Annotated in this window: 52 protein-coding genes and 1 tRNA gene (1 of these 53 only partly in view); 35 read left to right on the forward strand and 18 right to left on the reverse strand. The window is 66.3% G+C overall.

The features are described 5' to 3' along the window. Positions 1 to 176 precede the first annotated feature (176 nt). From LWW89_RS15280 to LWW89_RS15310, 7 genes are all read right to left on the reverse strand, one after another. Positions 177 to 1148: a TerC family protein gene (locus LWW89_RS15280; RefSeq protein WP_293265686.1), complete on the reverse strand. Its 972-nt coding sequence runs from the start codon at positions 1146 to 1148 to the stop codon at positions 177 to 179. Positions 1149 to 1178: 30 nt separating this feature from the next. After that, complete coding sequence (locus tag LWW89_RS15285; RefSeq protein WP_293265688.1) at positions 1179 to 1439, reverse strand: hypothetical protein; 261 nt, start codon at positions 1437 to 1439, stop codon at positions 1179 to 1181. 322 nt (positions 1440 to 1761) lie between these two features. Continuing rightward, complete coding sequence (locus tag LWW89_RS15290; RefSeq protein WP_293265690.1) at positions 1762 to 2517, reverse strand: UDP-2,3-diacylglucosamine diphosphatase; 756 nt, start codon at positions 2515 to 2517, stop codon at positions 1762 to 1764. Positions 2518 to 2619: 102 nt separating this feature from the next. Beyond that, positions 2620 to 3111, reverse strand: coding sequence for a peptidylprolyl isomerase (locus LWW89_RS15295; protein ID WP_293265691.1), 492 nt, complete (start codon positions 3109 to 3111; stop codon positions 2620 to 2622). Between the two features lie 103 nt (positions 3112 to 3214). Then, positions 3215 to 3799 carry a peptidylprolyl isomerase gene (locus LWW89_RS15300; RefSeq protein WP_293265693.1) on the reverse strand — a complete coding sequence of 195 codons (585 nt, stop codon included), beginning with the start codon at positions 3797 to 3799 and terminating at the stop codon, positions 3215 to 3217. Between the two features lie 101 nt (positions 3800 to 3900). Next, positions 3901 to 5232, reverse strand: coding sequence for a L,D-transpeptidase family protein (locus LWW89_RS15305; RefSeq protein ID WP_293265694.1), 1332 nt, complete (start codon positions 5230 to 5232; stop codon positions 3901 to 3903). Continuing rightward, positions 5232 to 6449 carry a tetratricopeptide repeat protein gene (locus LWW89_RS15310; protein WP_293265695.1) on the reverse strand — a complete coding sequence of 406 codons (1218 nt, stop codon included), beginning with the start codon at positions 6447 to 6449 and terminating at the stop codon, positions 5232 to 5234. The genes LWW89_RS15305 and LWW89_RS15310 overlap by 1 nt, the downstream gene beginning before the upstream one ends. 314 nt (positions 6450 to 6763) lie before the next feature. On the opposite strand from LWW89_RS15310, the gene cysS reads away from it, so the two are divergent. Then, a complete protein-coding gene (gene cysS, locus LWW89_RS15315) occupies positions 6764 to 8152 on the forward strand; it encodes a cysteine--tRNA ligase (protein WP_293265696.1) in 1389 nt (462 codons plus the stop codon). 91 nt (positions 8153 to 8243) lie between these two features. Here cysS and LWW89_RS15320 read toward each other — a convergent pair whose 3' ends face one another. Together LWW89_RS15320 and LWW89_RS15325 are read right to left on the reverse strand one after the other, a co-directional pair. Further along, complete coding sequence (locus LWW89_RS15320) at positions 8244 to 9401, reverse strand: ABC transporter substrate-binding protein (protein ID WP_293265698.1); 1158 nt, start codon at positions 9399 to 9401, stop codon at positions 8244 to 8246. A 303-nt stretch (positions 9402 to 9704) separates the two neighbouring features. Then, entirely contained in the window at positions 9705 to 10844 is a 1140-nt protein-coding gene (locus tag LWW89_RS15325) for an ABC transporter substrate-binding protein (protein ID WP_293265700.1), read from the reverse strand. Positions 10845 to 11080: 236 nt separating this feature from the next. Between LWW89_RS15325 and LWW89_RS15330 the strand changes: the two genes are divergently transcribed. Beyond that, entirely contained in the window at positions 11081 to 12427 is a 1347-nt protein-coding gene (locus LWW89_RS15330; protein ID WP_293265702.1) for an MgtC/SapB family protein, read from the forward strand. Positions 12428 to 12487: 60 nt separating this feature from the next. Here the strand turns inward: LWW89_RS15330 and dnaJ are convergent, their stop codons facing one another. The 3 genes from dnaJ to grpE form a co-directional block, all read right to left on the reverse strand. Then, positions 12488 to 13621, reverse strand: coding sequence for a molecular chaperone DnaJ (gene dnaJ, locus LWW89_RS15335; protein WP_293265704.1), 1134 nt, complete (start codon positions 13619 to 13621; stop codon positions 12488 to 12490). 124 nt (positions 13622 to 13745) lie between these two features. Next, positions 13746 to 15686 (reverse strand): molecular chaperone DnaK, encoded by a 1941-nt coding sequence (gene dnaK, locus LWW89_RS15340; protein WP_293265706.1) that lies wholly within the window; start codon positions 15684 to 15686, stop codon positions 13746 to 13748. A gap of 132 nt (positions 15687 to 15818) precedes the next feature. Beyond that, positions 15819 to 16388, reverse strand: coding sequence for a nucleotide exchange factor GrpE (grpE, locus tag LWW89_RS15345; RefSeq protein ID WP_293265708.1), 570 nt, complete (start codon positions 16386 to 16388; stop codon positions 15819 to 15821). Between the two features lie 226 nt (positions 16389 to 16614). Here grpE and LWW89_RS15350 point away from each other — a divergent pair, with 226 nt between their 5' ends. Both LWW89_RS15350 and LWW89_RS15355 read left to right on the forward strand, forming a co-directional pair. After that, complete coding sequence (locus tag LWW89_RS15350) at positions 16615 to 17958, forward strand: serine/threonine-protein kinase (protein ID WP_293265710.1); 1344 nt, start codon at positions 16615 to 16617, stop codon at positions 17956 to 17958. A gap of 251 nt (positions 17959 to 18209) precedes the next feature. Continuing rightward, positions 18210 to 18431 carry a hypothetical protein gene (locus LWW89_RS15355; protein ID WP_293265712.1) on the forward strand — a complete coding sequence of 74 codons (222 nt, stop codon included), beginning with the start codon at positions 18210 to 18212 and terminating at the stop codon, positions 18429 to 18431. Positions 18432 to 18496: 65 nt separating this feature from the next. On the opposite strand, the gene LWW89_RS15360 is transcribed toward LWW89_RS15355, so the two are convergent. The 4 genes from LWW89_RS15360 to hrcA form a co-directional block, all read right to left on the reverse strand. Then, positions 18497 to 20116, reverse strand: a complete 1620-nt coding sequence (locus LWW89_RS15360) for a methyl-accepting chemotaxis protein (RefSeq protein WP_293265714.1) — start codon at positions 20114 to 20116, stop codon at positions 18497 to 18499. A 111-nt stretch (positions 20117 to 20227) separates the two neighbouring features. Continuing rightward, positions 20228 to 21343, reverse strand: a complete 1116-nt coding sequence (locus LWW89_RS15365; protein WP_293265716.1) for a VCBS repeat-containing protein — start codon at positions 21341 to 21343, stop codon at positions 20228 to 20230. Between the two features lie 175 nt (positions 21344 to 21518). Next, a complete protein-coding gene (hemH, locus tag LWW89_RS15370) occupies positions 21519 to 22631 on the reverse strand; it encodes a ferrochelatase (RefSeq protein ID WP_293265718.1) in 1113 nt (370 codons plus the stop codon). A gap of 82 nt (positions 22632 to 22713) precedes the next feature. Next, positions 22714 to 23742 carry a heat-inducible transcriptional repressor HrcA gene (hrcA, locus tag LWW89_RS15375; RefSeq protein WP_293265720.1) on the reverse strand — a complete coding sequence of 343 codons (1029 nt, stop codon included), beginning with the start codon at positions 23740 to 23742 and terminating at the stop codon, positions 22714 to 22716. A gap of 156 nt (positions 23743 to 23898) precedes the next feature. On the opposite strand from hrcA, the gene LWW89_RS15380 reads away from it, so the two are divergent. Continuing rightward, positions 23899 to 24843, forward strand: coding sequence for an NAD(+)/NADH kinase (locus tag LWW89_RS15380; RefSeq protein ID WP_293265722.1), 945 nt, complete (start codon positions 23899 to 23901; stop codon positions 24841 to 24843). A gap of 52 nt (positions 24844 to 24895) precedes the next feature. Beyond that, the gene (recN, locus tag LWW89_RS15385; RefSeq protein WP_293265724.1) at positions 24896 to 26557 is read left to right on the forward strand and encodes a DNA repair protein RecN; all 1662 of its coding nucleotides are present in this window, start codon (positions 24896 to 24898) and stop codon (positions 26555 to 26557) included. Between the two features lie 105 nt (positions 26558 to 26662). On the opposite strand, the gene fur is transcribed toward recN, so the two are convergent. After that, on the reverse strand, positions 26663 to 27124 hold the full coding sequence (gene fur / locus LWW89_RS15390; RefSeq protein WP_293265726.1) for a ferric iron uptake transcriptional regulator: 462 nt from the start codon (positions 27122 to 27124) through the stop codon (positions 26663 to 26665). 242 nt (positions 27125 to 27366) lie between these two features. Here fur and LWW89_RS15395 point away from each other — a divergent pair, with 242 nt between their 5' ends. The 6 genes from LWW89_RS15395 to LWW89_RS15420 all read left to right on the forward strand — a co-directional run bounded on the left by LWW89_RS15395 (position 27367) and on the right by LWW89_RS15420 (position 34589). Then, positions 27367 to 27852, forward strand: coding sequence for an outer membrane protein assembly factor BamE (locus LWW89_RS15395; protein WP_293265728.1), 486 nt, complete (start codon positions 27367 to 27369; stop codon positions 27850 to 27852). 122 nt (positions 27853 to 27974) lie between these two features. Then, the gene (dapB, locus tag LWW89_RS15400) at positions 27975 to 28784 is read left to right on the forward strand and encodes a 4-hydroxy-tetrahydrodipicolinate reductase (protein ID WP_293265730.1); all 810 of its coding nucleotides are present in this window, start codon (positions 27975 to 27977) and stop codon (positions 28782 to 28784) included. A 254-nt stretch (positions 28785 to 29038) separates the two neighbouring features. Then, positions 29039 to 30178 (forward strand): glutamine-hydrolyzing carbamoyl-phosphate synthase small subunit, encoded by a 1140-nt coding sequence (carA, locus tag LWW89_RS15405; RefSeq protein ID WP_365782047.1) that lies wholly within the window; start codon positions 29039 to 29041, stop codon positions 30176 to 30178. A 27-nt stretch (positions 30179 to 30205) separates the two neighbouring features. Next, positions 30206 to 33412 (forward strand): carbamoyl-phosphate synthase large subunit, encoded by a 3207-nt coding sequence (gene carB / locus LWW89_RS15410; RefSeq protein WP_293265734.1) that lies wholly within the window; start codon positions 30206 to 30208, stop codon positions 33410 to 33412. Between the two features lie 100 nt (positions 33413 to 33512). Then, positions 33513 to 33989 carry a transcription elongation factor GreA gene (gene greA / locus LWW89_RS15415; RefSeq protein WP_293265736.1) on the forward strand — a complete coding sequence of 159 codons (477 nt, stop codon included), beginning with the start codon at positions 33513 to 33515 and terminating at the stop codon, positions 33987 to 33989. 123 nt (positions 33990 to 34112) lie between these two features. Continuing rightward, positions 34113 to 34589, forward strand: a complete 477-nt coding sequence (locus LWW89_RS15420) for a DUF4149 domain-containing protein (RefSeq protein ID WP_293265738.1) — start codon at positions 34113 to 34115, stop codon at positions 34587 to 34589. A gap of 79 nt (positions 34590 to 34668) precedes the next feature. On the opposite strand, the gene LWW89_RS15425 is transcribed toward LWW89_RS15420, so the two are convergent. After that, positions 34669 to 35037, reverse strand: coding sequence for a YhbY family RNA-binding protein (locus LWW89_RS15425; protein ID WP_293265740.1), 369 nt, complete (start codon positions 35035 to 35037; stop codon positions 34669 to 34671). Positions 35038 to 35075: 38 nt separating this feature from the next. Between LWW89_RS15425 and rlmE the strand changes: the two genes are divergently transcribed. From rlmE to nuoL, 23 genes are all read left to right on the forward strand, one after another. Beyond that, positions 35076 to 35696: a 23S rRNA (uridine(2552)-2'-O)-methyltransferase RlmE gene (gene rlmE, locus LWW89_RS15430; protein WP_293265742.1), complete on the forward strand. Its 621-nt coding sequence runs from the start codon at positions 35076 to 35078 to the stop codon at positions 35694 to 35696. A gap of 152 nt (positions 35697 to 35848) precedes the next feature. Further along, complete coding sequence (ftsH, locus tag LWW89_RS15435; RefSeq protein ID WP_293265744.1) at positions 35849 to 37729, forward strand: ATP-dependent zinc metalloprotease FtsH; 1881 nt, start codon at positions 35849 to 35851, stop codon at positions 37727 to 37729. A gap of 79 nt (positions 37730 to 37808) precedes the next feature. Next, positions 37809 to 38645, forward strand: coding sequence for a dihydropteroate synthase (gene folP / locus LWW89_RS15440; RefSeq protein WP_293265746.1), 837 nt, complete (start codon positions 37809 to 37811; stop codon positions 38643 to 38645). Between the two features lie 40 nt (positions 38646 to 38685). Beyond that, positions 38686 to 40074: a phosphoglucosamine mutase gene (glmM, locus tag LWW89_RS15445; protein ID WP_293265748.1), complete on the forward strand. Its 1389-nt coding sequence runs from the start codon at positions 38686 to 38688 to the stop codon at positions 40072 to 40074. Between the two features lie 168 nt (positions 40075 to 40242). After that, complete coding sequence (locus tag LWW89_RS15450) at positions 40243 to 41241, forward strand: PstS family phosphate ABC transporter substrate-binding protein (protein WP_293265750.1); 999 nt, start codon at positions 40243 to 40245, stop codon at positions 41239 to 41241. 235 nt (positions 41242 to 41476) lie between these two features. Then, positions 41477 to 42394: a phosphate ABC transporter permease subunit PstC gene (gene pstC / locus LWW89_RS15455; protein ID WP_293265752.1), complete on the forward strand. Its 918-nt coding sequence runs from the start codon at positions 41477 to 41479 to the stop codon at positions 42392 to 42394. A 1-nt stretch (position 42395) separates the two neighbouring features. Further along, positions 42396 to 43325 (forward strand): phosphate ABC transporter permease PstA, encoded by a 930-nt coding sequence (gene pstA, locus LWW89_RS15460; RefSeq protein WP_293265754.1) that lies wholly within the window; start codon positions 42396 to 42398, stop codon positions 43323 to 43325. Positions 43326 to 43377: 52 nt separating this feature from the next. Further along, a complete protein-coding gene (gene pstB, locus LWW89_RS15465) occupies positions 43378 to 44148 on the forward strand; it encodes a phosphate ABC transporter ATP-binding protein PstB (protein ID WP_293265756.1) in 771 nt (256 codons plus the stop codon). 185 nt (positions 44149 to 44333) lie between these two features. Beyond that, the gene (tpiA, locus tag LWW89_RS15470) at positions 44334 to 45083 is read left to right on the forward strand and encodes a triose-phosphate isomerase (protein ID WP_293265758.1); all 750 of its coding nucleotides are present in this window, start codon (positions 44334 to 44336) and stop codon (positions 45081 to 45083) included. Between the two features lie 18 nt (positions 45084 to 45101). After that, the gene (secG, locus tag LWW89_RS15475) at positions 45102 to 45473 is read left to right on the forward strand and encodes a preprotein translocase subunit SecG (protein ID WP_293265760.1); all 372 of its coding nucleotides are present in this window, start codon (positions 45102 to 45104) and stop codon (positions 45471 to 45473) included. 66 nt (positions 45474 to 45539) lie between these two features. After that, a tRNA-Leu gene (locus tag LWW89_RS15480) sits at positions 45540 to 45624 on the forward strand. 89 nt (positions 45625 to 45713) lie between these two features. Continuing rightward, on the forward strand, positions 45714 to 46070 hold the full coding sequence (locus LWW89_RS15485) for an NADH-quinone oxidoreductase subunit A (protein ID WP_293265762.1): 357 nt from the start codon (positions 45714 to 45716) through the stop codon (positions 46068 to 46070). Positions 46071 to 46074: 4 nt separating this feature from the next. Further along, positions 46075 to 46551, forward strand: coding sequence for an NADH-quinone oxidoreductase subunit B (locus tag LWW89_RS15490; RefSeq protein ID WP_054622413.1), 477 nt, complete (start codon positions 46075 to 46077; stop codon positions 46549 to 46551). Between the two features lie 14 nt (positions 46552 to 46565). Beyond that, positions 46566 to 47177: an NADH-quinone oxidoreductase subunit C gene (locus LWW89_RS15495; protein WP_293265764.1), complete on the forward strand. Its 612-nt coding sequence runs from the start codon at positions 46566 to 46568 to the stop codon at positions 47175 to 47177. Positions 47178 to 47229: 52 nt separating this feature from the next. After that, the gene (locus tag LWW89_RS15500; protein WP_293265766.1) at positions 47230 to 48483 is read left to right on the forward strand and encodes an NADH-quinone oxidoreductase subunit D; all 1254 of its coding nucleotides are present in this window, start codon (positions 47230 to 47232) and stop codon (positions 48481 to 48483) included. Then, positions 48483 to 48956 (forward strand): NADH-quinone oxidoreductase subunit NuoE, encoded by a 474-nt coding sequence (gene nuoE / locus LWW89_RS15505; RefSeq protein ID WP_293265768.1) that lies wholly within the window; start codon positions 48483 to 48485, stop codon positions 48954 to 48956. Before LWW89_RS15500 ends, nuoE begins: the two co-directional genes overlap by 1 nt. Positions 48957 to 48985: 29 nt before the next feature. Further along, positions 48986 to 50305 (forward strand): NADH-quinone oxidoreductase subunit NuoF, encoded by a 1320-nt coding sequence (gene nuoF / locus LWW89_RS15510; protein WP_293265825.1) that lies wholly within the window; start codon positions 48986 to 48988, stop codon positions 50303 to 50305. Positions 50306 to 50370: 65 nt separating this feature from the next. Then, positions 50371 to 52710, forward strand: a complete 2340-nt coding sequence (nuoG, locus tag LWW89_RS15515) for an NADH-quinone oxidoreductase subunit NuoG (RefSeq protein WP_293265770.1) — start codon at positions 50371 to 50373, stop codon at positions 52708 to 52710. Continuing rightward, a complete protein-coding gene (nuoH, locus tag LWW89_RS15520) occupies positions 52710 to 53759 on the forward strand; it encodes an NADH-quinone oxidoreductase subunit NuoH (protein WP_293265772.1) in 1050 nt (349 codons plus the stop codon). Before nuoG ends, nuoH begins: the two co-directional genes overlap by 1 nt. 10 nt (positions 53760 to 53769) lie before the next feature. Beyond that, positions 53770 to 54258 carry an NADH-quinone oxidoreductase subunit NuoI gene (nuoI, locus tag LWW89_RS15525; RefSeq protein ID WP_293265774.1) on the forward strand — a complete coding sequence of 163 codons (489 nt, stop codon included), beginning with the start codon at positions 53770 to 53772 and terminating at the stop codon, positions 54256 to 54258. Between the two features lie 15 nt (positions 54259 to 54273). Next, the gene (locus LWW89_RS15530) at positions 54274 to 54876 is read left to right on the forward strand and encodes an NADH-quinone oxidoreductase subunit J (RefSeq protein ID WP_293265776.1); all 603 of its coding nucleotides are present in this window, start codon (positions 54274 to 54276) and stop codon (positions 54874 to 54876) included. 109 nt (positions 54877 to 54985) lie between these two features. Continuing rightward, on the forward strand, positions 54986 to 55291 hold the full coding sequence (gene nuoK / locus LWW89_RS15535) for an NADH-quinone oxidoreductase subunit NuoK (protein ID WP_293265778.1): 306 nt from the start codon (positions 54986 to 54988) through the stop codon (positions 55289 to 55291). Positions 55292 to 55297: 6 nt separating this feature from the next. Next, positions 55298 to 56079 carry the beginning of an NADH-quinone oxidoreductase subunit L gene (gene nuoL / locus LWW89_RS15540; protein WP_293265780.1) on the forward strand. 1252 nt of this gene lie beyond the right edge of the window, so 782 of the gene's 2034 nt are visible here — the first part of the coding sequence; it begins with the start codon at positions 55298 to 55300; its stop codon lies off the right edge, out of view.

Here is a 56079-nt window from a genome sequence, read left to right on the forward strand (position 1 = left end):
CGCCGACACCTCCCCGGGCCGGCTGCGCTGCTCGGCGGGGGTGAAGGGGGGAGGGGGCCGTGCCGACGTTGAGGTGGTGGTGCTTAGTGGCTCACCGTCAGGCGAAGCACGGCGGTGCCAGTCGCCACGGCGTGGGGGGAAGGGGCGCTCAACAAGAGGCCCCCAATCCACGCGGCTCAGTCCCGGTGACCGGAACCGTGTGCCTTGGCTGGAAAGAGCAGGCTGGCGACGATGGACAGTACCAGCAGCAGGCCTACTGCCCCCAGGGAGAGGGCCACCGGCATGTGGAAGAAATCCACGATCAGCATCTTCACGCCGATGAAGGCGAGCACCGCGGCCAGGCCGTACTTGAGCAGGTGGAAGCGGGCGGCCATGTCGGCGAGCAGGAAGTACAGCGCCCGCAGGCCGAGGATGGCGAAGATGTTGGAGGTCATGACGATGAACGGGTCGGTGGTGATGGCGAAGATGGCCGGGATCGAATCCACGGCGAAGATCACGTCGGTGATGCCGATCAGCACCACCACCACGAACAGGGGCGTGAACCAGCGCTCGCCGTTCTTGGTCACCGCCAGCTTGGCGCCGTCGTACTGGGGCAGCAGCTTGAGGTGGCCGCGCATCCAGCGCAGCACCGGGTTTTTCTCCAGGTCCGGCTCGTGCTCGCCGCCGAAGGCCATCTTGGCGCCGGTGAACAGCAGGAAGGCGCCGAACACGTAGAGAATCCAGCTGAACCGGGCGATCAGCCAGGCGCCCACCAGGATCATGATGGCGCGCAGCACCACCGCGCCGATGACGCCCAGGATGAGGGCCTTCTTCTGCTGCTCCGCCGGAACGGCGAAGGCGGTGAACAGCATGAGGAAGACGAAAATGTTGTCCACCGACAGGGATTTTTCGATCAGGTAGCCGGTGAGGAATTCGCCGGCCTTCTGGTTGGCCAGCTCCCGCCCGCCGTGGGTGTCCAGCCAGAACCAGAGGAAGGCGCAGAAGGCCAGGGCCAGGCCCACCCATAGGGCCGACCAGGCCAGGGCCTGCTTGACCGTGACCGCCCGGGCGCCCTTGCGCTCCACGGCCAGCAGGTCCACCAGGATGGCGACAATGACGAAGACGATGAAGCCGCTCCACCACCAGATATTGCCGATGCTTGTTTCCATGATCGGGTTCTCGTGTTTTTGTTGAAAGGGTTACCAGAAGGCGCGGGGATCGTCCACGCGGCGGGCGTCGCCGTCGATGGTGCGGCCCCTAGGGGCGGCGCCGCTGCGGTTGCCGGCCCGGGCGCGGGCCATGGCGGGTTCGAAGGGCGAGGTGGGAGCGCCGTGCGGAGCGGCGGCCGGGGCAAGCCGGCGCAGCAGGGCGGCGATCAGCGTGGAGGCGAGTTTGCCGGCCAGGCGCAGGGAGGCGCGGGCGAGGGAGGTGCGCAGGCGGCGCAGGAGGGGGGATAGCATGGAGCGTCCTTTCGCAAGTGAGTCGGTGCGACCCCCGCCGGCCTGGGATCGGGTGATCCGTGTGGTCAACGAAAAAGACCTTTGCCGGGCGGCAAAGGTCTCGCTTGCGAAAGGCTGGTGGCGGGGCGCTCGGTGCGCCGCGGTCAAGAGCCGGGATTCGCCCGCCGGGCCGGGCGCCTGCGGGACAGGCGCCGTATTGACGACATCGGCGGTACAGCTACTCCCCTTTGTGGGTTGCGGGGCTTACTGTACGGGCCAGCGGCGCGGCGGTCAAGTCCGGGTCAGTTTGCGCGGCGGTGGGGCGGGATTGGCGGGATTGGCCTCAGGCGCCCAGTTGCAGTGGGTGGCGGGCCAGGGCTTCGCCGTCCCAGGTCAGGTACTCGCCCCGGGCCACGCCATCGGCCTCGTGCCAGTCGGCCAGCACCCAGCGTTGGGTGTGGATGCCGTCCACGATGTGGTCGTGGGTGGCGGGGCGGTGGGTGTGGCCGTGGATCACCGTGGCATAGCCGTGGCTGCGGATGAAGTCGTCGGTGGCGCCCGGGTTCACGTCCATCAGGTACTCGGCGCTGGTGCCGGCTTTTTCCGCCTTGCCGGCTTCGCTCTGGGCGCGCAGCCCCATGGCGATGGCAATGCGCTCCTGCAACGGCTTGGCCAGGAAGGCGGCCTGCCATTGCGGGTTGCGTACCTGGGCGCGGAAGGCCTGGTAGGGCAGGTCGTCGGTGCACAGGGCGTCGCCGTGGGTGAGGACGAACTGCCATTCCGGGGTGGACAGCACGTAGGGATCGGGCAGCAGGGTCACGCCGGTTTCCGCGGCGAAGGCTTCGCCCACCAGAAAGTCCCGGTTGCCGTGGAGGAAGGAAATAGCTAGGCCGGCATCACTGGCCTCGCGCAGCCAGGTTTTAACTTGACGGCTGACCGGGTCCACGCCGCCATCGTCGCCGACCCAGGCTTCGAAGAAGTCGCCCAGGATGAACAGGCGCTCGGCCTGCCGCGCCGGGCCGTTCAGGTAGTCGCCGAAGAGGCGGACCAGGCCGGGGGTGGCGGGGGAGAGGTGCAGGTCGGAGATGAAGTGGAGCATGGCGGCGGATGCGGGGTCGGGTAGTTGGGGGTTCGGATGGAAAAACGCTCCCGGCCGAGTGCCTCGGGGCGGGAGCGTCGCGCCTTGCGGGAAAGCCGGGGCTTAGACCACTTCGGCCTTGGTGATCACCACGTCTTCCACCGGCACGTCCTGGTGGAAGCCGGAGCGGCCGGTCTTGACGGCCTTGATCTTGTCCACCACGTCGGTGCCTTCGACCACCTTGCCGAACACGGCGTAGCCCCAGCCGTTGGCGTTGGGAGCGGTGTGGTTGAGGAAGTCGTTGTCGGCGACGTTGATGAAGAACTGGGCGGTGGCGGAATGGGGATCGCTGGTGCGAGCCATGGCCAGGGTGTACTTATCGTTCTTCAGGCCGTTCTGGGCTTCGTTCTGGATCGGGGCCTGGGTGGGCTTTTGCTTCATGCCGGGCTCGAAGCCGCCGCCCTGGATCATGAAGCCGTTGATGACGCGGTGGAAGACGGTGTTGTCGTAGTGGCCGGATTCCACGTAGGCGATGAAGTTCTTGGCGGATTCGGGGGCCTTCTCGGCGTCGAGTTCGATGCCGATGACGCCGAAGTTGGTGTGCAGCTTGATCATGGTGGTCCTTTCGGGGTGGGGCGAGCCCGGACCGCTTACGGCCGAGGAGGCATCGCCCCGAGTGGGGTTGGAATTGGTTGGAGCCGGGGGAATCGTGCCGGCGTTATTTCTTGGCCGGCGGGGCGTCTGCGACGGCCGGCAGCACCTTGACCGACTGGATCACCACCGGTTGCAGGGGCACGTCCTGGAAGTAGCCCTTGTTGCCGGTCTGCACCTTGGCGATCTTCTGCACCACGTCCAGGCCCTGGGTCACCTTGCCGAACACGGCGTAGCCCCAGCCGTCGCGGCTCGGGTAGTTGAGGGGAGCGTTGTCCACCAGGTTGATGAAGAACTGGGCGGTGGCGGAGTGGGGGTCGTTGGTGCGGGCCATGGCCAGGGTGCCGACGGTGTTTTTCAGGCCGTTTTTGGCCTCGTTCTCGATCGGCGCCCGGGTCGGTTTCTGGTTCATTTCCGGGGTGAAGCCGCCGCCCTGGATCATGAAACCGTCGATGACGCGGTGGAAGATGGTGCCGTTGTAGAAGCCGTCGTTGGCGTACTGGACGAAGTTGGCCGTCGATTTGGGTGCCTTGTCGGCGTACAGCTCGGCGACGATCTTGCCCTGGTTGGTCTGGATTTCCACCAGGGGGTTGGCGGCCAGGGCGGCCACGGAAACCAGGGTGGCCGCGAGGCCAAGCAGGATGCGCTTCATCGAGGGGGTTCTCCGGAAAGTGAGAAGGGATGCGGTATCTGGCGCGCCCTGCCGGGAGAGCGAGGCGGGGCGCGGGGTTTGGGACAGGGAGCGGGCGGCGGTCAGGCCGCGCCTTCGTAGATGATCTTCCAGGCCCCGTCCTCGCGAATCCAGTACTGGCGCTTGCGCGAGGCTTGGTTCACGTTGTTGCTGCGGTAGTCCTGGGCGAAGGTCACCACCACCATCTCGTCCTTGCCCGGGTTGCGGAACATGGAGACGTTGGAAATGCCGACCTTGATCCATTCCTTGGCGCCGTTGACCTGGCGCTTTTGCTGGGCGAAGGCGGCGTAGTTCTGCCCGTCGCCCTGGAAGCGGCGCGAATAGTGGCGCAGGAAGCGGTCGGTGTCGCGGCTTTCCCAGTCGTTGCGCCAGGATTCGATGGTGCGGTTGAGTTCGGCCCGTTCCTTGGCCCAGTCGTCGATGGAGGTCCATTCGATGGAGGGGCTGATGATCACCGGGGTCAGGCCGATCTGGAGATTCTTGGCCAACTGGTTGAGGTCGGTGTTGGCCAGCACCACGCAACCGTCGGACGCCTTGGGCGGACGGGAGAAGGTGTCGGACGGCGTGCCGTGCAGCCAGATGCCGTGACCGCTCTTGCCGTTGCGCTTGTCCCACTCGTTCGGGTAGTTGATCGGGAAGGCGCCGCTGCCGTAGAAGTCGCCGATCTTGCGTGGCTCCAGGGACGAGGTGACGTGGTACACGCCGATCGGGGTCTTCTTGTCCCCTTCCTTGCTCTTTTCGGCCCCCAGCTTGCCCTGGGTGATGTAGTAGTCGGCGACGAAGTGGGGGCGGCCGGTCTTGGCGTCGTTCTCGTACAGGTAGAGGCGCGACTTCTGGGTGTCCACCACGATGGCGTAGCGCTGGTCCGACTGCAACTGCAGCAGGTAGCGCGGCACCACGTCGGCATTGGGCTTCTGCCGGTAGGCCTTGAGGCGGGCGATGGCCTCCTCGCGCAGGTCGGCCACCTTTTCCGCCGGGGCGTTGTTCAGGGCACCGAAGGCGTTGATCGGCCGGCTGCGGGCCAGCAGCAGGTCGCCCTTGATCAGGTTGGCGAGGCGGAAGTTGGGATACTGCTTGAGCAGCACCTCGGTCTGTTCCAGGGCCGTGTCCAGCTTGCGCTGCTCGATGGCGGCGAAGATGCGGTCGAGCATGGGCTCGGGGCCGGAATCGGAATAACTGGGTACCAGCTGGGTCGCCGCGTCCGCCGGCAGGGCCTTGGCCTTGGCGGCGGGCTTGGTCGCGGCCTTCTCGGCACGGGCCGGAGTGGCGTTGGCGACGTGGAACAGGGCGGGGAGGGCCAGCAGGGCGGCACCCAGGAGGGGCGCAGCCAGGGCGCCTGGGGAGGCCGGGCGCCGGGGGCGAGACATGTTGCGGACTACCGGGGGGGAAAACATCAGCTACCTACGCGCTCCTGCTGGATCAGCCAGCGACTGCCGGATTTGCTCAGGACCAGCACCTTGCTGGCCGACGACTTGAGGTTGGCCGACTTGTAGTTCTGGCGGAAGCGGACCGTGGCCTTGTCGCCCTGGAAGGATACCTTCAGGTCCTCCACGCCGACCTGGATGGTGCCGGGCTTGGTGATGCGGCTGGACCGTTCGGCTTCCCAGTCCTTGCGCTTCTGCCCGCCGGGCACCTGGAAGTCGGGGGCGTAGGCGGCCAGGTAAGCCTTCACGTCCTTGCGGCTCCAGGCGTTGGCCCAGGCCTGGACGGCCTTGTGCACCCCGGCTTCGTCGCCACTGGCCTTGGCCTCGTCGGCCTTCTTCTCTTCGGCCTTGGGCGCGGGCTTGGCTTCGGCGGCCTTTTCAACCTTCTCTGCCTTCTCCGGCTTTTCCGCCGGCGCGGGCTTTTCCACGACCTTGGGCGGCGGCGCCACCGGGGCCGGCGCGGCGGCGGGCTTGGCCGGTTCGGCGCGGGCCACCACGGTGGGGGCTGCGCCGGTGGTGGCGGAAACGGCGGGGGCCGGCGCAGGCGTGGGCGCGGCGGCCGCGGCCGCGGGGCGGCTGCCCGGGCGGCCGGAGACGCTGATCAGTTCCCGGATCAGGGACAGCTTGCTCTGGGCGCCGGTGTTGGACGAATCGATCTGCAGGGCCTTGTCGTAGGCCTGGCTGGCCAGCTTGGCGTAGACGTCGCCCAGGTTCTCGTGGGCGGTGGCGTAGGCCGGATGGGTGCGGATGGCCATTTCCAGGGCGGTGCGGGCCTTGTCGTACTGCTTCTGCTGGGCGTACAGCACCGCCAGGTTGTTGTAGGGCTCGGGCAGTTCCGGGTAATCCTCGGTGAGGCGCTGGAAGACGACGATGGCGTCCGCCGGGCGGTTCAGCTCGGTGAGGATCAGGCCCTTGGTGAAGCGGCCCTGGGCGTCCTTGGGACGGGTGGCGATGTAGGCATCGACGCGCTCCAGGGCCTGGGGGTACTGGCCTTGCTTGATGAGGCGCTGGATCTCCGGCAGCGAATCGGCATTCGCCGGGCCGTTGGCCCATGCCTGCGGCATCGCGACCAGGGAAACGGCCAGGGCGATGGAGGTCAGGAGGGGGCGCAGGGCGGCGGCGGGGCGAAGCTGGGAAAAGCGCTGAAGGCCAGTAGTGGCACGGGTTTGCGAGGAGTGGAGGCGCATCGTTGTGCTATACTCGGCGGGTTTCTCGTTGAATGGCTGCCGCAATCGGCAAACGCCCGGGCGCGACGGTCCGGACGCTCGGAAAATCCGGCTGATTTTACCAAGAAAACGTCCGCCCAGGGCGCCCCGGATTGCTGCGGCACGGCGCCGGCGGCCCCAGTTTTTCCGGCGCTCCGGCAGACCCCGGCGCGCCTGCATGCCGGGCAGGCCCAGGTCGCGTCCATTGTTTCGGCCGCCGTTCCCGGGAAACCTCCCCGACGTGCCCCTCCGTGCTCTCCGTTTTTTGCCATGCCTGGCTTTGTTAAGGTCCCTCCATGCTGAAAATCTACAACTCCCTCGCCCGTGAAAAGCAGAACTTTCACCCCATCGAACCTGGCAAGGTGAGGATGTACGTGTGCGGCATGACCGTCTATGACTACTGCCACCTGGGCCACGCCAGGGTGCTGGTGGTGTTCGACATGGTGCGGCGCTGGCTGCGCGCGTCGGGCTACGACGTGACCTACGTGCGCAACATCACCGACATCGACGACAAGATCATCAAGCGGGCGGTGGAGAACGGCGAGACCATCCGCCAGCTCACCGACCGCTTCATCGCCTACATGCACGAGGACGCCGACGCCCTGGGGGTTGAACGTCCCGACCACGAGCCCCGCGCCACCCAGTTCGTGCCCCAGATGCTGTCGATGATCGGCACCCTGGAAGAAAAGGGCCTGGCCTACCAGGCCAGCGGCGGCGACGTGAACTACGCGGTACGCAAGTTTCCCGGCTACGGCAAGCTGTCCGGCAAGTCCCTGGACGATCTGCGCGCCGGCGAACGGGTCGAGGTCCAGGCCGACAGCGGCAAGCACGATCCCCTCGACTTCGTGCTGTGGAAGCACGCCAAGGCCGAGGAACCGGCCGAGGTGAAGTGGGCCTCCCCCTGGGGCGAGGGCCGGCCCGGCTGGCACATCGAGTGCTCGGCGATGAGCTCGTCCCTGCTCGGCAATCACATCGACATCCACGGCGGCGGCCAGGACCTCCAGTTCCCCCACCACGAGAACGAGATCGCCCAGAGCGAGGGGGCCCACGGCCACGGCTTCGTCAATTACTGGATTCACAACGGCTTCGTGCGGGTGGACGACGAGAAGATGTCCAAGTCCCTGGGCAACTTCTTCACCATCCGCCAGGTGCTGGAGCAGTACGACCCGGAAGTGGTGCGCTTCTTCATCCTGCGTGCCCACTACCGTAGCCCGCTGAACTATTCCGACGCCCACCTGGACGATGCCCGGGGCGCCCTGACCCGGCTGTACACCGCCCTGCGCGGCGTCGAGGCAGCCGCCGGCGGGGTGGACTGGAACGAGGCCCACGCCCTGCGCTTCAAGGCCGCCCTGGACGACGACTTCGGCACCGCCGAGGCCATGGCCGTCCTGTTCGATCTGGCCAACGAGCTGAACAAGAGCCGGGACCCGGCCACGGCCCGCCAGTTGAAGGGCCTGGGCGCCGTGCTCGGCCTGTTGCAGCGCGATCCGCTGGAATTCCTGCAAGGCGGCCCGGTGGCCGAGGAAGGCTACGCCGCCGAGCGCATCGAGGCCCTCATCCAGGCCCGTGCCGAGGCCAAGAAGGCGAAGAACTTCGCCGAATCCGACCGTATCCGCGACGAGTTGAAGGTGGCCGGCGTGCTGCTCGAGGACGGCCCCGGCGGCACCACCTGGCGCCGCGCCTGAGGCTGGGCCGCCCGCAACCGGTGGCCGATCCGCAATGAAAAAGGCCCTGCACATGCGGGGCCTTTTTCGTTTGTGCGCCGGGCGGCGGCCGTCACTGGATGAACTGGCCGTCGCCGCGCAGGATCGACAGGTCCACGAAGGCCGAGCCGTTGTGCTGGCCGGGGCGGAAGTCCACGGTGAAATCCCCCAGGTCGAACTGGCGCAGGCTTTCCAGCCCGGCGACGAAGCGGGCGCGGGTGAGGTCCTTGCCGGCGCGGCGCAGCCCTTCCACCAGTACCCGGGCGGCGATGTAGCCTTCGAGGGCGGCGTGGTGGGGCTCGGCGTTGCCTAGGGCATCCCGGTACTGGCGCACCACGCCGCTGCTGCGGCTCCAGGGCGAGGGCACCACCTGGGCGATGACGATGCCAGCAGCACCGCTGCCCAGGTCGCGCCGCAGCAGGGCGGCGCTGGCCACTGACAGGCCGAAGAACTGGGGCGGAGTGCCGGCCTTGCGGTATTCCTTGATCACCGCCGCCGTGCCCTGGCCGGCGGTGGCCAGCACCACCGCCAGCGGATCGGCGGCACGCAGGGCCGTCACCGTGGGGCGGGCGTCCAGGTTGGTGGGGTCGATGGCGGCGATGGCCACGGGCTTGAGCTTGAAGCGGGCCATGGCCTCGTCGAAGCTCTTCTGCCCGGCCCGGCCGAAGTTGTCGTCTTGGTAGGCCAGGGCGATGCGGGTGATGCCCAGGGTGACCAGGTGCTCGACGATCTTGTGCATTTCCCGCCCGTAGCCGGGGCGCAGGTGGAAGAGCAGGGGATTGGGCCGGGCGCGCAGGGCCTCGGCCCCGCTGTAGGGGGCGATGAAGGGGGCCCCGGCCTTTTCCGCCAGGGGCAGGGCGGCCAGGGTCGAGCCGGTGCCGGCGTAGCCGAACAGGGCGAAGGCCTGGCGCTCCTGGAGCAGCTTGCGGGTGTTGTCCTCGGCCCGCTTCGGGTCGTAGCCGTCGTCCAGGGTCGCCAGCGCGATGCGGCGGCCGAACAGCCCGCCCTGGGCATTGACTTGGTCCAGATAGAGGCGGATGCCCCGGGTGTATTGCTCGCCGTTTTCCGCCATGGGCCCGGACAGGACCACCGATTGGCCGATGACGATGGCCTCGGGGCTCACCCCGGGTTCGGCGTGGAGCGGGCCGTGCGCGGCGGCCAGCAGCAGAAGCGAGGCCGCCGTCAGGCGGCGCAGCGCGCGGGATATTCCCGGGGAACGACCATGGACCATGAATGCCTCCTCTGATTCGGATTTGCCAGCACTCGTTCCGGGCAGTTGGCTTGCTGCCGGCCTAATCGTCCAAGTGCGGATCCGTATGACTTTGTAGTTGCCGCCGGGTCGGGGCGGGCTGGAATGTATGGGAGACCATAGTTTGCCAAATTCTTAAATGCAGAACAAATTTTGAAATGAGGAATTTTTTTTGGTGGCTGTTTGGTGGCGTCAGGGCATGAAAAAACCGCCGGGCGGACGTCCGGCGGTTTCGTGGGGGCGAAGGGGGGGCGAAGGGGGGCGAAGGGGGGCGAAGGGGGGCGGTCAGCGCAATACCCGGCCGCCGCTGCCGATCACGGTCAGGTCCACGTAGCGGGAACCGCCGTGGTCCGCGGGGGAGTAGCTGATCCGGTAGCCGCCCAGGTCGTGGTTGCCCAGACTTTCCAGGGTGCTCACCAGCTTTTCCCGGGTCAGGTCCTTGCCCTGCTTGCGCAGGGCTTCCACCATCAGCTTGGCGGTGATGTAGGCCTCGATGCCGTAGTAGGAATACTTGGCCTGCTGCTTGCCCACCAGGCGCTGGTATTCGCGTACCACCGGAGTGGCCTCGTTCCACGGGTAGGGCATCACCTGGGAGATGCCGATGCCTCGGGCGTCGTTGCCCAGCTCGTGCACCAGCATGTCGGCGCCCACCGGCGAGAGGGTCATGAACTGGGGATTCTGGTCGATCTTGCGCATCTGGCGCACGAACTCGGCGGTGGGCTTGTACAGGGTCACCATCACCACCGCCTGGGGGGCTGCCTTGGAAATGGTCTGCACGGCCTTGCTCACGTCCACCGAGTTGCGTTCCACGGTGCCCACGGCGGAGGGGGTCAGCTTGTGTTTCTTGAGGGCGGCCACCACGCCGTCCAGGCCGGATTTGCCGAAGCCGTCGTTCTGGTAGAAGACGGCGATGTTGGTCAGCCCCAGGGACACCAGCTGGGTGACGATGGCCTCGGTTTCCTGGGCGTAGCTGGCGCGCACGTTGAACATGTAGCGGTTCACCGGGGTGCGCAGGGAGTCGGCGCCGGAGATGGTGCCGATCAGGGGCACCTTGGCGGCGGAGAACACCTCCATGGCGGCGGTGGTCGGCGACGAGCCGTAGAAGCCGATCAGGGCGAAGACCTTCTTGTCGTCGATCAGGCTGCGGGTGTTGGCCACGGCCCGGTCGGTCTCGTAGCCATCGTCCAGGGCCACCAGTTCGAGCTTGCGCCCGCTCACCCCGCCGGCCTTGTTCACCTGGTCGAAGTAGGCCGAGATGGTTTCGCGCATTTCCTGGCCGTAGGCGCCGTTGGGGCCGCTGAAGGGAGACGACATGCCGAGCAGGATGGTGTTGTCGGTGACGCCGGTTTCCGCCACCGCGGCCGGTGCGGCCAGGGTGGCGAGCAGACAGCCGGCGAGGGCCGCCACAGTACGCAGCAGATTCATGATCTTGTCTCCCGAGTGTAATGGACCGCTAATGAATCCCGGGAGGATGGGCGCGGCAGCTGACGCGAAACTTACAGCTATGGCCGCTTCGCCCGGCGTCGGACGAATGGTGGAAAAACCGATCCGGCATGAGCGGGCCAAAAGTGGAACGCGTGCTGAAACATGGTTGTAATATTTTTCGATAGCACGGGAATCGTTTTCGGGAGCAAGCAAAACCACAACAAGGAGGAGCGGAGATGCTCGAACAATCCCTGGCGCTGCCCAACGCGGAATGGCCGTACTTCCAGATACTCATCCGCCTGGTGCTCAGCCTGGCCCTGGGGCTGCTGATCGGATTGGAGCGGGAGCGGCGCAAGAAGGAGGCGGGGCTGCGCACCTTCGGCTTCATCTGCCTGCTCGGCGCCCTGGGCGGTTCCCTGGGGCCGGCCTTCGCCCTGGTGATCCTGCTGCTCACCGGCATGTTGGCCGTGTTCCTCAACGTACAGACCCTGCGCGCCGGCCAGGGTACCGAGCTGACCACCTCGGCGGCGATGCTGGTGACGGCGGTGGCCGGCATCCTGTGCGGCCAGGGGCACACCATCTCGCCGGCGGCGGTGATGGTCATCGCCACCGCCCTTCTGGCCTGGAAGGAACGGCTGGCGGGCTTTTCCATGGGGCTCACCGAGAGCGAGCTGCGCTCCGCCCTGTTGCTGGCCATCCTGGCCATCGTCATCTATCCGGCCCTGCCGGTCGGTGCGGTGGGGCCTTGGCACCTGGTGGAGCCCCGGGCGGCCTGGGTGACGGTGATTCTGATCGCCGGCATCGGCTTCGTGAACTACGTGCTGTGGAAGGTCTACGGCACCCGGGGCACCGAGCTCTCGGGTTTTCTCGGTGGGCTGGTGAACAGCAATTTCACGGTGATCGAGCTGTCCTCCCGCATCGGCCAGGGGGCCGAGGCCCTGGTGCCGCCCACCTATCGCAGCATCCTGCTGGCCACCACGGCCATGATTGCGCGCAACGCCAGCCTGCTGCTGATCCTGGCACCCATCACCCTGCTCGGTTCTTTCGCTCCCTTCGCCCTGATGATGGCCACCAGCCTGTTGCTGGTGGTGTGGAGCTACTACCGGCGGGCCCCGGCGGAAGCGGCGGCGGTGGCCGAGATCAACCTGGACCTGCCGTTCTCCCTGCCCCAGGCCCTCAAGTACGGCGCAGTGTTCCTGCTGCTGCACATCGTCGGCGGGGTCACCCAGCGCCAGTTCGGCGACGTGGGCTTCTATTTCGTCAGCGTGGTCGGCGGGCTGATGTCCAGCGCCAGTGCCGTGGCCGCTGCCGCCGCCCTGGCCGCCCAAGGGAGCCTGTCGCCCACGGTGGCGGGGACCGGGGCCGTGCTGGCCTCGTTCACCAGCATTGTCTTCAGCCTTTCCTTTGTGCTGCGCACCCGCAGCCGGGGGCTGATCGGCCGGCTGGCCGGAGCCATGGCCTGCATCGCCCTGGCGGGATTGGCCGGGGTGGCCGCGAGCCAGGCCGTTCAGCCCTGGGTGGCCCAGTGGCTGCCCGACCTGGCCGAACTCCAGGCCCACGGGGCGGCGTTGCCCGAACGGTGACGAAAAAAAACCGGCCTCGAAAGGCCGGTTTTTCGGATGGGCGCGGGACGCCAAAGCGGGTCACTCGCTGAAGAACGCCTTGACCTTGTCCATCCACGACTTGGTGCGCGGATTGTGCTTGTCGCCGCCTTCGCCCATGGTCCCTTCGAACTCCTTGAGCAGTTCCTTCTGCTTGTCGGTCAGGTTCACCGGGGTTTCCACCACCACATGGCACATCAGGTCGCCGTGGGCGTGGCTGCGCACCCCCTTGATGCCCTTGCCGCGCAGGCGGAACACCTTGCCGGTCTGGGTCTCGGCGGGAATCTTGATCTTGGCCGCCCCGTCCAGGGTGGGGATCTCGATTTCGCCGCCCAAGGCCGCGGTGGTGAACGAGATCGGCATTTCGCAATGCAGGTCGTCGTGGTCGCGCTGGAACACCGGGTGGGCCTTGAGGTGGATCTGCACGTACAGATCCCCGGGGGGGCCGCCGTTCACGCCGTGCTCGCCCTCGCCGGAGAGGCGGATGCGGTCGCCCTCGTCCACGCCGGCGGGGATTTTCACCGCCAGGGTCTTGTGCTTCTTCACCCGGCCGGCGCCGTGGCAGTCGTTGCACGGATCGGCGATGTAGCGGCCGGTGCCGTGGCACTTCGGGCAGGTCTGCTGGATGGAGAAGAAGCCCTGCTGCAGGCGGACCTGGCCGCTGCCCTGGCAGGTGGGGCAGGTCTGGGGCTGGGTGCCCTTCTTGGCGCCGGAGCCGTGGCAGGTGTCGCATTCCTCCATGGTGGGAATGCGGATCTTGGTCTCGGTGCCGTGGGCGGCCTGCTCCAGGGATATTTCCAGGTTGTAGCGCAGGTCGGCGCCGCGGTAGATGTTGGAACGGCCACCGCCGCCGCCCCGGCCGCCGCCGAAGATTTCGTCGAAGATGCCGCCGAAGGCATCGCCAAACCCGCCGCCGAAGCCGGCTCCGCCGCCGCCCATGCCGGCCTGGGGATCGACCCCGGCGTGGCCATACTGGTCGTAGGCGGCGCGCTTTTGCGCGTCGGAGAGGATTTCGTAGGCCTCCTTGGCCTCCTTGAATTTTTCTTCCGCCGATTTATCGTCCGGGTTGCGGTCCGGATGGTGCTTCATGGCCAGCTTGCGGTAGGCCTTCTTGATCTCGTCGTCGGACGCATCGCGGTTGACGCCGAGGATCTCGTAAAAATCGCGTTTGGACATGGCTTGTCTGGGCGGTCGTTCCGGGCGGCCTGGGCCGGCCGGCAAGGGTGGGGGAGGAACGGCGAAGGGTGAGGGGGAGGGGAAACCCCTCGCGCCTCACCCTCCTTGCCGCTGCGGATCAGGCTTACTTCTTGTCCTTCACCTCGGTGTATTCGGCGTCCACCACGTCGCCTTCCACCGTCTTTTCCTGCTGGGCGCCGGGCTGGGCACCGGCAGCACCTGCGGCACCCGCTTCACTCTGCTGCTGGGCGTACATCTTTTCGCCCAGTTTCTGGGAGGCGGCTGCCAGGGCCTGGGTCTTGGCTTCGATTTCGGCCTGGTCGCCACCCTTGATCGCGCCTTCGACTTCGCCGATGGCCTTCTCGATGGCTTCCTTCTCGCCGGCATCGAGCTTGTCGCCGTACTCGGTGAGGGACTTCTTCACCATGTGCACCATGGAGTCGGCCTGGTTGCGGGCATCCGCCAGCTCGTGGGCCTTCTTGTCTTCCTCGGCGTGGGCCTCGGCGTCCTTCACCATGCGCTGGATTTCCTCCTCGGACAGACCCGAGTTGGCCTTGATGGTGATCTTGTTCTCCTTGCCGGTGGCCTTGTCCTTGGCGGACACGTGCAGGATACCGTTGGCGTCGATGTCGAAGGTCACCTCGATCTGCGGCGTGCCGCGGGGAGCCGGGGGGATGCCTTCCAGGTTGAACTGGCCCAGGCTCTTGTTGCCGGCGGCCATTTCGCGCTCGCCCTGCAGCACGTGGATGGTCACGGCGCCCTGGTTGTCGTCGGCGGTGGAGAACACCTGGCTGGCCTTGGTCGGGATGGTGGTGTTCTTCTGGATCAGCTTGGTCATGACGCTGCCCAGGGTTTCGATACCCAGGGACAGGGGGGTCACGTCGAGCAGCAGCACGTCCTTGACGTCGCCTTTCAGCACACCGCCCTGGATGGCGGCGCCCACGGCCACGGCCTCGTCCGGGTTCACGTCACGGCGCGGTTCCTGGCCGAAGAACTCCTTCACCTTGTCTTGGACCTTGGGCATGCGGGTCATGCCGCCCACCAGGATCACGTCGTGGATGTCGCTGACCTTGAGGCCCGCATCCTTGAGCGCGGTGGCGCAGGGGGCGATGGTGCGTTCGATCAGGTCGTCCACCAGGGATTCGAGCTTGGCCCGGGTGAGCTTCATGGTCAGGTGCTTCGGGCCGGTGGCCGGGTCGAAGGCGATGAACGGCTCGTTGATCTCGGTCTGCTGGGAGGAGGACAGTTCCTTCTTGGCCTTTTCCGCGGCGGACTTGAGGCGCTGCAGGGCGAGCACGTCCTTGGACAGGTCCACGCCCTGTTCCTTCTTGAACTCGCCGACGATGTAGTCGATCAGGCGCTGGTCGAAGTCTTCGCCGCCCAGGAAGGTGTCGCCATTGGTGGCCAGCACTTCGAACTGCATTTCGCCGTCGATGTCGGCGATTTCGATGATGGAGATGTCGAAGGTGCCGCCGCCCAGGTCATACACGGCGATCTTGGAATCCTTGCCGCCGGCCTTGTCCATGCCGTAGGCCAGGGCGGCCGCGGTGGGCTCGTTGATGATGCGCTTGACTTCCAGGCCGGCGATGCGGCCGGCGTCCTTGGTGGCCTGGCGCTGGCTGTCGTTGAAGTAGGCGGGCACGGTGATGACGGCCTCGGTCACTTCTTCGCCCAGGTAGTCCTCGGCGGTCTTCTTCATCTTGCGCAGCACTTCGGCGGAAATCTGCGGCGGGGCCAGCTTCTGGTCGCGCACTTCGACCCAGGCGTCGCCGTTGTCGGCCTTCATGATCTTGTAGGGCATCAGGTTGATGTCCTTCTGCACTTCCTTCTCTTCGAAGCGGCGGCCGATCAGGCGCTTGACGGCGTACAGGGTGTTCTTGGGGTTGGTGACGGCCTGGCGCTTGGCCGGGTCGCCGCACAGAATCTCGCCTTCCTCGGTGTAGGCGACGATGGAGGGGGTGGTGCGCGCGCCCTCGGAGTTTTCGATGACCTTGGGGGTGCCGCCTTCCATGATGGCGACGCAGGAGTTGGTGGTACCCAGGTCGATACCGATGATCTTGCCCATGTTGCTTCCTTTCAGTGTGGGGCGCGGGCCTGGCGGCAGCGCGCGTTCAATACGAGTCCTTGAACCCTAGATAGGGGCCGGCGGCGGGATTTCAAGCCCGGGCCGGCGAAATTCCGGTGCCGTGCGGCCGGCTCAACCCTGGGCCACGGTCACCATGGCCGGGCGCAGCACCCGGTCGTTGAGCACGTAGCCCTTTTGCAGCACGGTGACCACGGTGTTCGGCTCCTGGTCGGCGGGCACCATGCCCACGGCCTGGTGGCGGTGCGGGTCGAATTTTTCGCCCACCGGGTTCACCTCGGTCACGCCGGCCTTGTCGAAGGCGCTGACCAGCTGCTTGAGGGTCAGCTCCACGCCGGACGCCAGGTTTTCCAGGCTGGCGTTGGCGCCGTTGGCGGCGATGGCCGCTTCCAGGCTGTCCTTCACCGCCACCAGGTCGAGGGAGAACTTCTCCACGGCGAACTTGCCGGCCTTGAGCACTTCCTCGGCGGAGCGGCGGCGGATGTTGTCGGCTTCGGCCACGGCGCGCAGCCAGGCGTCCTGCTTGGCGGCCAGTTCGGTTTCGAGCTCGGCCACCCGGGCGACCAGGGCGGCCGGGTCCAGGGGCTGGGCGGCAGCCTCGGGGGCGGCGCCGGCGGCGTCCACGGCGGAGGAGGAGGTGTCGGCCGCCTGTTGCGGGTCCTGGGGCAGGGGAGTCTCGGACATGGTGCGGTTTCTCCAGACGTCTGAAATGAACAATTGCACTTAGATGGGGCGTCGGCGCTGCCTTTCAAGCCCCGGGCCGGAAAAAAACGGTGGGGCTTCTGCTAGCATGGCCCCTTCGCCCATTTCCCCCATCCACCCATCGCCGCCGGGCCGTCCCGGCGCGTTACGAGGCGCAATCACCGTGGCAGGCGCAGCCAGACAGCCAAAGAATATCGGTCGCTACGAAGTGCTCCGCGAACTGGGCAAGGGGGCCACCGCCACCGTCTACCTGGCCCGGGACCCGCAGGACGGCCGGGAGGTGGCGATCAAGTACGTGCGCTTCGGCGCCAGCGGCGGCGCGGCCCTATCCCGCCGGCTGCTCAAGCTGTTCAAGACCGAGCACGGGGTCGGCCAGCGCCTCGACCATCCCAACATCGTCAAGATCTATGAGGCTGTGGTGGACACCGACGGCCCCACGCCCCTGGCCTACCTGGTGATGGAGTTCGTGGACGGCGCGGCCCTGGACCAGCACATCCACATCGACCGGCTGCTGCCCTTCCACAAGGTGGTGGGGCTGATCTTCAAGTGCTGCCTGGCCCTGGACCACGCTGCCCGGCACGGGGTGGTGCATCGGGACATCAAGCCGGCCAACATCCTGATCGACAAGGAGGGCAACCCGAAGATCACCGACTTCGGCCTGGCCCTCAACCTGCAAAAGAACAAAGACCGGGATTCCACCTTCGTCATGGGGGTGGGCTCTCCCGCCTACATGTCGCCGGAGCAGGTCAAGGGCTACCCGCTCAACCACAAGACCGACCTGTATTCCCTGGGCGTGCTGCTCTTCCAGTTGCTCACCGGGCGCCTGCCCTTCCGCGCCGACAACCCGGCCTCCCTGGTCTACAAGATCGTGAACATGGAGCCGCCCTCGGTGTGCGCCCTCAATCCGGCGATTCCCGCCGGCATGGACCCGATCCTCAAGAAGGCTCTGGAAAAAGACCTCTACAACCGCTACCGCAGCGGCGCCGATTTCGCCAAGGACCTGTCCACGGTGCGCTACCAGATCGTGGACGACGAGGACGACGTGGCCGAGCGCGACCGGCGGCGTTTCGCCGCCTTGCGCGGCCTGTCCTTCTTCCGCCGCTTCGAGGACGTGGAGCTGTGGGAAATCCTGCGCATCTCGACCTGGCAGGAGGTGCCGGCCAAGATCGCCCTGATCCGGGAGCTGACCCTGGACAAGACCTTCGGCGTGGTCGTCTCCGGCCAGGTGGAAGTGTCGTACCAAGGGCGCAGCCTGGCCCGCCTGGGCAGCGGCGAGGTGGTGGGCGAAATGGCCTACCTGGACCCGGAGCAGGGCCCCCGCAGCGCCACGGTGGTGACCCTGGAGCCGACGGTCTTCCTCGAAATCAGCCCGGCGGCCATGGCGCTTTCCTCCGACGAATTGCAGGAGCGCTTCCAGCGCACCATCACCGGCATCCTGATCGGCCGGCTGCGCCAGGCCAACAAGTCCCTGGCCAAGCTCGGCGCGGCGGCGGTGCCCGGCAGCGCTCCCGTTCCCAAGGCTCCGCCGGGGGGATTGGCCCTGCTCGACTGATCGACCGAGGTGTGCGGCGGCGCACCGGAAGTGCCCCGCTGCCTTCCGCCGTCGAGCCCAATCGCCGTTGCGCCGTCACGCCGCCATAAGGCTGTAACACCGGAGCAAAACAATGCCGCTAGAGTTTTCCGGCGGCATTTCCGTTGCCGAGGCACCGCGCCGCGGCCCTCCGGATTGCCACACTGGGTCGACCCGGGCGGGCCGGCCATTTTCACGTCGTTCCCACGTCGCCGAGGTCGCCTGTTCCTCCCATGCAAACGCCGATCCGCCGCAACGGCAAGCTGGCCTTTCTCGCCATCCTCTGGCTGGCGGTGTTTCTGCTCGCCCTGGTCCTGAGCCTGGCCCTCGACCTGGCGGAGCAGGCCCTGCCTCTGAACCCGGTGGTCCGCACCGGGGTGTCCACGGGGATCATCGTGCTGACCTTGAACCTGTTCCTGGTGCCCCGGCTGCGTGCCCTGTTCGGCGAGAGGTAACGGCGAGGGAGGAAAAGCGAAGGGCGCCCGCGGGCGCCCTTCGTCGTTTTGGCCGACGGTCCGGATCAGGTGCGGAAGCGGCCCACCGCGCCTTGCAGCGAATCGGCCAGCCCTTCCAGGGCCTGGGCGGCCTGGGCGGTTTCTTCCACGGCGCCGTTGTTCTCCTCGGCCATGGCGGCGATGGCGGCGATGTTCTCCGCCACTTCACCGCTGACCCGGCGCTGCTGCTCGGTGGCGGCGGCAATGGCATCCAGGCCGTGGCCCACTTCGGTGACCGAGCCGTTGGTGGCCTGGAGGATGCCGGCGACACCTTCCACCGAGTTCTGGCTGGCCGCCAGGTTGGTCAGGCCGGATTCGATGGCGGTGCGCACCTGGACCGACTGGGCCGACAGGCTGTCGGTGATGGCGTCGATCTCACTGGCCGAACGGGACGACTTCTCGGCCAGCTTGCGCACCTCGTCGGCCACCACGGCGAAGCCGCGGCCGGCCTCGCCGGCCCGGGCGGCCTCGATGGCGGCGTTGAGGGCCAGCAGGTTGGTCTGCTCGGCAATGTCCTTCACCTCCTGGGTCATGCGGGTGATGGCCTCGGTGCTGCGCACGAACTCGGTGACGGTGTCGGCCATGGTGCGCACGTTGTGCTCCACGCCTTTCATTTCGCCGAGCAACTGGTTCAGGCTGCGGTTGCCTTCCTCGGCCCGGGCCAGGCTCTCCTGGGATTGCTGCTGGACGTGGCCGGCGCTCTGGGAAATGGACGAGATGCTTTCCACCAGTTGGTCCACCGCGCTGGCGGCATGGACCGACTGCTCGTTCTGGCGGTGGGAGCTGGCCGCCACCCGGCCGGCCGAGTTGGAGAGATCGTGGGCCTTGGCGGACACCTGGGCGGCGGAGGTGCTGACCTGGCGCACCAGCCCGGCGAAGTTTTCCATGAGCTGGTTGAAGACCCCGGCGGCCTCGCCGATCTCGTCCTTGCCCTTGACCCGCAGACGGCGGGTCAGGTCGCCGTCGCCCTCGGCGATGTCGCGCAGGCCCCGGGTGAGCTGGCCGATCGGCTCGGTGACGAAGTGGCGGGTGAACAGGTAGATCACCACCAGCAGGCCGAGCACCACGGCCACGGCGGTGGCGGCGATCTTGACGCCGAAGGTGTTGACCGCCGCATCCACGTCGGAAAGAGAGACCTTCATGCTGACCACGCCGAGCACGGTGCCCTCGGGCACCTGGTGGCACATGATGCAGTTCTTGCCCAGGTAGTTGGTGGAGGCCAGGGTCGGGTTCACCACCCGCAGGTAGCGGCCGTCGCCGTCGTCGCCCACGGCGACGAAGGGCTTGCCGCTGCCCATCACCTGCTTTTCGACCTCATCGAGGGGGCGGGTGGACTTTGTGTCGGGGCCGAACACCTTGGAGACGGCGTCGCCGCGGATCACGTGCAGGTCCTTGATCACCGAGAGCTGCTTGATCTGGTCGAGAAAGACCTCGCGCTGGGCCACGGTGCCGGTGATCATCATGCCGGTCAGGCCGGCCATGGTCATTTCGTGAATGCTCTTGGCGAAGCCTTCCGCCTGGTTGACTGCGGTTTCGCGGGTGACGGCGGTTTCCCACACGATCATTCCGCTCCAGGCGGCCACCAGCACTAGCCAGATGGCCGCGGTGAGACGGACCCAGATGCTCCAATCGGCAATACGCTTCATGACACCCGTTACCTCCCTTGGGCTCGCCCTTGTCGGGGCGGCCTTGTTTTAGTAGGCCGGTGGGACGGATCGGGCCTTGTCCCCCGGCATGGGCGCGCTGCCCGTTTTGGCTCAGGCGGCGACGTCAACCTGTTGAATTGTGCCAGCCGCTCCCGACTCGTGCAAAAACACGCCGGTGGCCCGGATCTGGGCCTGGAGCTGATTGTTCTTGTCCTTGAGGGAAAACGGGGTGGCCTGGCCGGTCACCGACAGGGCGCCGATCCCTTGCTCGGCCAGGGTTTTGAACACCGGGCCGTCGGGCCCCAGGGTCCAGGTGCCGAGGTGCGCGAAGGCCGGGTCGGCCTCGTCGATCCAGCCGTTGCCGTCGGTATCCAAGGCCGCCAGTTCGGTGAAGCCGTCGCCGGTGGTGGGGCCGAAAAGCTCCCGGCCGTCGTTCACCTTGCCGTCGCCGTTGCGGTCGAACACGAGGAAGCCGCTGCCGCTGGAGACGAACGGCAGGCTTCCTTTCTGTCCGTCGCCGTACAGGTCGAAATCGATGCGCAGATCGGAGAGCTGGGCGGCCTGCCCGTTGAAGTTGAGCACCAGCGGGTCCCGCAGCTTGGCATCCCCCAGGCGTAGCCGGGCGTTGTAGGTGGCCTGGAACTCCCGGCTCATGGTCAGGTTGGCGCTGAAGTTGATTTCCTGGCCGTCGGCGGTGCGCACCGTGCCTTGGGCGGAGAACGAGGTGGTCTCGCTTTCGTAGACGCTTTCCGAGTAGTCGTACTCCACGCCGTAGCCCTGTTTCGGCGCGGCTTGCTCCGGCGGCGGCGCCTGGGAGGCGGCGGCCTGGGCGCTGGGGGGCACGGCGGCGGCCTTGAGGTCGCCCAGTTCCCGGGTGCCGACCAGGTGGATCGTCTCGCCGGTGAGCATTTCCACCACGGCCTTGAGGATGCGCAGGCGCGGGTCCAGGTTCTCGTCGTCGGAAAGGTCGATGCCGGATGAGACGGACGAGGCGCTTTGCCCGGAGGCCTCCTTGGCGGACTTGGCCGCGTTGTCCTTTGCCTGGTCCTGCTTCAGGGCGTCCAGCGCCGCGCTGGAAATATTCACCCGCGGCTGGGCGCCCTGGCTGCCGTCGGAAAAGTCGGGGCGCTGGTCGCCGATCCAGGCGCGCAGGTTCTCGCTGACATTGTGGCGGCTTTGGGAGGCATGGCTGGAGCGTTGCTCCAGCTGGGTCTGGGTAATGTGCATGGGGAGCTCCGCGAAGGCTACCCCTGTATTAACGGCACCAGCGGCCAAGGCTGAACCGTGCCGCAAACCCTTTATTGGCACGGGTTTCCAGATGGCATGCCTGGAAACCCGCGCCAGTGCTTGTTCTTCGCGGATGATATTTGGAACGCCGCGCCCCTGGCGGTGTTCCGGCCGGTCAGGCCTTGGCGCCGAGGAGGCGCGCCCGTGCCACCGATTCGGCCAGACCCTGATCGTCCCGGGGCGCCCGGGTAGGCCAGCCTGCCAGTTGGGCCTCGGCCAGGTCGGCCAGGACGGCGATCCAATCGGGTCGCTCGTTGAGGCAGGGCAGGTAGTGGAAAACCTGGCCGCCGGCATTGAGGAAGTCGGCCTTCACCTCCTGGGCGATCTCCTCCAGGGTCTCCAGGCAGTCGGCGACGAAGCCCGGGCACAGCACGTCCACCCGGGCGACCCCTTCCTTGGGCAGGGCGGCCAGGGTCGGGGCAGTGTAGGGCTGGAGCCATTCGGCCTTGCCGAAGCGGGACTGAAAGGTGGTCAGCGCCTGGTGCTCGGGCAGCTCCAGGGCCCGGGCCAGCAGCCGGGCGGTCTTGTGGCACTCGCAGTGGTAGGGGTCGCCCAGGTCCAGGGAGCGCCGCGGCACGCCGTGAAAGCTCATCACCAACCGGTAGGTCTTGTCATTGGCGGCGGGCTTGCCGTGGGCCTGCCAGTGCTCGCGCACGCTGGCGGCCAGGGCGGCGATATAGCCCGGGTCGTCGGCAAAGCTGCGCTGGCTGCGGACCTCGGGCTGGTTGCGCAGGCCGGCGAGCCACTGGCCGGCCTGGTCGAGCACGGTGGCGGTGGTGCTGGCCGAATACTGGGGGTAGGCGGGCAGCAGCAGGATGCGGGTGTGGTTGTCAGCTTTGAGCCGGTCAAGCACCTCGGGCAGGGCCGGGCTACCGTAGCGCATCGCCCAGGTGACGGTGACCCGGTGGCCCCGTTCGCCGAGCAGGCCCTGGAGCAGTTTGGCCTGGCGCTCGGTGTGCACCTTGAGGGGCGAGCCTTCCGGGGTCCAGATGGTGGCGTACTTGGCGGCGGAGTGCTTGGGCCGGGTGTTGAGGATGATGCCGTTGAGGATCGGCCACCACACCGCCGTGGGGATTTCCACCACCCGGGGGTCGGAGAGGAATTCCTTGAGATAGCGGCGCACCGCTTCGGGAGTGGGGGAGTCGGGGGAGCCGAGGTTGACCAGCACCACGGCGGTCTGAGGCGGGGTGCCGTGCTGGAACGGCGGTTCGGGCTGGAAGCGGGGCATGGGTCCTGAGACGGTGTGTCGCTGTCGCGTTGTTCTTGTGGAGCGCCGGGGGGAGGTTTGGACCCATCGCCCCGGCGCGGGATCAGGCCGTGGCCTGGTAGGTGAGGGCGGAGGAGAGCAGTCGGGCGGTGATGTCCACGATCGGGATGACCCGCTCGTAGGCCATGCGGGTCGGGCCGATCACCCCCACCGAGCCGATCACCTGGCCGTTGGCCTCGTAGGGGGCGGTGACCACGCTGCATTCGTCCAGGGGGGCGATGCCCGATTCGTTGCCGATGTAGATCTGCACCCCGTCGGCCTTGTTCGACAGGTCGAGCAGGCGCACCAGGCCGGTCTTGTGCTCGAACAGGTCGAACAGTTCGCGCAGGCGGCGCACGTTGGACGACAGGTCGTCCACGTCGAGCAGGTTGCGCTTGCCTGAGATCACGTAGCGATCGCCGCTCTCGTGCATGGCCTGGTCGCCCACCGCCAGCACCGCGCTCATCAGCGCCTGGAGATCGCTCTTCAGCTCGCGCAGTTCGGCGTCGAGGCGGTTGCGCACCTGGTCGAAATCCAGGCCGGCGCAGTGCTGGTTGAAGTAGTTGGCGGCGGTGACCAGTTCCGCCGGGGTGTAGGCGGCCTCGGTGAACAGGATGCGGTTCTGCACCTCGCCGTCGGCGGTAACCAGGATCAGCAGGATGCGTTTTTCCGACAGGGCGAGGAATTCGATCTGCTTGATGCGCGGCGCCTGGCGGCGCGGCGCCACCACCACCCCGGCGAAGTGGGACAGGTCGGAGAGGATGCGCGAGGCCGAGGCCAGTAGCTGCTGGGGTTGGCTCGGGTCTAGCTGGTGCTCCAGGACGGCGATCTGCCCTTTTTCCAGGGGGCGCACGGTGAGCAGGGAATCGACGAACAGCCGGTAGCCCCGGGGCGTCGGTATCCGGCCGGCGGAGGTGTGGGGGCTGGCGACGAAGCCGGCCTCCTCCAGGTCGGCCATCACGTTGCGGACCGTGGCGGGGGACAGGTCGAGGCCGGAATACCGGGACAGGGCGCGGGAGCCGATGGGCTCGCCTTCGGCGATGTACCGTTCGACCAGGGTCTTGAGTAGGATGCGGGCGCGTTCGTCGAGCATGGCCTGCTATGTTACCGAAAAGGATCAAAACGAAAATGCCGGCGCCACGGAGCGCGATGCCCCCGGCGGCGACCGGAATGGCACCCGGGCCGGGCGCGGACAGCGCCGGCACGGGGGAAGCCCGGCGCCGGCATGGTTTTGTGGTTTAATTTTGCCATGCCACAGTCGTTCAGTACTCCCCGCACCATCGCCCTCATCGGCCGGTACCACAGCCCCGAGGTGGCCGACACCCTGCTGGCCCTCGCCCAGGCGCTGTCCGACCGGGGCGTCAAGGTTCTGGTGGAAGCCGATACCGCCGACAACATCGCCGGCTTCGGCGCCGCCAGCGGCCACGGCTTGGCCAACCACCACACCCTGGGCGGCCTGGCGGCCTTCGACGCAGTGGATTTCACGGTGATCGGCTACCGGGCCGACGTGGCCATCGTCGTCGGCGGCGACGGCACCATGCTCAACGCCGCCCGCCAGCTGGCCCGCTACCGGGTGCCCCTGGTGGGGGTGAACCAGGGCCGGCTCGGCTTCATGACCGACATCGCCCGTTCCGACATGCTTTCGTGCCTGGACGACCTGCTCGAAGGGCGCTTCATCCCGGAAAGCCGGCTGCTGCTCGGCGGCGAGGTGGTGCGCGGCGGCGAGGTGGTGGCCGCCAACGTGGCGCTCAACGACGTGGTGGTGGACAAGGGGGCCATCTCCCGGCTCATCGAATTCGAGTTGTTCATCGACGGCGAGTTCATTTACAGCCTGCGCGCCGACGGCCTGATCGTCTCCACCCCCACCGGCTCCACCGCCTACTCCCTGTCGGCCAACGGGCCGATCCTGCACCCCACCCTGGGCGGCATCGCCCTGGTGCCCTTGTGCCCCCACGCCCTGACCAACCGGCCGATCACCATCCCGGAAACCAAGGCCATCGAAATCCGCATCCTCTCGGCCGACGACTCCCGGGTGCACTTCGACGGCCAGGTCACCCAGACCCTGTGCCGCTACGACAGCGTGCGCCTGTTCCGCTCCGAGCACAGCGTCTGCTTCCTGCACCCGCCGGGCTACAGCTACTTCGCCATGCTGCGCCAGAAGCTGCAGTGGAGCGAAAAGCCCAAGGGCACCTGACCCCGGCTGCTTCTCCGACCACTCCTCACTTTACTGCGCCTCCTCGCCCCTTATGCTGCAGCGCCTGACCATCCGCGATTTCGTCATCGTCGACCGCCTCGAACTGGAGTTCGCCCAGGGGTTCGGCGCTTTCACCGGGGAAACCGGGGCCGGCAAGTCGATCCTGGTGGATGCCCTCGCCTTCGTCCTTGGCGAGCGGGCCGACAGCGGCCTGGTGCGCGCCGGCGCCGCCCGGGCCGAGGTGACGGCTGCTTTCGACGTCGCCGCCCTGCCCGGCGTGGGCGAGTGGTTGGCGGAGCAGGACCTGGCTGCCCCCGAGGACGGCGAGCTGCTGCTGCGCCGGGTGCTCGAAGCCGGCGGCCGTTCCCGGGCCTACATCAACGGCAGTCCGGCCACCTTGCAGCAACTGAAGGCGGTGGCCGAGGACCTGGTGGACATCCACGGCCAGCACGCCCATCAATCCCTGCTGCGCGGTGACGCCCAGCGCGCCCTGCTCGACGGCCAGGCCGGCCTGCGCGACGACGTGCGCGCCGTGGGCGAGGCCTGGCGCGCCTGGCAGGACGCCCGAACGCTGTTCGACGAGGCCGAGCGCAACGGCGCCCAACTGGCCGAAGAGCGGGAGCGCCTGGCCTGGGAGGTGCAGGAACTGGAATCCCTGGGACTGGCCGGCGACGAATGGGAAAGCCTCAACCTGGAGCACAAGCGCTTGGCCCACGCCGCCAGCCTGATCGACGGGGCGCGCTACTCCCTGAACGTGCTGAGCGACGCCGAGGGCGCCTGCGAGGGACAGCTGGACGGGGCCCTCACCCGGCTGGACGACCTGAGCAGCTTCGACCCGGGCCTTGCCGCGGTGGCCGAACTGCTGCGCTCGGCCCAAACCGAACTGGTGGAGGCGGTTTCGGAACTACGCCGCTACGCCGACCGGGTCGAGCTCGATCCGGACCGGCTGGCGGAAGCCGAGCGGCGCATCGACGCCGTGCTGTCCTGCGCCCGCAAGTACCGGGAAACCCCGGAAACCCTGCCGGCTCGCCTGGAATCGGCCCGCCAGCGCCTCGCCCAGCTGGGGGAGGCTTCGGACCTGGAGGCCCTGGTGGCCCGGGTGGCGGCGGCCGAATCCCGCTACCGCGGCCTGGCCCAGGCGTTGTCCAAGAAGCGCGCCAAGGCGGCGGAAGCCCTGGGTAAGGAGGTCTCGGCGGTGATGCAGGAACTGGCCCTGTCCGGCGGCAAGTTCCAGATCGGGCTGGTGCCTTTCGAAGACGGCAGCGCCCACGGCCTGGAGCAGGTGGAATTCCGCATCGCCGGCCTGTCCGGCAGTGCCGCCAAGCCCCTGGCCAAGGTGGCCTCCGGCGGCGAACTGTCGCGCATCAGCCTGGCCATCCAAGTGGTCACCACCCGCCAGGCCAAGGTGCCCACCCTGGTCTTCGACGAGGTGGACGTGGGCATCGGCGGCGGCGTGGCCGAGGTGGTGGGGCGCCTGCTGCACCGCCTGGGCCAGGACCGGCAGGTGCTGTGCGTCACCCACCTGCCCCAGGTAGCGGCCCGGGCCGATCACCAGTGGCAGGTGGCCAAATCCCAGAAGGGCGGCGAGGTGCTCAGCCGGGTGCTGTCCCTGGACGCTCCGGGCCGGGTCGAGGAAATCGCCCGAATGCTGGGCGGGGTGGAGATCACCGCCACCACCCGGCGCCACGCCGAGGAGATGCTGGCGGCGGGGTGAGGGCGGTCCGGCCGTTCGGGTTGGGCCGGGCGCTCCGGCCGAGACAAAAGAAAAACGCCGCGGCAATGCGGCGTTTTTTCATGGGGAGGCGCGGTGGGCGGCAGGCTATTCGGTGCCGCGCTGGAACTTCTCGTCCTCGGCTTGCTTGCCCGGACAGTCGGGCTTGGTGCATTCCACGTACAGATACAGGGCGTGGTCCTGGAGCGCGTAGCCGCGTTCCGCGGCGATCTTCTGCTGGCGGCGCTCGATTTCCTCGTCGAAGAATTCCTCGACCTTGCCGCAGTTCACGCACACCAGGTGGTCGTGGTGGCGCCCGGCGTTCAGCTCGAACACCGCCTTGCCGGATTCGAAATGGTGGCGCTCCAGAATGCCGGCCTGCTCGAACTGGGTCAGCACCCGGTAGACCGTGGCCAGGCCGATATCCATGTCCTCGGCGATGAGCAGGCGGTATACGTCCTCGGCGGTCAGGTGGCGCACGCTGCTCTTCTCGAACAGTTCGAGAATCTTCATGCGCGGGAAGGTTGCCTTGAGGCCGATGCTCTTGAGGCTCTGGGACGAGGAATTCATGGGCAATCTCGGGGGGAGTGATTTCAGAGTGGGGGAGCAGGGACGGCCGGTTTGCCGGCGGGCGGACCGTCAGGGGGCGGACGCGGACGTGGCGCGTTCTCCTTTTGGGCTATGATATACCGTTTCGGTGCCCCGGGAAAAAGCCGGGTGCCAGTGTTTTCGGGTGATTCCGGGCGATTCGGGCGAAAAACGCCAGTTCCTTCCGGAGTGCCGCCACCTTTTTTCGCCATATCAGGTCTTTCATGTCCCGACTCGTGCTTTGCGGTCTGTGCGCCGTTTCCGTCGCTCTGGCAGCCTGCTCTCCGCCCAAGCTGATCAACGAATACAAGATCGACGTGCAGCAGGGCAATGCCCTGACCCAGGACCAGGTCGCCCAATTGCGCCCCGGGCTGACCAAGGATCAGGTGCGCTATGTGCTGGGCACGCCCCTGCTTTCCGATGCCTTCCACGCCGACCGCTGGGACTACGTGTACCGCATGCAGAAAGGCGGCGCCAAGGAAGTGGATGCCCGCCGCCTGACCGTCTATTTCCAGGACGGCAAGCTGGCCCGGGTGGCTGGCGACGTGGTGGCCAAGAACGCCCAGGGCGAGGCTGCCGGACTGGACACGCCTGAGGAGAAGACCCGGGTGATCGATCTCGGTTCCCTGCCCGCCGACGGTAAACCCCTGCCGCCGGCCGAGGGTGAGCGCGGCTTCTTCGGCCGCATGCTGGAAAAGATCGGCCTGTAAGGCCCCGGGCCGGAGGCGCGCCTGAGCCGTCGGGCGCAGCCCCCCTTATCCCCCATTTCATCCCCCATTACCGGGCCGGAGCCGCTGCTGGAACTCCGGCCTTTCGTTTCAAAGGATCAGCCATGACCAACCGTCTCAACATCGCCGTGGCCGGCGCTTCCGGCCGCATGGGCAAGATGCTCATCGAAGCCACCCTCAACGACGGCGAGGCCGTCCTCACCGCCGCCCTGGACCGGGCCGGCAGCTCGGGCGTCGGCAAGAATGCCGGCGAGCTGGTGGGTCTGACCTCCGACGTGGTGGTGACCTCCGACCTGCGCGCGGGCCTGGCCCGCTCCGGCTGCCTGATCGACTTCACCCGCCCCGAGGGCACCCTGGAGCACCTGGCCCTGTGCCGCGAACTGGGCGTGGCCATGGTGATCGGCACCACCGGCTTCGACGAGGCGGGCAAGGCTGCCATCGCCGAGGCGGCCAAGGACATCCCCATCGTCTTCGCGCCGAACATGGCCGTGGGCGTGAACGTGGTCTTCAAGCTGCTCGAAACCGCCGCCCGCATTCTCAACCAGGGCTACGACATCGAGATCGTCGAGGCCCACCACCGCCACAAGGTGGACGCCCCGTCCGGCACCGCCCTGCGCATGGGCGAGGTGGTGGCCGCCGGCGTCGGCCGCGATCTCAAGGAGTGCGCCATCTACGGCCGCGAGGGCGTCACCGGCGAGCGCGACCCGTCCACCATCGGCTTTGCCACGGTGCGCGGCGGCGATATCGTTGGCGACCACGTGGTGATGTTCTGCGGCACCGGCGAGCGCGTCGAGATTGCCCACAAAGCCGGCAGCCGCATGCCCTATGCCCTGGGCTCGCTGCGCGCCGCCCGCTTCCTGGCGTCGCGCCAAAACGGCCTGTACGACATGCAGGACGTGCTCGGCCTGCGCTGAGCGGGCCCGCCCGTCGAGGGCGCCCACCGACGCACGGAAATGGTGCGCTGGCCCGGTCCGGAAATGCCCGGGGAAGGATGGGGTAAAGGGCTCGTGGCGCCTGCGGATTTGCCCGGGGAGGGGGTGATCCGCTATAATAGAAGGGTTTAGCAAATTCAATCGCCGAGGCGGGAGGGACCACCAGTCCGTCCCGCTTCGCGTATCTAGTTCTGGAGTTTTTCGTGTCGCCCTCCACGACCCAAGCTGCCTCCCCCCTGCTTCCCCCCTATCCGCCCGCCGTCCTGGTGCTGGCCGACGGCACCGTGTTCCGCGGCTACTCCATCGGCGCCGAAGGTTCCACCTCCGGCGAGGTGGTCTTCAACACTGCACTCACCGGCTATCAGGAAATCCTCACCGATCCGTCCTATTGCCGTCAGATCGTCACCCTGACCTATCCGCACATCGGCAACGTCGGCTGTAACGCCGGGGATTTCGAGTCCCGCGCCAACTTCGCTGCCGGCCTGGTGATCCGCGATCTGCCGGTGCGTGCCGAGAACTGGCGCCTCGAAGAGACCCTGCCCGACTACCTGAAGAAGCATGGCATCGTCGCCATCGCCGGCATCGACACCCGCAAGCTGACCCGCATCCTGCGCGAGAAGGGTGCCCAGGCCGGCGCCGTCGTCGCCGGGGTGGCCGACGAGGCCCGCGCCCTGGCGGAGGCCAAGGCCTTCCCGGGTCTGGCCGGCATGGACCTGGCCAAGGTGGTGTCGGTGGAGTCGTCCTACGAGTGGAACGAGGGCGAATGGACCCTCAAGGGCTTCAGCGCTCCCGCCGCGCCGCGCTTCAACGTGGTGGCCTACGACTTCGGCATCAAGCGCAACATCCTGCGCATGCTGGCGTCCCGGGGCTGCAAGGTCACCGTTGTGCCGGCCCAGACTCCGGCTTCCGAGGTGTTCAAGCTCAACCCGGACGGCGTGTTCCTGTCCAACGGCCCCGGCGATCCGGAGCCCTGCGACTACGCCATTGCCGCTATCCAGGAAATCCTGGCCAAGCGCATCCCCACCTACGGCATTTGCCTGGGCCACCAGCTGCTCGGACTGGCCTCCGGCGCCAAGACCATGAAGATGAAGTTCGGCCACCACGGCGCGAACCATCCGGTCAAGGACGTGGAGACCGGCCAGGTGCTGATCACCAGCCAAAACCACGGTTTCGCCGTGGATGGCGATACCCTGCCGGCCAACGTCAAGGTGACCCACGTCTCCCTGTTCGACGGCTCCCTGCAAGGCATCGCCCGCACCGACGTGCCGGCCTTCTCGTTCCAGGGACACCCTGAGGCGAGCCCGGGCCCCCACGACGTGGCCTACCTTTTCGACCGCTTCGTGCGGATGATGGAAGAACACCAAGCGGCCCGCTAAGGCGCCGCGAGCAGACAAGGCGTACCCATGCCGAAGCGTACAGACATCAAGAGCATCCTCATCATCGGCGCCGGCCCGATCGTCATCGGCCAGGCGTGCGAATTCGACTACTCCGGCGCCCAGGCCTGCAAGGCCCTGCGGCAGGAGGGCTACAAGGTCATCCTGGTGAACTCCAACCCGGCCACCATCATGACCGACCCGGAGATGGCCGACGTCACCTACATCGAGCCGATCACCTGGCAGGTGGTGGCCAAAATCATCGAGAAAGAGCGTCCCGACGCCCTGCTGCCCACCATGGGCGGCCAGACTGCGCTCAACTGCGCCCTCGACCTGGCCAAGCATGGCGTGCTGGACAAGTTCGGCGTGGAAATGATCGGCGCCTCCAAGGAAGCCATCGACAAGGCCGAGGACCGGGAGAAGTTCAAGGCCGCCATGACTAAGATCGGTCTCGGCTCCGCCCGTTCCGCCGTGGCCCACTCCATGGAAGAGGCCTACCAGGTCCAGGCGATGATCGGCTTCCCGGCCATCATCCGCCCGTCCTTCACCCTGGGCGGCACCGGCGGCGGCATCGCCTACAACATGGAAGAATTCGAGACCATCTGCAAGCGCGGCCTCGAAGCTTCCCCCACCAGCGAACTGCTGATCGAGGAATCCCTGATCGGCTGGAAAGAGTTCGAGATGGAGGTGGTGCGCGACCGCAAGGACAACTGCATCATCGTCTGCGCCATCGAAAACCTGGACCCGATGGGGGTGCACACCGGCGACTCGATCACCGTCGCCCCGGCCCAGACCCTGACGGACAAGGAATACCAGATCATGCGCAACGCCTCGATCGCGGTGCTGCGCGAGATCGGGGTGGATACGGGCGGTTCCAACGTCCAGTTCTCGATCAGCCCGTTCGACGGCCGCATGATCGTCATCGAGATGAACCCCCGGGTGTCCCGTTCCTCGGCCCTGGCGTCCAAGGCCACCGGCTTCCCCATCGCCAAGGTGGCGGCCAAGCTGGCCGTCGGCTACACCCTGGACGAGCTGGCTAACGAGATCACCGGCGGCAAGACCCCGGCCTCGTTCGAGCCCTCGATCGACTACGTGGTCACCAAGGTGCCCCGTTTCGCCTTCGAGAAGTTCCCCACCGCCGATTCCCGCCTGACCACCCAGATGAAGTCGGTGGGCGAGGTGATGGCCATCGGTCGCACCTTCCAGGAATCCCTGCAAAAGGCCCTGCGCGGCCTGGAAGTGGGCGTGGACGGCTTCGACGAGAAGACCTCCGACCGGGAAGAAATCGAAAAGCAGCTGGCCGAGGCCGGTCCGGACCGCCTGTGGTACGTGGCCGATGCCTTCCGCGCCGGCCTGTCCCTGGAGGACATCCAGCGCCTGACCCACATCGACCCCTGGTTCCTGGCCCAGATCGAAGATCTGTACCTGAAAGCCAAGTCCCTGGAAGGCCGTACCCTGGAATCCCTGTCCAAGGACGAACTGCTGGCCCTCAAGCGCGCCGGCTTCGCCGACAAGCGTCTGGCCAAGCTGCTCGGCACCACCCAGACCGCCGTGCGCGAATACCGCCACGCCCAGTCGGTGCGTCCGGTGTTCAAGCGCGTCGATACCTGCGCCGCCGAGTTCGCCACCAACACCGCCTACATGTACTCGACCTACGAGGAAGAGTGCGAGGCGGCGCCCACCGACAAGAAGAAGATCATGGTCCTGGGCGGCGGTCCGAACCGCATCGGCCAGGGCATCGAGTTCGACTACTGCTGCGTGCACGCCGCCATGGCCATGCGCGAAGATGGGTACGAGACCATCATGGTCAACTGCAACCCGGAAACCGTGTCCACCGACTACGACACCTCCGACCGCCTGTACTTCGAGCCGCTGACGCTCGAAGACGTGCTGGAGATCGTCAATGTCGAGAAGCCGGTGGGCGTGATCGTCCAGTATGGCGGCCAGACCCCGCTGAAGCTGGCCCGGGACCTGGAAGCCAACGGCGTGCCCATCATCGGCACCAGCCCGGACATGATCGACGCCGCCGAGGACCGGGAGCGCTTCCAGAAACTGCTCAACGACCTGGGCCTGCGCCAGCCGCCGAACCGCACCGCCCGCAACGAGACCGACGCCCTGCGCCTGGCCGCCGAGATCGGCTATCCGCTGGTGGTCCGCCCCTCCTACGTGCTGGGCGGCCGGGCCATGGAGATCGTGCACCAGCAAGCCGACCTGGAGCGCTACATGCGCGAGGCGGTCAAGGTGTCCAACGATTCGCCGGTGCTGCTCGATCGCTTCCTCAACGACGCCATCGAAGTGGACGTGGATGCCCTGTCCGACGGTAAGGAAGTGATCATCGGCGGCGTCATGGAACACATCGAGCAGGCCGGGGTGCACTCCGGCGACTCGGCCTGTTCCCTGCCGCCCTACTCGATCTCCCCGGCCCTGGTGGACGAGCTGCGCCGCCAGACCATCGCCATGGCCAAGGCCCTCAACGTCTGCGGCCTGATGAACGTCCAGTTCGCCATCCAGGGCGAGACGGTCTATGTGCTGGAAGTGAACCCCCGGGCCTCGCGCACCGTGCCCTTCGTCTCCAAGGCCACCGGCTTGCAACTGGCCAAGATCGCCGCCCGCTGCATGGCTGGCCAGAGCCTGGCCAGCCAGGGCGTGACCAAGGAAGTGATCCCGCCGTACTTCTCGGTGAAGGAAGCGGTGTTCCCCTTCGCCAAGTTCCCCGGCGTCGACACCCTGCTCGGACCCGAGATGAAGTCCACCGGCGAGGTGATGGGCGTGGGCGAGACCTTCGCCGAAGCCTTCGTCAAGAGCCAGCTGGCCGCCGGCGTCAAGCTGCCGGCCTCTGGCAAGGTGTTCATCAGCGTCAAGGATTCGGACAAGACCAAGGCCGTCGATGTGGCCAAGGACCTGGCCTCTTGCGGCTTCACCATCCTCGCCACCCGCGGCACCGCGGCGGCGATCGAGGCCGCCGGTGTGCCGGTGACCGTGGTGAACAAGGTGGCCGAGGGCCGTCCCCACATCGTGGACATGATCAAAAACAACGAGATCAGCCTGATCATCAACACTGCCGACGAAAAGCGGCAGGCGATCACCGACTCCCGTTCGATCCGCACCTCCGGCCTGGCGGCGCGGGTGACCATGTACACCACCATCTGGGGCGCCGAAGCGGCGGCCGAGGGGATGAAGAACCGGGGCGACCTGGTGGTTTATCCCATCCAGACGCTGCACAGCCAGATCCACTAATCCCTCAGAAAACCGCCGGGGTCGCCCGTTCTCGGGCGCCGGCGGTTTTGCTTTACCTGATTTACCTAATCGACCAAGACCGATCTATCGGGGAATTCCCATGAGCAAGATACCGCTGACCGTGGCCGGGGCCGAGAAGCTGCGCACCGAATTGCACCACCTCAAGACCGTCGAACGCCCGGCCGTGATCCAGGCCATTTCCGAGGCCCGCGCCCAGGGCGATCTGTCGGAAAACGCCGAGTACGACGCCGCCAAGGAAAAACAGGGCTTCATCGAAGGCCGCATCCAGGAACTGGAAGGCAAACTGGGCAACGCCCAGATCATCGACCCCAAGCTGCTCGACGCCGACGGCCGTTGCGTGTTCGGTTCCACCGTGGAACTGGAGGACCAGGATTCCGGCGACCAGGTGACCTACCAGATCGTCGGCGAGGACGAGGCCGACATCAAGGAGCGCAAGATTTCCGTGTCTTCGCCCCTGGCCCGCGCCGTGATTGGCAAGTACGCCGGCGACGTGGCCCAGGTCCAGGCGCCGGGCGGCATGCGCGAGTACGAGATTCTCGACGTCCGCTACGAATAAACGCCAGTGCCTACCCCGCAGGGGGCTGCCCGGAAACCCGCGCCTGGCGCGGACTTTCAGACAGCCCCGCTGCGGATCGAGCATCGACGCGCCTTTTCACGACCTCATCGCAACCTCATCGCCATGCCTGCCGCCAAGAACCTGCTGACCACCGTGACCGAGAGCCTGCACGCCGCAGCCCTGGTGCTGTGGGTCGGCAGCCTGTGGACGTTGGGTTACCTGGTGGCGCCCCTGCTGTTCTCCAGCCTCTCCGACCGGACCCTGGCGGGCAACCTGGCCGGCCGCATGTTCCAGGCTGGCGGCTGGCTGGGGCTGGCCTGCTTCGTCCTGCTGGCGCTGCTGATGTTCGGCCGGGACGGCCTGGCGACCCTGCGCCGCCTGGATTTCTGGCTGCTCGTGCTGATGGCCCTTGTCGCCGCCGCCAATCTGTTCGGCATCCAGCCCCTGATGGCGACCATGAAGGCCGATGCCTGGCCCCGGGACGTGATGCAGTCGGTGATGCGCGAGCGCTTTGCCGCCTGGCACGGCGTGTCGAGCATCCTCTATCTGCTCCAGAGCCTGTGCGGGCTGGTGCTGGTGGCCCGGCTGGTGCGGCGCTAGCCGTAGCCGTTGCAGCCATGAAAAAAGCCGCCCGCGGGCGGCTTTTCGGTTGCCGGGAGGGCACACTCCCGAATTCCCGTCACTCCTTCTCGGAGCTACCCTGGAAGCTGCGCTTGGTGCGGCGCGCTTCGCGGCGGCCACGGCGGCGCCCCGGAGCGGCGGCATTGTCCTCGTCCTCTGGGGCGGGGCGGTACAGCACCAGCAGCTTGCCGATGTGCTGGATCGGGGCGGCATTGAGGCGCTCGCACAGTTCGGCGAGGAACGCTTCGCGCTCTTCCCGGTCGTCGTTGTAGACCCGCACCTTGATCAGTTCGTGGGCCTTCAGGGCGACATCGGCTTCGTGCGCCACGGCGTCGGTCAGGCCCTTCTGGGCGATCGACACCACCGGGTGAAGCTCGTGGGCGCGGGCCCGAAGCGCCCGGCGTTGGGCGGCGGTAATGACCAGCATTGGTAAGTAAACCTCAGAAAAAGCACGGATTTTAGCGAATGGCACGATCCAAGACCAGCAGCGCCTGGCTCAACGAGCACGTCCACGACCATTGGGTGCAGCGCGCCAAGGCCGAGGGCTACCGGGCCCGGGCCGCTTTCAAATTGCTCGAGATCGACGAGAAGGACCGGCTGCTGCGCCCCGGCGAGGTGGTCGTGGACCTGGGGGCGGCGCCGGGCAGCTGGAGTCAGGTGGCCGCCGCCAAGGTGGGGGCCAAGGGCAAGGTGTTCGCCCTGGACCTGCTCGATATCGAGCCTTTGCCCGGGGTGCGCTTCCTCCAGGGCGACTTCCGCGAGGAAGCGGTGCTGACCGAGCTGGAACAGCGCCTGGAAGGGGCCAAGGTGGGGGTGGTGCTGTCGGACATGGCCCCCAACACCTCGGGCATGGCCTCCATCGACCAGCCGCGCATGATGTACCTGGTGGAACTGGCCCTGGATTTTGCCCGCCAGCACTTGAAACCCGATGGCGCCTTCCTGGTCAAATGTTTTCAGGGCGAGGGCTACCCGGAGTATCTCAAGGCGATGCGCGACACTTTCGCCACGGTGGCGACTCGCAAGCCCAAGGCGTCCCGAGACCGCAGCGTGGAGATTTACCTGCTGGGCAAGGGGCTGAAGCGCTAGGGATCGCGTGAAAAAGTGTGTGGAAACAGCGGCGAGCGCGGCGAAAAGGGTCGCTTTTTTCACACAGTCTGTCACGGTCACGCGGGGCGGGCATGGTTTAGAATGCGGAATCCCACAGGAGGACGCCGGCAGCGGCGCTTAAAGGAGTCACCTTGAACAACATGTTCAAAAATCTGGCGATCTGGGTGGTGATCGGTCTCGTGCTGATGACCGTCTTCAACCAGTTCAATGGCCGTCAGGTCGCCCAAAACTCGATGGACTACTCCCAGTTCATCGAGGAAGTGAAGCAGGGCCGCATCACCAAGGTGGTGATCGAGGGCCGCAATCTGAAGGCCACCACCTCGGAAGGCAAGAAGATCACCACCTTCGCGCCCCCCGATCTGTGGCTGGTGTCCGACCTGCTCAAGAACGGCGTGAAGGTCGAAGCCAAACCCGAGGAAGAGCCCTCGGTGCTGATGAACATCTTCGTCAGCTGGTTCCCCATGCTGCTCCTGATCGGCGTCTGGGTGTTCTTCATGCGCCAGATGCAGGGCGGCGGCAAGGGCGGTGCGTTCTCCTTCGGCAAGTCCAAGGCACGCATGCTCGACGAGGCCAGCAACTCGATCACCTTCGCCGACGTGGCCGGCTGCGACGAGGCTAAGGAGGAAGTGTCCGAACTGGTCGAGTTCCTGCGCGACCCCTCCAAGTTCCAGAAGCTCGGCGGTCGCATTCCCAAGGGCGTGCTGATGGTGGGCAGCCCGGGTACCGGTAAAACCCTGCTGGCCAAGGCCATCGCTGGCGAGGCCAAGGTGCCGTTCTTCTCGATCTCCGGTTCTGACTTCGTCGAAATGTTCGTCGGCGTGGGCGCCGCCCGGGTGCGCGACATGTTTGAGCAGGCCAAGAAGCACGCCCCCTGCATCATCTTCATCGACGAAATCGACGCCGTCGGCCGCCACCGTGGCGCCGGCCTGGGCGGCGGCAACGACGAGCGGGAACAGACCCTCAACCAGTTGCTGGTGGAGATGGACGGCTTCGAAGGCCACTCCGGCATCATCGTCATCGCCGCCTCCAACCGTCCCGACATCCTCGACCCGGCCCTGATGCGCCCGGGCCGCTTCGACCGCCAGGTGGTGGTGCCCCTGCCCGACATCCGCGGCCGCGAGGAAATCCTCAAGGTGCACATGCGCAAGGTGCCGGTGGCCGCCGACATCAAGGCCGACATCATCGCCCGCGGCACCCCCGGCTTCTCCGGCGCCGACCTGGCCAACCTGGTCAACGAGGCCGCCCTGTTCGCCGCCCGCGCCAACAAGCGCCTGGTGGACATGGACGACTTCGAGAAGGCCAAGGACAAGATCATGATGGGCGCCGAGCGCCGCAGCATGGTGATGACCGAGGAAGAGAAGAAGAACACCGCCTACCACGAGTCCGGCCACGCGGTGGTGGCGAAGATGCTGCCCAAGTCCGATCCGGTGCACAAGGTCACCATCATCCCCCGCGGCCGCGCCCTGGGCGTGACCATGCAACTGCCGGAACAGGACCGCTACGCCTACGACCGAGGCTACCTGCTCGACCGCATCGCCGTGCTGTTCGGCGGCCGCATCGCCGAAGAGCTGTTCATGGACCAGATGACTACCGGCGCCTCGAACGACTTCGAGCGGGCGACCCAGATGGCCCGGGACATGGTGACCCGCTACGGCATGTCCGACGCCCTGGGGCCCATGGTCTACGGCGAGAACGAGGGCGAGGTCTTCCTCGGCCGTTCCATCACCACCCACAAGAACGTTTCCGAGGCCACCCTGCAAAAGGTGGATGGGGAAATCCGCCGCATCATCGATGAGCAGTACGCCCTGGCGCGCCGCCTGCTCGACGAGAACCGGGACAAGGTCCACGCCATGGCCAATGCCCTGCTCGAGTACGAGACCATCGACGCCGACCAGATCGACGACATTATGGCCGGCAAGCCGCCCCGTCCGCCGCGCCGGCCGAGCACCACGCCGGCCTCGTCTAAGGACGATTCGCCGGGGGCCGCCCCCAGCGCCGCCGCCACGGCCTGACCGGGTCGGCGGGCCTGCTTCGCCACGGGCCGGGAGTCATCCCGGCCCGTTTTGTTTTGCCCCGAGTTTGCTTTCTGCCATGAGCCACCTGCACTGCGCCGCCTACCGTCTGCCCCTGGACCGCCCCCTGGTCATGGGCATCGTCAACCTCACGCCCGATTCGTTCACCGGCGACGGCCTAGCGGGAGGAGGGGACGTGGTGGCGCGGGCCATCGAGCACGCCAGGGCCCAGTGGGAAGCCGGCGCGGACATCCTCGACCTGGGGGCCGAATCCACCCGCCCCGGCGCCATCGCCACGCCGCTCCAGGAGGAGCTGGACCGGCTGCTGCCGGTGCTCGAAGCCATTGCCGGCTGGGGTGTGCCGGTCTCCATCGACACCTACAAGCCGGAAGTGATGCGCGCCGCCATCGCCGCCGGTGCGGCCATGATCAACGACATCTGCGGTCTGACCCGGCCCGGCGCCTTGGAGGCGGTGGCCGCGTCCGACGTGGGGGTGTGCCTGATGCACATGCAGGGCGAGCCCGGCACCATGCAGGTGGCGCCTCAATACCGGGACGTGGTGGCGGAAGTGGGCGACTTTCTGGCCGGGCGCGTGGACGCCTGCCGGGCCGCCGGCATCGCCGATGCGCGCATCGTCCTCGACCCGGGCTTCGGCTTCGGCAAGACCCTGGAGCACAACCTGGCCCTGCTGCGCGACCTGCCCGCCACCTCGCCCGAGGGGCTGCCCATTCTGGCCGGCATGTCGCGCAAGACCATGATCGGGCAGATCACCGGCCGGCCGGTGGCCGAGCGCCTGCCCGGCAGCCTGGCTGCCGCCTTGCTGGCGGCCGACGGCGGCGCGAAAATCATCCGTGTTCACGACGTGGCGGCCACCCGGGACGTACTGTCCGTCTGGCAGGCCGTCCGCCAGCAATAAGGGCCCCGGGCCCATCCAACAACAGCGAGGGAGTCTTTCCATGAGCCGCAAATACTTCGGCACCGACGGCGTGCGCGGTCGCGTCGGCACTTTTCCCATCACCCCGGACTTCGTCATGCGCCTGGGCTACGCTGCCGGCCAGGCCCTGCGCGAGCGCTGGGAGGGCGGCAAGGCCGGTGCCGAGCGCCCGGCGGTGCTGATCGGCAAGGACACCCGGATCTCCGGCTACATGCTCGAAGCCGCCCTGGAAGCGGGCTTTTCCGCCGCCGGGGTCGACACCTGCCTGACCGGTCCGCTGCCGACCCCGGCCATCGCCTATCTGACCCGGGCCCTGCGCCTCCAGGCCGGCGTAGTCATCTCGGCCTCCCACAATCCCTACTACGACAACGGGATCAAGTTCTTCTCCGCCTACGGCACCAAGTTTCCGGACGAAGTGGAGCAGAACATCGAAACCCGTCTGGAAGCAGCCGACGGCCCCTTGTCCTGCGTCCCATCCGCCCAGTTGGGCCGGGCGCGGCGCATCGACGACGCGGCGGGGCGCTACATCGAGTTCTGTAAGAGCACCTTCCCCAACGACCTGGACCTGCGCGGCCTGAAGATCGTGGTGGACTGCGCCCACGGCGCCGGCTATCACGTGGCGCCGCCGGTGTTGCACGAATTGGGGGCGGAGGTGGTGGCGGTGGGGGCAAGCCCCAACGGCCTCAACATCAACGACGGCGTCGGCGCCACGGCCCCGCGCAGCCTGGCCGAGGCGGTGCTGGCCAACCGCGCCGACCTGGGAGTGGCCCTGGACGGCGACGGCGACCGGCTGCTGATGGTCGATGCCCAGGGCAACGGCTACGACGGCGACCAGCTGCTCTACGCCATCGTGCGCAGCCGCCTGCAGCAAGGGCCCGTGGCCGGCGTGGCCGGCACGCTGATGTCCAACCTGGCCCTGGAGCACGCCCTGCAGGCGCTGGAAATCCCCTTCGTGCGCACCAAGGTGGGCGACCGCTACGTGGTGGAGGCCCTCAACCAGCGCGGCTGGCTCTTCGGCGGCGAAAACTCGGGCCATATCCTGTGCCTCGACCGCCATTCCACCGGCGACGGCCTGGTGTCGGCCCTCCAGGTGCTGGCGGCCCTGCGCCAGCAGGGGGGCACTCTGGCCGAACTGCTGGGGGGCTTGACCCTTTATCCCCAGGTGCTGGTGAACGTGCGCTTCGCCAAGGGCACCGCTTGGCAAGGCAACCCGGGCATCGAGGCGGCCCAGCGGGCCGTGGAGGCGGAATTGAACGGCCAGGGCCGGGTGCTGCTACGCGCTTCGGGCACTGAGCCTTTGCTGCGGGTGATGGTCGAAGGCCGGGATGCGGCCCAGGTCGAGCGCCTGGCCCACCAATTGGCCGATGCGGTGCGCGACGCGGTGGGGGGCGAGGAGCTGGCGGCTCATTGACCCTGTAACGTAAAAAGAGAAGAGGGGAGGGGCGGCGGGAGTACGCTGGAGTCACGGCGGGGGTATGGCCGTGTCACGGCGCTGTAACAATCCGCCCCTAGACTGCCCGGCGCCGTGGCGCCCATGCCATTGCGCTGAGCCGTTCAGGCGCCCCGGGAGACGTTCCGCATGAAACTGGTCCAATTCGCTGCCATTCTCGGCATTGTCGCCGCCGGTGGCGCGAGCCTCGGCGTCGCCCATGCCCAGTCCGCCATCGTCCGGGTGGACGGCTCGTCCACGGTGTATCCGATCACCGAGGCCGTGGCCGAGGATTTCCAGAAGACCAGAAGGAACGCCGTGCGGGTGACCGTGGGTATTTCCGGCACCGGCGGCGGGTTCAAGAAATTCTGCCGCGGCGATATCGACGTCGCCGACGCCTCCCGCCCGATCCTGCGCAAGGAGATGGACGCCTGCCGGGAAAACGGCGTGTCCTACTACGAGCTGCCGATCGCCTATGACGCCCTGACCGTCATCGTCAATCCGCACAACACCTTTGCCTCGACCCTGACCGTGGCCGACCTGCGCAAGATCTGGGAGCCCGCCGCCCAGGGGCGGATCACCAACTGGAACCAGGTGAACCCGGCCTTTCCCGACATGCCCCTCAAGCTTTACGGCGCCGGTGCCGATTCGGGCACCTTCGACTATTTCACCGAAGCCGTGGTGGGCAAGGCCAAGGCTTCCCGGGGCGACTACACCGCTTCCGAGGACGACAACGTGTTGGTCCAGGGCGTGGCCCGCGACAAGGGGGGGCTGGGCTACTTCGGCTTCTCGTATTACCTGGAAAACCAGAAGAAGCTGAAAGCCGTGGCGATCGACGGCGGCAAGGGCAGCGTGCTGCCGTCCCACCAGACCGTGGAAGATGGCACCTACGTCCCCCTGTCGCGCCCCGTCTTCATCTACGTGAGCGCCAAGTCCCTGGACAAGCCCGAGGTGAAGGAATTCGTGGCGTTCTACTTGAAGCATGCCTCCAAGCTGGTCCGGGAAGTGAAGTACGTGGCCTTGCCCGGCAAGGTCTATGACGCCAACGTGGAGCGCCTGGCCAGGAAGAAGGTGGGCACCGTGTTCGGCGGGGAGGAGGCCGTGGGCCTCCGGATCGAGGACCTGGTGCGCCGCGAAGCCCGGCTCTGAGGCGGTGTCGTCTCGTTCCTGCGTGTTGCCGCGTGTTGCCATCCCACGGCTTGCCGGCCATCGGGGCGGGCGAATCCGCATGAGCGGCCTAGCTGCCGCAATCTGTCCCGGGAAATGGGGGGGGGGGGGTAGGCTATGGCCGTCCGGTCCGGGCTATCCCTGAATCCGCCTTCCTTTCATAATCCCGGGCTTGCCCATTTCACCGACCGTTCCCACGGAAGAATTCCCACCGGCCATGCCCCAGGACCACGTCAGCGACCGCCTTGCCAGGCGGCGCACCCGCCACCTGCGCGAGACCGTCATCGAGCTGCTGCTGCTGGCCGCCGCCCTGGTGTCGGTCGCCACGACCGTGGGCATCGTCTTCACCCTGGTCCGGGAGTCGCTGGTCTTCTTCGAGCACGTGCCGCTGTGGGATTTTTTGACCGATACCCAGTGGACCCCGCTGTTCGACGATGCCCACTTCGGCATCCTGCCCCTGGTGTCCGGCACCCTGGTCAGCTCGGGGGTGGCCTTGCTGGTGGCGATACCGCTGGGCACGCTCATCGCCATCTACCTGTCCGAGTTCGCCCCGTTCCGGGTGCGCGAGATCGCCAAGCCCTTCCTTGAGTTGCTGGGGGGCGTGCCGACCATCGTCTACGGCTATTTCGCCCTGCTGTTCGTCACGCCGCTCCTGCAACGGTTCATCCCCGACCTGCCCGGCTTTAACCTGCTGTCTGCCGGCCTGGTGATGGGCATCATGATCGTCCCCTACGTCAGCTCGGTGGCCGAGGACGCTATGCGCGCCGTGCCCATGGACCTGCGCGAGGGCTCCTATGCCATGGGGGCGACCCGTTTTCAGACGGCGGTGAAGGTGGTGGCCCCGGCAGCCGTCTCCGGCCTGGCCGCCGCTTACGTCCTGGGCGTTTCACGGGCCGTGGGCGAGACCATGATTCTGGCCGTGGCCGCGGGCATGCAGCCCAACCTGACCTGGAATCCGCTGGAGCCGGCGGAAACCATCACCGCCTACATCGTCCAGGTGGCCCTGGGCGACCTGCCTCACGACTCCGTGGGTTACCAGACCATCTTTGCCGCCGGCCTGTGCCTGCTGCTGATCACCCTGTGCTTCAACGTGGCCGGTCACCTGATGCGCAAGAAATTCCGCGAGGCCTACTGAGATGGGCGGCGTTGCCGAAAACCTGCAGGAGATCCGGGCGGCCATCGCCCGCCACAAACGCTGGGACCTGCTCTTCGCCCTGCTGGGGCTGGCGTCCCTGATGATCGGGGTGCTGACCTTCACCGCCCTGTTCGGCCAGATGGTGATCGCCGGCGCCGACCGGCTGAGCCCGGACTTCTTCCTCAACTTCCCGTCCCGCCGGCCCGAGCAGGCGGGCATCCTCTCGGCCTGGGTGGGGTCCGCCCTGGTGATGGCGGTGACCGCCCTGGTGGCGGTGCCCGTTGGCGTGGCATCGGGCGTCTACCTGGAAGAGTACGCGCCGAAGAATCTGCTCACCGACATCATCGAGATCAACGTCACCAACCTGGCCGGCGTGCCTTCCATCATCTATGGCCTGCTCGCCCTGGGCATTTTCGTCTACCAGTTCGGCCTCGGCCAGAGCATCCTGACGGCCGGCCTGACCCTGGCCCTGTTGATCCTGCCGGTGGTCATCGTCGCCACCCGGGAGGCGATCCGTGCCATTCCCGTCTCCATCCGCGAGGGAGCCTACGCCTGCGGCGCCACCCGCTGGCAAGTGGTGCGCGACCACACCCTGCCTTACTCGTCGGCGGGCATCCTCACCGGCGTGATCATCGGCATGGCCCGGGCCATCGGCGAAACCGCCCCGATCATCACCATCGGCGCACTCACCTTCATCGCCTTCCTGCCGCCGGCGCCCTTCGCCGGCGAACCACCGGCCGGTCTGTTTGACTGGCTGGCCTCGCCCTTCACCGTGCTGCCGATCCAGATGTTCAACTGGACCTCGCGGCCCGAGGAGGCCTTCCACCAGAACGCCGCGGCGGCAGGCCTGGTGCTGGTGTTGATGACCGTGGCGATGAATGGCCTGGCCATCTGGCTGCGTTACCGCCTGCGCCAGGGCATCAAGTGGTGAGCTGCCCCCCGCCGCCCTACGACACGACCGACGACCGTTCAGGATTGCAACGATGACCACCCCCGCGATCAAGGCCGAGGCCCGGGATCTCAACTTCTACTACGGCGCCTTCCATGCCCTCAAGGGCCTCAGCATGCCGGTCTACGACAAGAAGGTGACGGCCCTGATCGGCCCTTCCGGCTGCGGCAAGTCCACCTTTCTGCGCTGCTTCAACCGCATGCACGACCTTTATCCGGGCAACCGCTACCAGGGGGCGATCGACTTCTATCCCGACCGGACCAACCTGCTGACGGAAAAGGTTGATCCCATCGAGGTGCGCATGCGCATCGGCATGGTGTTCCAGAAGCCCAATCCTTTTCCCAAGTCGATCTACGACAACGTGGCCTACGGCTTGCGCGTACGCGGCGAGAAGAGCCGCACCCTGATCGACGACAAGATCGAAGAGGCACTGCGCGGGGCGGCCTTGTGGGACGAGGTAAAGGACCGCCTCGACGACCCTGCCTTTCACCTGTCCGGCGGCCAGCAGCAGCGCCTGTGCATCGCCCGCACCCTGGCCACCGACCCCGAGATGCTGCTGTTCGACGAGCCCACCTCGGCCCTCGACCCGATCGCCACCGCCAGCATCGAGGAACTGCTGACGGCGCTGAAGGAAAGGGTCGCCATTTTGATCGTCACCCACAACATGCAGCAGGCGGCCCGGGTGTCCGACTACACCGCCTACATGTACCTGGGCGAGCTGATCGAGTTTGGCGTCACCGATGAAATTTTCATCAAACCGAGGAAGAAACAGACCGAGGACTACATTACCGGGCGATTCGGCTGATTTCCGCCCTTTGGCGGAAATCCCGCACGGGCAAGGGTTTGCCGCTGGTGGCGCGGTTCTTCGCAGGGGGCTTGGATTGACCGGCCGCGCATAAGTAAGCTAACATTTGAAAGTTTTGTGGGACCCCGAGGATGTGCAGGGCCAAAAGCCGGCGAGCGGGGTTTTCAGGTTCAACCAGAGTCTTTATGCGTACCAAGCTCGTTGTCGGCAACTGGAAGATGAACGGCTCCCTGGACGGGAACCGGCGGTTGCTCGGTGCGGTGCGCGAAGGGCTGCCGCGCGGCGTCGAATGCGCGGTGTGCCCGCCCTTTCCCTACCTTGCCCAGGTGCAGGCCGAATTGAGCGGCTCCCGGGTCATGTGGGGGGCGCAAACGGTCAGCGAGCACGCGGCCGGGGCGTACACGGGAGAGGTTGGTCTGATCATGATCAAGGAATTCGGCTGTCGTTACGTCATCCTTGGCCACTCCGAGCGGCGCGCCCTCTATGGGGAGTCCGACGCCCAGGTGGCCGAGAAGTTCGCGGCGACGGTGGCTGCCGGGCTTGTGCCTATCCTCTGCGTCGGTGAGACGTTGCAGGAGCGTGAGGCCGGTGAAACGGCGCAGGTGATCGCGCGGCAGTTGCAGGTTGTGCTAGACCGGGTCGGCGCTGCCGCGTTTGCCTCGGCGGTGGTGGCCTACGAGCCTGTCTGGGCGATCGGCACTGGCCGGACGGCCACACCGGAGCAGGCTCAAGCCGTGCATGCGGCCATCCGCGGGCAGGTGGCGGAATCCGATGCGGCAGTGGCGGCCAAGCTGCCGCTGCTCTACGGCGGCAGTGTCAAGCCGGAGAATGCGGCGACGTTGTTTGCCGAGCAGGACATCGACGGTGCGCTGGTCGGTGGTGCGGCCCTGGTGGCCGAGGATTTTCTGGCGATTTGCCGGGCCGCGGCCCGGTAAGGCGTCAAAAGGATAACAATGGGTTTCTGGGTTTCGTTGATCGTCGTTGTTCATATCCTGGTGGGTGTGTCCGTCATCGGGCTGGTGCTGATGCAGCACGGCAAGGGGGCCGACATGGGGGCTGCTTTTGGCAGCGGTGCGTCCGGCAGCCTGTTCGGTGCGTCGGGTTCGGCCAACTTCCTCTCCCGCACCACGGCGGTCCTCGCTGCAGTGTTTTTCTCGACGAGCCTTGCGCTCGCTTACGTTGCTTTCAGCAAGCCGAAAGGGGTTGATAGCGTAACGAAGAGTGTTGTAGAATCTACCTCTTCTTCCGCTCCTGCCGAAGCCGGCGCTGCACCTGGATCGACGCCGGCGAGTGGTGAGTCAAAAGCAAAAGATATCCCTCGATAAATTTGGGGTTTATCGCTTCGCTGACTGAGTTTTATCCCTTGAAAGTCAGCGAAACGCTTCAGTAGTGCCGACGTGGTGAAATTGGTAGACACGCTATCTTGAGGGGGTAGTGGCGAAAGCCGTGCGAGTTCGAGTCTCGCCGTCGGCACCAGCAGATCGTCGAGCTCCGCATTTTCACAAATGTGAGGTGTGCGGGGCTCTTTTACAAAACGGTCGTTAGACGTCACGTGGCAGCGGATCATGCTGGAAAATTACCTCCCGGTACTTCTTTTCATCTTTGTGGGCATCGCCTTCGGCATCCTGCCCATCCTCGCCGGCTGGCTGTTGGCTCCCAACAAGCCCGATAGCGAAAAGCTCTCTCCCTACGAGTGCGGTTTTGAGGCGTTCGAGGACGCGCGCATGAAGTTCGACGTGCGCTACTACCTCGTGGCCATTCTCTTCATCCTGTTCGACCTGGAAATCGCTTTCCTCTTCCCCTGGGCCATCGTGCTCAAGGAGATTGGCGTGTTCGGGTTCGTGGCGATGATGATTTTCCTCGGAATTCTGGTGGTCGGCTTCATCTACGAGTGGATGAAGGGCGCCCTGGAGTGGGAGTAAGCGCATGGGTATCGAAGGCGTTCTGCAAGAAGGGTTTGTCACCACCACCGCGGACAAGCTCATCAACTATGTCCGTACCGGGTCCCTGTGGCCGATGACCTTCGGTCTGGCCTGCTGCGCCGTGGAAATGATCCATGCCGGCTGTTCCCGCTACGACCTTGACCGTTTCGGCATCATCTTCCGCCCGAGTCCCCGCCAGTCCGACGTGATGATCGTCGCCGGCACCCTGACCAACAAGATGGGGGCGGCGCTGCGCAAGGTCTATGACCAGATGCCCGAGCCCCGCTGGGTCATCTCCATGGGTTCCTGCGCCAACGGCGGCGGCTACTACCACTATTCCTACTCGGTCGTACGCGGCTGCGACCGCATCGTGCCGGTGGACATCTACGTTCCGGGCTGTCCCCCGACCGCCGAGGCCTTGCTCTACGGCATCATCCAGCTGCAGAACAAGATCCGCCGCACCAACACCATCGCCCGCTGATACAGGTCCCCATCATGTCTGCAAAGCTCGAAACCCTGAGCCAGAACCTGCAAAGCCAGCTGGGCGAGCGGCTCAAATCCCTGAAGATCGCCCTGGGCGAGGTTACCATCGAAGTGGCCGCCGCCGAATATCTGGGCGTGATGCAAGAACTCCGTGACACCCCGGCCCTCGGCTTCGAAGAGCTGATCGACCTGTGTGGCCTGGATTACCTGGGGTACGCCGACGGCCGCGAGGATGTGCCGGGCAACGGCAAGCGCTTTGCCGTGGTCTCCCATCTCCTGTCGGTCGCCAACAACTGGCGCCTGCGCGTGCGCACCTTCGCCGAGGACGATGGCTTCCCGGTGGTGGCCTCCGTGGTCAATGTCTGGAATGGCGCCAACTGGTTCGAGCGCGAAGCCTTCGACCTGTTCGGCATCGTCTTCCCCGGCCATCCCGACCTGCGTCGCATCCTCACCGACTACGGCTTCATCGGCTATCCCTTCCGCAAGGACTTCCCGGTCTCCGGCTACGTGGAAATGCGCTACGACCCGGAGGAGGGGCGTGTCGTCTATCAGCCGGTTACCATCGAGCCGCGCGAGAACACGCCGCGCATCGTCCGCGAAGAGAGCTACGGCGACGCGGCCTGAGCCCCTGGGCCTGGTCAACGCATACACCCGCAACACGAACGGATTCGCAACCATGGCGGAAATTCGTAACTACACGATGAACTTCGGTCCCCAGCACCCGGCCGCCCACGGCGTGCTGCGTCTGGTGCTGGAGCTGGACGGCGAAGTGGTCCAGCGGGCCGACCCCCACATCGGGCTGCTGCACCGCGCCACCGAGAAGCTGGCCGAGCAGAAGACCTGGATCCAGTCGGTGCCCTACATGGACCGCCTGGATTACGTCTCCACCATGTGCAACGAGCACGCCTATTGCATGGCCGTGGAAAAGCTCCTGGGCGTCGAAGTGCCCGAGCGCGGCCAGTACATCCGGGTGATGTTCGACGAGGTCACCCGGATCCTCAACCACCTGCTGTGGATCGGCTGTCACGGCCTCGACGTGGGCGCCATGGCCATGGCCCTGTACTGCTTCCGCGAGCGGGAAGACCTGATGGACTGCTACGAAGCGGTCTCCGGCGCCCGCCTGCACGCGGCCTACTACCGTCCGGGCGGCGTGTACCGCGACCTGCCGGACGCCATGCCCCAGTATCAGGAATCCCGCTGGAAGAAGGCCGACGAGGTGAAGAAGCTCAACGAGGCCCGTTCCGGCTCGCTGCTCGACTTCCTCGACGACTTCACCCAGCGTTTCCCGAAGATTCTCGACGAATACCACACCCTGCTCACCGACAACCGGATCTGGAAGCAGCGTCTGGTGGACGTGGGCATCGTCTCCCCCGAGCGCGCCCTGCAGCTTGGCTTCACCGGCGCCATGCTGCGCGGCTCCGGCATCGCCTGGGACCTGCGCAAGAAGCAGCCCTACGAAGTCTATGACCGCCTCGATTTCGACATCCCGGTGGGCAAGAACGGTGACTGCTACGACCGCTACCTGGTGCGCATGGAAGAAATGTCCCAGTCCAACCGGATCATTCGCCAGTGCATCGACTGGCTGCGCAAGAATCCGGGGCCGGTCATCTCCGACAACCACAAGATCGCGCCGCCGTCCCGGGAAGGGATGAAGTCGAACATGGAAGAGCTGATCCACCACTTCAAGCTCTTCACCGAAGGCATGCACGTTCCCGAGGGTGAGGCCTACGCGGCCATCGAGCACCCGAAGGGCGAGTTCGGCATCTACTTCGTCTCCGACGGCGCCAACAAGCCGTTCCGCATGAAGATTCGCGCCCCTGGCTACGCCCACCTGGCCGCCATGGACGAGATGGCCCGTGGCCACATGATCGCCGACGTGGTGACGATCATCGGCACCCAAGACATCGTGTTTGGTGAGATTGACCGCTGATGCTTTCCCAAGACTCCCTCACCCAGATCGACCGCGAGGTCGCCAAGTATCCGGCGGATCAGAAGCAATCCGCCGTGATGGCCGCCCTGGCCATTGCCCAGGCTGAGAAGGGCTGGCTGGCTCCGGAGACGATCGAGTTCGTCGCCACCTACCTGGAAATGCCGCCCATCGCGGCCATGGAAGTGGCGACCTTCTACAACATGTACGACCTCAAGCCGGTCGGCAAGTACAAGGTCACGGTGTGCACCAACCTGCCGTGCGCCCTGTCCGGCGGCTACCACGCGGCGGACTACCTGAAGCAGAAGCTTGGCATCGGCTTCAACGAGACCACCGCCGACGGCAAGATCACCCTCAAGGAGGGCGAGTGCATGGGTGCCTGCGGCGACGCGCCGGTGATGCTGGTGAACAACCGCTCGATGTGCAGCCACATGCTGCCTGAGCAGATCGACAAACTGCTGTCGGAGCTCGAATAATGGCCATCCTGGGTGCAATCAATCCCACCATGACCGCCGGCTGGTCGCCGGTGGCCGACCGTTACGCCGACGACAAGGGCTGGTCCCTCGCCGACTACGTGGCCCGGGGCGGTTACTCCTCGCTGAAGAAGATTCTGGCGGAAAAGGCGCCTCAGGATCAGGTCATCAACGAGGTCAAGAAGTCCGTCCTGCGCGGCCGTGGCGGCGCCGGCTTCCCCACCGGTCTCAAGTGGAGCTTCATGCCCCGCTCCTTCCCCGGTGACAAGTACGTCGTCTGCAACTCGGACGAGGGCGAGCCCGGCACCTTCAAGGACCGCGACATCCTGCGTCTCGACCCCCACTCGGTGATCGAGGGCATGGCCATCGCCGCCTACGCCATGGGTGCCACCCGTGGCTACAACTACATCCACGGCGAGGTCTGGGAAGTCTACAAGCGCTTCGAGGACGCCCTGGCCGAGGCCCGGGCTGCCGGCCTGATCGGCCAGAACATCCAGGGCTCGGGCTTCAACTTCGAACTATTCGCCCACCACGGCTACGGCGCCTACATCTGCGGCGAAGAAACCGCCCTGCTCGAATCGATCGAAGGCAAGAAGGGCCAGCCCCGCTTCAAGCCGCCGTTCCCGGCGTCCTTCGGCCTGTACGGCAAGCCGACCACCATCAACAACACCGAGACCTTCGCCTCCATCCCGTTCATCATGCGCATGGGCGGCGAACAGTTCCTCGGCCTGGGCAAGGAAAACAACGGCGGCACCAAGCTGTTCTCGGTGTCCGGCCACGTGGAGCGTCCCGGCAACTACGAGATTCCCCTGGGCACCCCCTTCTCCACGCTGCTCGAAATGTGCGGCGGGATGCGCGGCGGACGCAAGCTCAAGGCGGTGATCCCCGGCGGCTCGTCCTCTCCGGTCCTGCCGGCCAGCATCATGATGGACTGCACCATGGACTACGACTCGATCTCCAAGGCGGGGTCGATGCTCGGTTCCGGCGCGGTGATCGTCATGGACGAGACCACCTGCATGGTCAAGGCCCTGGAGCGCCTGTCCTTCTTCTACTACGAAGAGTCCTGCGGCCAGTGCACGCCCTGCCGCGAAGGCACCGGCTGGCTCTACAAGGTGGTGCACCGCATCGAGAATGGCCAGGGCCGTCCCGAGGATCTGGACCTGCTCAACAGCGTCACCGGCAACATCATGGGCCGCACCATCTGCGCCCTGGGTGACGCCGCGTCGATGCCGGTGCAAAGCTTCATCAAGCACTTCCGGGACGAGTTCCTGCACCACATCGAGCACAAGTCCTGCCTCGTGCCCACGGATGTGCAGTGGGCGGGCAGCGGCTTCCACCGCAAGCCGGCCTGAAAGGCACCCGATCCGCAGCATCCCCGAGAACTCAGGTAGGGAACAGGTAGGAATAAGGTAGCGACATGCTAGAAATCGAAATCGACGGCAAGAAGGTAGAAGTACCCGACGGCAGCACGATCATGGATGCGGCCCATCAGGTTGGGAGCTACATCCCCCACTTCTGCTATCACAAGAAGCTGTCCATTGCCGCCAACTGCCGGATGTGTCTGGTGCAGGTGGAAAAGGCGCCCAAGCCGCTGCCGGCCTGCGCCACGCCCGTGACCAACGGCATGAAGGTCTTCACCCATTCCGACCTGGCGGTCAAGGCCCAGAAGGGGGTGATGGAGTTCCTGCTCATCAACCACCCGCTGGATTGCCCGATCTGCGACCAGGGCGGCGAGTGCCAGCTCCAGGATCTGTCGGTGGGCTACGGCGGCGTGAAGAGCCGCTACACCGAAGAGAAGCGGGTGGTGTTCCACAAGAACGTGGGGCCCCTCATCTCCATGGAGGAGATGTCCCGCTGCATCCACTGCACCCGCTGCGTGCGCTTCGGCCAGGAAATCGCCGGAGTGATGGAACTGGGCATGACCAACCGGAACATGCACTCGGAAATCACCGCCTTCGTCGGCAAGACCGTCGATTCCGAGCTGTCCGGCAACATGATCGACCTGTGCCCGGTCGGCGCGCTTACTTCCAAGCCGTTCCGTTATGCTGCCCGGACCTGGGAACTGCAACGCCGCAAGTCGGTGTCGCCCCACGATTCCGTCGGCGCCAACCTGCAAATCCAGGTCAAGCACAACGAAGTCAAGCGCGTCCTGCCCCGTGAAAACGAGGACGTGAACGAGTGCTGGATTTCCGACAAGGACCGTTTCTCCTACGAAGCCCTCAACTCCGCCGAACGGCTGACCAAGCCGATGGTCAAGCAGGGCGGCGAATGGAAGGAGACGGACTGGAACGTGGCCCTCGACTACGTGGCCCATGGTCTGAAGGACATCGCCCGCAACGCCGGTGGCGAGGCCCTGGGCTTCCTGGTGTCGCCCCACGCCACCCTGGAAGAACTGACCCTGGCCCGCAAGCTGGCCGCTGGCCTGGGCTGTGGCAACGTCGATTTCCGTCTGCGCCAGAACGATTTCTCCGCCGACGGCAAGGAAGCCGGCGCCCCCTGGCTGGGCATGAAGCTGACCGAGCTCGGTGAGCTCGACGCCGCTTTGGTGGTCGGCAGCTTCCTGCGCAAGGATCACCCCCTGATCGCCCAGCGCCTGCGCCAGGGCGCCAAGAAGGGCACCCAGGTGTCCATGCTGCACGTGGCCGGCGACGACAACCTGATCGAACTCACCGCCCAGCGCGTCGTGGCCCCGGCCGAACTGGCCAGTGCCCTGGCCGCCGTGGTCAAGGCCGCCGCCGAAGCCAAGGGCGTGGCCGTGCCCGCCGGGCTGGAAGCCGTGGCCGTGTGCGACGGCGCCAAGGCCATCGCCGCGACCCTCGTCACTGGCGAGAAGAAAGCGATCTTCCTCGGCAACACCGCCCGCCAGCATCCCCAGGCCGCCCAGCTGCAACTGCTGGCCCTGGAACTGGGCAAGCTCACCGGCGCCACCGTCGGCATCCTCGGCGAGGCCGCCAACAGCGTCGGCGGCTACCTCGCGGGCGCCACCCCGACCGGCCTCAACGCCCGCCAGATGGTCGAGCAGCCCCGTCAGGGCTACGTCCTGATCGGCGCCGAGCCCGAGTTCGACTTCGCCGATGGGCAGAAGACCGTGGCTGCCCTCAAGCAGGCCAAGATGGTGGTCCTGATGTCCGCCTTCCAGCACCGTCCGGCCCTTGACTACGCCGACGCCATGCTGGCGATTGCGCCCTACACCGAAACTTCCGGCACCTTCGTCAATACCGAAGGCCGGGTGCAGAGCTTCAACGGCGTGGTGCGCCCCCTGGGCGACGCCCGTCCGGCCTGGAAGGTACTGCGTGTACTGGGCAACGTCCTCAACCTGCCAGGCTTCGACTACGAGACCTCCGAAGCCGTGCGCGACGAGGTGTTGGGCGCTGGTGCCGAGTTCGCTGCCGCCGGCAAGCTGTCCAACGCCCTCAACGGCGTGGCGCTGAACCTGGCCTCCGGCGAAGTTCCGGCCTTGCAGCGCATCGCCGACGTGCCCATCCACTTCGCCGACCCCCTGGCCCGCCGCGCCCCGGCCCTGCAATCGACCGTCGATGGCAAGGCTCCGACGGCCCGCGCCGCCGCGGCCACCCTGGCTGCCCTGGGCATCGCTGCCGGCGATTCGGTCAAGGTGAAGCAGGGCGATGGCGTGGCCGTGCTGGTGGCCAAAGCTGACGAAACCGTGCCCGCCGGTTGCCTGCGCGTTGCCGCCGGCCATGCCAGCACTGCTGGCCTGGGCAACCTGTTCGGTGCCATTTCCGTGGAGCGTGCGTAATGGAAGCGCTGACCCAATTCCTGCAAGGCGTCTTCGGCGCCAGCTTCCCCGGCGTATGGGCCCTGATCAAGATCGTCGTGATCCTGATCCCCCTGATGCTGTGCGTGGCCTACCTGACCTACGCCGAGCGTAAGGTGATCGGCTTCATGCACGTGCGTTTGGGCCCCAACCGGGTCGGCCCCCTCGGCCTGATCCAGCCCCTGGCCGATGCCGGCAAGCTGCTGTTCAAGGAAATCATCATCCCCTCCGGCGCGAACAAGGCCCTGTTCCTGCTCGCTCCGATGCTCTCCATCATGCCGGCCCTAGCGGCCTGGGCGGTGATTCCCTTCGTCGATGGCGCGGTGTTGGCCAACATCGACGCGGGCCTGCTCTACGTGATGGCGATCACCTCCCTAGGGGTGTACGGCATCATCCTCGCCGGCTGGGCCTCCAACTCCAAGTACGCCTTCCTCGGCGCCCTGCGTTCCGCGGCCCAGATGGTGTCCTACGAAATCGCCATGGGCTTCGCCCTGGTGACCGTGCTGCTGGTGTCCCAGAGCCTCAACCTGACCGACATCGTCCGCGTGCAACAGAAGGGCGTTTTCGCCGACATGGGCCTGTCGTTCCTGTCCTGGAACTGGCTGCCCCTGCTGCCGATGTTCGTGGTCTACATGATCGCCGGCGTGGCCGAAACCAACCGGGCCCCGTTCGACGTGGCCGAAGGCGAGTCCGAGATCGTCGCCGGCTTCCACGTCGAGTACTCGGGCATGGCCTTCGCGGTGTTCTTCCTTGCCGAATACGCCAACATGATCCTGGTGTCGGCCCTGACCGTCATCATGTTCCTCGGCGGCTGGTCGTCCCCGGTGGCGTTCCTGCCCGACGGGTTCTTCTGGCTGGCGGCCAAGATTGCGTTCATCCTGCTGTTCTTCCTGTGGTTCCGGGCGACGTTCCCCCGCTACCGCTACGACCAGATCATGCGTCTCGGCTGGAAGGTGTTCATTCCGCTGACCATCATCTGGCTGGTGGTGGTGGCAGGCTGGATGGTCTCTCCCTGGAACATCTGGAAGTAAGGAGTCGGCCATGGGTGCCATGAAAGAAGTGTTCAACAGCCTGCTCCTCAAGGAGCTGCTGAAAGGTCTGGCGGTCACCGGGCGTTATTTCTTCGCCCGCAAGATCACCGTCCAGTATCCCGAAGAAAAGACGCCGCAGAGCTTCCGCTTCCGCGGCCTCCACGCCCTGCGCCGCTACCCCAACGGGGAAGAGCGCTGCATCGCCTGCAAGCTGTGCGAGGCGGTGTGCCCGGCGATGGCGATCACCATCGAGTCCGACCAGCGGGACGACGGCACGCGCCGCACCACCCGCTACGACATCGACCTGACCAAGTGCATCTTCTGCGGCTTCTGCGAAGAGGCCTGCCCGGTCGATGCCATCGTCGAGACCCGCATTTTCGAGTACCACGGCGAAAAGCGCGGCGACCTCTACTACACCAAGCAAATGCTGCTCGCCAATGGCGACCGCTACGAGGCCCAGATCGCGAAAGATCGCGAGATGGACGCCAAGTATCGCTGACCGGGACGACTCCGAATGGAATTCAAGACCTTCGTCTTCTACCTGTTTTCCACGATCCTCGTGCTGGCCAGCCTGCGCGTGATCACAGCCCGCAACCCGGTGCATGCCGCCCTGTTCCTGGTGCTGGCCTTCTTCACTGCATCCGGCATCTGGATGCTGCTGCAGGCCGAGTTCCTGGCTATCTCGCTGGTGCTGGTGTACGTCGGCGCGGTGATGGTGCTGTTCCTGTTCGTGGTGATGATGCTCGACGTCAACCTCGAGAAGCTCAAGAAGGGCTTCTGGAGCTACCTGCCCCTGGGTGCCCTGGTCGGCCTGCTGATGATGGCCGAGATGGGGGTGGTCCTCGGTGGCCAGTACATGGGCGTGATGGATGCACCGCTGCCCCAGGGCGTCGCCGCCGTGTCCAACACCAAGGAACTGGGCCGGGTCATCTACACCGATTACGTCTATCCGTTCGAACTCGCCGCCGTGATTCTGCTGCTGGCGATCGTCGCGGCCATCGCGCTGACCCACCGCGGCCTGAAGAAGACCAAGTACGCCGATCCTGCCAAGCAGGTCCGGGTCAAGGCTTCCGATCGCCTGCGCGTGCTGCAGATGCCGGCGGAAAAAGCCGAATAAGAAATACCCGAGTTGTCGGCCGGCGCCCTTGCGGGCGCCGGTTCCAAGAAAGAACATCCCGGCCGGGCTTTTCCCCGGTCCGGTAGTAAGAAGGACGAAGGGAGTCACCTTGCTCACGCTTGCCCATTTCCTGATCCTCGGCGCGGTCCTGTTCGCGATCGCCGTCGTGGGCATCTTCCTCAACCGGAAGAACCTGCTGGTTCTGCTCATGGCCATCGAGCTCATGCTGCTGGCGGTGAATACCAACTTCATCGCCTTCTCGCACTACCTGCAGGATCTTTCCGGCCAGGTCTTCGTCTTCTTCATCCTCACCGTGGCCGCCGCCGAATCCGCCATTGGCCTGGCGATCCTGGTGGTGCTCTTCCGCAACCTCTCCACCATCGATGTGGAAGAGCTCGACAGCCTCAAGGGTTAAGCGCAAATGGACAAGATGAGTCTCTATCTCGCGATTCCCCTCGCACCGCTCGCGGGGGCAATCATTGCCGGCCTGTTCTGCCGCATCATTCCGCGCACCCTGGCCCACCTGGCGACCATCGCCGGCGTTGCCGTGGCCTTCGTCTGCTCCGTGCTGGTGTTCCAGGACGTGATGGCCGGCCACACCTTCAACGGCACGGTCTACACCTGGCTGACCACCGATTCGATCAATATCCAGGTCGGCTTCCTGATCGACAGCTTGACCGCCACGATGATGCTGGTGGTGACCTTCGTCTCCCTGATGGTGCACATCTACACCATCGGCTACATGCACGACGATCCGGGCTACAGCCGCTTCTTCTCCTACATCTCGCTCTTCACCTTCTCTATGCTGATGCTGGTGATGAGCAACAACTTCATGCAGCTGTTCTTCGGCTGGGAAGCGGTGGGCCTGGTGTCCTACCTGCTGATCGGTTTCTGGTACACCCGGCCGACCGCCATCTTCGCCAACATGAAGGCCTTCCTGGTCAACCGCGTCGGCGACTTCGGCTTCATCCTCGGCATCGGCCTGATCCTGGCCCACTTCGGTAGCCTCGACTACGCCGACGTGTTCGCCAAGGCCCCCGAGCTGGCCGGCAAGACCATCAACATCTGGGGTAGCGCCGACTGGTCCCTGATGACCGTAGCCTGCATCTGCCTGTTCATCGGTGCCATGGGCAAGTCCGCCCAGGTCCCGCTGCACGTTTGGCTGCCCGACTCGATGGAAGGCCCGACGCCGATTTCCGCCCT

Origin of the sequence: Oryzomicrobium sp., assembly GCF_021287045.1 — a bacterium.
GTDB lineage: Bacteria > Pseudomonadota > Gammaproteobacteria > Burkholderiales > Rhodocyclaceae > Oryzomicrobium.

Excerpts from the sequence above, each read along its gene's own strand:
- LWW89_RS15280 (WP_293265686.1), bottom strand. The coding sequence starts at position 1,148 with ATGGAAACAAGCATCGGCAATATCTGGTGGTGGAGCGGCTTCATCGTC.
- LWW89_RS15285 (WP_293265688.1), bottom strand. The coding sequence starts at position 1,439 with ATGCTATCCCCCCTCCTGCGCCGCCTGCGCACCTCCCTCGCCCGCGCC.
- LWW89_RS15290 (WP_293265690.1), bottom strand. The coding sequence starts at position 2,517 with ATGCTCCACTTCATCTCCGACCTGCACCTCTCCCCCGCCACCCCCGGC.
- LWW89_RS15295 (WP_293265691.1), bottom strand. The coding sequence starts at position 3,111 with ATGATCAAGCTGCACACCAACTTCGGCGTCATCGGCATCGAACTCGAC.
- LWW89_RS15300 (WP_293265693.1), bottom strand. The coding sequence starts at position 3,799 with ATGAAGCGCATCCTGCTTGGCCTCGCGGCCACCCTGGTTTCCGTGGCC.
- LWW89_RS15305 (WP_293265694.1), bottom strand. The coding sequence starts at position 5,232 with ATGTTTTCCCCCCCGGTAGTCCGCAACATGTCTCGCCCCCGGCGCCCG.
- LWW89_RS15310 (WP_293265695.1), bottom strand. The coding sequence starts at position 6,449 with ATGCGCCTCCACTCCTCGCAAACCCGTGCCACTACTGGCCTTCAGCGC.
- cysS (WP_293265696.1), top strand. The coding sequence starts at position 6,764 with ATGCTGAAAATCTACAACTCCCTCGCCCGTGAAAAGCAGAACTTTCAC.
- LWW89_RS15320 (WP_293265698.1), bottom strand. The coding sequence starts at position 9,401 with ATGGTCCATGGTCGTTCCCCGGGAATATCCCGCGCGCTGCGCCGCCTG.
- LWW89_RS15325 (WP_293265700.1), bottom strand. The coding sequence starts at position 10,844 with ATGAATCTGCTGCGTACTGTGGCGGCCCTCGCCGGCTGTCTGCTCGCC.
- LWW89_RS15330 (WP_293265702.1), top strand. The coding sequence starts at position 11,081 with ATGCTCGAACAATCCCTGGCGCTGCCCAACGCGGAATGGCCGTACTTC.
- dnaJ (WP_293265704.1), bottom strand. The coding sequence starts at position 13,621 with ATGTCCAAACGCGATTTTTACGAGATCCTCGGCGTCAACCGCGATGCG.
- dnaK (WP_293265706.1), bottom strand. The coding sequence starts at position 15,686 with ATGGGCAAGATCATCGGTATCGACCTGGGTACCACCAACTCCTGCGTC.
- grpE (WP_293265708.1), bottom strand. The coding sequence starts at position 16,388 with ATGTCCGAGACTCCCCTGCCCCAGGACCCGCAACAGGCGGCCGACACC.
- LWW89_RS15355 (WP_293265712.1), top strand. The coding sequence starts at position 18,210 with ATGCAAACGCCGATCCGCCGCAACGGCAAGCTGGCCTTTCTCGCCATC.
- LWW89_RS15360 (WP_293265714.1), bottom strand. The coding sequence starts at position 20,116 with ATGAAGCGTATTGCCGATTGGAGCATCTGGGTCCGTCTCACCGCGGCC.
- LWW89_RS15365 (WP_293265716.1), bottom strand. The coding sequence starts at position 21,343 with ATGCACATTACCCAGACCCAGCTGGAGCAACGCTCCAGCCATGCCTCC.
- hemH (WP_293265718.1), bottom strand. The coding sequence starts at position 22,631 with ATGCCCCGCTTCCAGCCCGAACCGCCGTTCCAGCACGGCACCCCGCCT.
- hrcA (WP_293265720.1), bottom strand. The coding sequence starts at position 23,742 with ATGCTCGACGAACGCGCCCGCATCCTACTCAAGACCCTGGTCGAACGG.
- LWW89_RS15380 (WP_293265722.1), top strand. The coding sequence starts at position 23,899 with ATGCCACAGTCGTTCAGTACTCCCCGCACCATCGCCCTCATCGGCCGG.
- recN (WP_293265724.1), top strand. The coding sequence starts at position 24,896 with ATGCTGCAGCGCCTGACCATCCGCGATTTCGTCATCGTCGACCGCCTC.
- fur (WP_293265726.1), bottom strand. The coding sequence starts at position 27,124 with ATGAATTCCTCGTCCCAGAGCCTCAAGAGCATCGGCCTCAAGGCAACC.
- LWW89_RS15395 (WP_293265728.1), top strand. The coding sequence starts at position 27,367 with ATGTCCCGACTCGTGCTTTGCGGTCTGTGCGCCGTTTCCGTCGCTCTG.
- dapB (WP_293265730.1), top strand. The coding sequence starts at position 27,975 with ATGACCAACCGTCTCAACATCGCCGTGGCCGGCGCTTCCGGCCGCATG.
- carB (WP_293265734.1), top strand. The coding sequence starts at position 30,206 with ATGCCGAAGCGTACAGACATCAAGAGCATCCTCATCATCGGCGCCGGC.
- greA (WP_293265736.1), top strand. The coding sequence starts at position 33,513 with ATGAGCAAGATACCGCTGACCGTGGCCGGGGCCGAGAAGCTGCGCACC.
- LWW89_RS15420 (WP_293265738.1), top strand. The coding sequence starts at position 34,113 with ATGCCTGCCGCCAAGAACCTGCTGACCACCGTGACCGAGAGCCTGCAC.
- LWW89_RS15425 (WP_293265740.1), bottom strand. The coding sequence starts at position 35,037 with ATGCTGGTCATTACCGCCGCCCAACGCCGGGCGCTTCGGGCCCGCGCC.
- rlmE (WP_293265742.1), top strand. The coding sequence starts at position 35,076 with ATGGCACGATCCAAGACCAGCAGCGCCTGGCTCAACGAGCACGTCCAC.
- folP (WP_293265746.1), top strand. The coding sequence starts at position 37,809 with ATGAGCCACCTGCACTGCGCCGCCTACCGTCTGCCCCTGGACCGCCCC.
- glmM (WP_293265748.1), top strand. The coding sequence starts at position 38,686 with ATGAGCCGCAAATACTTCGGCACCGACGGCGTGCGCGGTCGCGTCGGC.
- LWW89_RS15450 (WP_293265750.1), top strand. The coding sequence starts at position 40,243 with ATGAAACTGGTCCAATTCGCTGCCATTCTCGGCATTGTCGCCGCCGGT.
- pstC (WP_293265752.1), top strand. The coding sequence starts at position 41,477 with ATGCCCCAGGACCACGTCAGCGACCGCCTTGCCAGGCGGCGCACCCGC.
- pstA (WP_293265754.1), top strand. The coding sequence starts at position 42,396 with ATGGGCGGCGTTGCCGAAAACCTGCAGGAGATCCGGGCGGCCATCGCC.
- pstB (WP_293265756.1), top strand. The coding sequence starts at position 43,378 with ATGACCACCCCCGCGATCAAGGCCGAGGCCCGGGATCTCAACTTCTAC.
- tpiA (WP_293265758.1), top strand. The coding sequence starts at position 44,334 with ATGCGTACCAAGCTCGTTGTCGGCAACTGGAAGATGAACGGCTCCCTG.
- secG (WP_293265760.1), top strand. The coding sequence starts at position 45,102 with ATGGGTTTCTGGGTTTCGTTGATCGTCGTTGTTCATATCCTGGTGGGT.
- LWW89_RS15485 (WP_293265762.1), top strand. The coding sequence starts at position 45,714 with ATGCTGGAAAATTACCTCCCGGTACTTCTTTTCATCTTTGTGGGCATC.
- LWW89_RS15490 (WP_054622413.1), top strand. The coding sequence starts at position 46,075 with ATGGGTATCGAAGGCGTTCTGCAAGAAGGGTTTGTCACCACCACCGCG.
- LWW89_RS15495 (WP_293265764.1), top strand. The coding sequence starts at position 46,566 with ATGTCTGCAAAGCTCGAAACCCTGAGCCAGAACCTGCAAAGCCAGCTG.
- LWW89_RS15500 (WP_293265766.1), top strand. The coding sequence starts at position 47,230 with ATGGCGGAAATTCGTAACTACACGATGAACTTCGGTCCCCAGCACCCG.
- nuoE (WP_293265768.1), top strand. The coding sequence starts at position 48,483 with ATGCTTTCCCAAGACTCCCTCACCCAGATCGACCGCGAGGTCGCCAAG.
- nuoF (WP_293265825.1), top strand. The coding sequence starts at position 48,986 with ATGACCGCCGGCTGGTCGCCGGTGGCCGACCGTTACGCCGACGACAAG.
- nuoG (WP_293265770.1), top strand. The coding sequence starts at position 50,371 with ATGCTAGAAATCGAAATCGACGGCAAGAAGGTAGAAGTACCCGACGGC.
- nuoH (WP_293265772.1), top strand. The coding sequence starts at position 52,710 with ATGGAAGCGCTGACCCAATTCCTGCAAGGCGTCTTCGGCGCCAGCTTC.
- nuoI (WP_293265774.1), top strand. The coding sequence starts at position 53,770 with ATGGGTGCCATGAAAGAAGTGTTCAACAGCCTGCTCCTCAAGGAGCTG.
- LWW89_RS15530 (WP_293265776.1), top strand. The coding sequence starts at position 54,274 with ATGGAATTCAAGACCTTCGTCTTCTACCTGTTTTCCACGATCCTCGTG.